Source organism: Oerskovia enterophila (genome assembly GCF_001692445.1).
Classification (GTDB): domain Bacteria; phylum Actinomycetota; class Actinomycetes; order Actinomycetales; family Cellulomonadaceae; genus Oerskovia; species Oerskovia enterophila.
Genome location: NZ_MAQA01000024.1, coordinates 1 through 55,869, shown reverse-complemented (window position 1 = coordinate 55,869; position 55,869 = coordinate 1). Strand labels below are relative to the sequence as shown.

Sequence of the window (55,869 nt, the reverse complement as noted above, 5' to 3'; positions counted from 1 at the left end):
AGCGGAGCTCCCGCGACGCCCCGGCCTCGTCGTGGGGCCGCCTTGAGCCCTCGTCCCCGACGCCGTACCGTAGTCCGCCCACCGGAAGGCGAGCCGGCATGGACTCACAGACCGCTCTGAACGCACGAACCGATCTCCTGTGGATCGTCGAACGTTGGCCCCGACTCCAAGCCCGACTGCACGGCGGTGGCGGCAACGCGCTGACCGGGATGCCGTCCGGATCGAACGAGGCGCCGCTCCCCATCGACGTCGCGGTCTCGGACCTCATGCGCGAGATCGAGGATCAGGCGAGGTTCTACGCCGCGGTCCTGCTCGACGAGGTCCCGCCCGAGCACGGCTGCGACGGACAATGCGTGGAGACCTGGCTCGCCGTGGCGTCTGAAGCCACCAAGGCCGGCCAGCCCACCCCGCCCGCACCAAGCTCGTGGGACTGCCCCGATCGGCGCGACCCCATCACGACGTCCGCCATGCCCGCCTTGCTCGCACAAGTCGCCGAGAGGTACGGCCACTTCACGCAGGACGAGCGCGAAGCCCTCGACTTCTGCGACGAGGCACACGACTTCCGCGAACGAGTCCGCACGACGCTTGAACGGCCCGCTCCCCCGACCTACGTCGGACCCTGCAGAGCCCGCGGGGCCGACGGCGCGGGGTGCTCGGGCGAGCTCTACCTGCGCGAGGGGCGCGACGGCGGGACCTGCCGAGAGTGCGGCACCGAGTTCACGCACGACGAGCAGCAGGCCTACGTCCGTGACGCGCTCGAGGACCGGCTCATGACGCCCGCCGAGATCGTGCGCGCACTCAAGATCGTCGGGCACGAGGTCAAGCCCGGCACCGTCTTCAAGTGGGTGCAGCGCGAGAAGCTCGAGGAAGTCGTCGACGGGCTGTACCGGCTCGCCGACGCGCTCGACCTCGCCGAGCGCCCCAGGCGCAAGCAGGTGGCGGCATGACGCTCACCGTCGGGACCTCTAGTCACCTTGCAGTCGACGTTCTGTCCACCTAACCTGTGTTTAGGTGGGTTTCGCCCATCAGCAGACAAGGCCCCGAGGTTCGCCACGGGGCCTTTCGCATGCCCGCACTCGCCCGCGGGCCCGACGACGCCACGGCAGGCGGCAAGTGCGCGAGCATACGCCTGGGCCTGTGCGGGCTGGGGCACGTCAGCCCGTCGTCGATGCGTACCCCAGACCGGTCATCAGCAGTAGTCCAGCGGCCGAAGGCTCCGTGACGTCGAGGGTTCGAGTCCCTGCACCGCGAGTGCGAAGCCGAAAGGCAGTGGCCCCGACCACGGCAACCCTGGTTCGAATCCGGGCGCTGATGACCCGCACACTCCCTGACGGCGTCGCCGGAACCCCGTGGCCAACCACAGGCTCAGCACGGCGAGCGACCCGACCCGTCAGGGCACCACGTAGGAGGTCGAACATGGCGACCTCACGCACCGGCACAGCGAAGTGGAAGGGCATCGTCCGACGACGCCGCAAGGTCGCCCAGGAAGAGGGCATCACCCACTGCCCGGACTGTGAACGCCTCCTCGACTACGACACCAAGCGCACGCCCAGCACCTACCGACCCGACCTTGTCGAGGTCGACCACATCGTGCCCGCCGAAGACGGCGGGCACGACACGTTCGAGAACTCCCGCGTGCTTTGTTCCGACTGCAACAAGAAGCGCCGCTCCCGCGAACGACGACCGGCCCCTCGCGTCGTCGTCATCCTCTGCGGCCCACCCGGATCCGGGAAGACCACTGCAGCCCGCGCATCCGGCCTCGAGGTCTACGACCGCGACGACCCGCACTGGCAAGGCGAAGCCCACTTCCGCGCCGCCATCTCCCAGCTCGCACACCGACCCGACGGACAAGCCGTCGTCATCCGATCCGGCGCCACCAGCAGCGCACGCGCCGCAGCCGCACGCCTGACCGGAGCAACCCACGTCTACCTGCTGACCGCCCCCCGTGACGAGCTCCGCGCCCGCATCGCTGGGCGTGGACGGCACGACACCGCAGGCGCAACCCGAGGCGTCGACACCTGGCTCAAGCAGTACGACCGCGACGATGCCGTGCCTGACTTCCCCGACTGGCCCACCATCTGGCAGACCACAGGGAACGGGAACGGCAACACTCAGCCCACCGTCCTGGGGGCCGGGCCCATCGCGACCAGCCGCGCGTGGTGAACCCGACCCGCGCGACTCGAGCCACAGGGGGCACCACCCCCTCCCCTGGCAAGGGGACGGCGCAGCCCAGGGGTTTTGCGATATCCCCCCGAGCGGTTCGAAAATTCCGGGACGGGGGTCGAGATGGCCGACGAGGCGAGGTTCGGGGCCCGTGGTCAGCGGCTCTACGACGCCCTGACCGAGGGGGTCACCGAGGAGGCGCGTCTGGTGCTTGCCGAGGAGGCGGCCCGGGTCGCGGATCGTCTCGACGAGCTCGATCGGATCATCGCTGGCAAGGGCGTGCTCGAGCTGATGCGCTTCCGGATTCCGCATGCCTTTGAGGGCGGCGACGAGATCACCGTCGAGGTGAAGTTCGACAACGTCCTCGGTGAGTCCCGCCAGCAGATCAACGCCCTGCGACAGGTGCTCATGACCCTGGGTGTTGGCAAGGGCGCCACCACGGAGCCCGAGCAGACCCCGACCAAGTCCCCGCTCGACGAGCTGCGTGAGCGGCGAGAGAAGCAGCGCGCAGGAGGTTCTTGAGATGTCGGCTCCTGTGGTCGTGGTGATCGCCGCCAACGTGCGTGACGGGCGGGAGTGGACCGAGCATCATGCCCCGCAGCACTCGGTGATCGTGACTCCTCGGAGCATGGACGGCGTGCGTGGCTGCCTGGCCGACTCGGTCGTGTGGACGCGTGGTGCATTGCGTCTTCCGCAGGAGGTCCGTGACCGGATCTGGCGGACGGTCGCGCCGGCGCTGCTGACATGAGTGCACTCCTCGGCTGCCAGGCGCCGCGCATCCGGCTGGAGCCGAAGGCGAAGTGGTCCGATGGCGACGAGGCGTGCTTCCTGGCGACGTCCTACGGGCTGACGCCGGACCCCTGGCAGTCCCTGGTGATCGTCTCCTGGCTCGGGCGCAAGCCTGACGGGAAGTTGGCGGCGGGCCGGTGCGGGCTGTCGGTGCCGCGGCAGAACGGCAAGAACGGGGTTCTCGAGGCCGTCGAACTGTTCAAGCTCGTAGTCGAGGGCCGCAAGATCCTGCACACCGCGCACGAGATCAAGACGGCGCGCAAGGCGTTCCTTCGTCTGGCGTCGTTCTTCCAGAACAAGCGCAAGTACCCCGAGCTCGCGGCGATGGTCGTGGAGATCCGCAAGACGAACGGCCAGGAAGCCATCGTCTTGAACAACGGCGGCTCGGTCGAGTTCGTCGCTCGTTCGCGCGGGTCGGGCCGCGGGTTCACCGTGGACGACCTGGTCTGCGACGAGGCACAGGAACTCACCGACGAGCAGCTCGAGGCGCTGCTCCCGACGATCTCCTCCGCGCCCTCGGGCGACCCGCAGCAGATCTTCACCGGCACGCCGCCCGGGCCGAACAGCCCGGGCGAGGTCTTCACCCGCATGCGCGGGCAGGGCGTGGCCGGGCGAGACAAGCGCTTGTCGTGGCATGAGTGGTCCGTCGAGGGCAACGTCAACATCACCGACAAGGCGCTGTGGGCTCAGACGAACCCGAGCCTGGGTATCCGCCTGCAGGCGTCGGTGATCGTGGACGAGCTCGCCGCGATGTCCCCCGCGGGGTTTGCTCGCGAGCGGCTCGGGCGCTGGGACTCGGACGCCGTGCTCGGCCTGATCGACGTCGAGGCGTCCTGGAGGCCGCTCGCCGTGGCGAACCCGCCCGCCCAGGGGCGTGTGTCCTACGCGGTGAAGTTCTCCCCGGACGGTGCGCGCGTCTCACTGGCGGTGTGCCTGCGCCCCGAGTCGGGCAAGGCGCACGTCGAGGTGATCGACGCGCGCAGCACCGCGGGCGGCATCGGGTGGCTCGTGGACTGGCTCGAGGCCCGACACATGAACGCCGCGCAGATCGTCGTCGAAGGCAAGTCGCACGCCGGCACGCTGATCGAGGCCCTGCGGGCGCAGAAGGTGCCCGAACGTGTGATCTGGGCGCCGACCACAGACCAGGCGATCACCGCGCACTCGATGCTGCTCAACGCCGTCGAGGCGACCTCGATGACGCACTGGGCGCAACCCATCCTCGCGGTCGCAGTCGCGCACGCGGGCAAGCGTCCGATCGGGACCAACGGTGGGTGGGGCTGGAAGCCCTTGGGCGGGCACGACGTGACGCCCCTGGAAGCAGTGACCTACGCCTACTGGGCGGCCATGACGAGCAAGCGGCGCCCTGGGCGCAAGACGAAGGGACGGGTGATGGCATGACGCGCAGCAAGCCCGTTGCGATCTCCTCGGCCGTCTTTGCTGGGCTCGACCCGGATCACGTGGGCCTCGTGCGCCACCTGGTCGAGAAGGTCAACGGCAAGCGCCACCGCAACGAGCTGCGCCGCCGGTACTACGACGGGCTGAACGTACTCAAGGACTTGGGGATCTCGATCCCGCCTTCGCTGCGCAGTGTCGAGGTCGTCGCCGGATGGCCGGCCAAGGCCGTCGATGCGATGTCGCGGCGCACGGTCCTCGAGGGTTTCGACACGACCCAGGGGGGCCAGGAGGTCAAGTCGCTGGTCGGTCAGATCTGGGAGGACAACCGGCTCGACGCCGAAGCGCCTGCGGCTCACACGTCTGCCTTGATGCACTCGTGCGCGTTCGGGTTCGTCACCCAGGGCGACCAGGCGGCAAGCGAGCCCGGGGCCCTGATCACCGCTCAGTCCGCGGAGAACGCCACCGGCGACTGGGACCGGCGCCGCCGCTGCCTCGGCAATGGCCTGTCGATCATCGACGTCGACGCCAAGACCGGGCAGCCGACCCTGATGAACCTCTACACGCCCAACCGCGTCGAGGTCATGCGCATGGTGCGCCCGGGCCTGTACGACGTCGAGACCATCGACCACACGATGGGCGTGCCCGTTGAGCTGCTGCCCTTCCGCGCGAGCCTGGAGCGCCCCTTCGGTCGCTCGCGAATCACCCGCGCGGTCATGTACCTGACCGACGCCATGGTCCGCACGATGCTGCGCACCGAGGTCGGCGCAGAGTTCTACAACGCACCCCAGCGGTATGCCCTTGGCGCCGAGGATGACGCGTTCGAGGACAAGGACGGGAACCCGATCCCCGCATGGACCGTGATGCTGGGACGGCTTCTGACGCTCTCGCGCGACGAGGACGGCAACCTTCCGCAGGTCGGTCAGTTCGCCCAGCAGACCATGCAGCCGAACATCGAGCAGCAGCGCTCGCTCGCGATGATGTACACGGGCGAGACGTCGCTGCCAGCAGGCTCGCTCGGCATCATCCAGGACAACCCCGAGTCGGCCGACGCGATCCGCGCGCGCAACGAAGACCTCGGCATGGAGATCGAGCACTGGCAGAAGTCGGCGCTCGGTCCCGCGTGGCGACGCCTGATGCTGCGCGCGGTCGCGATGTCGACCGACTCCCCCGCGGCCCTGGCTGAGGCGCGAAGCCTGCGATCGGTGTGGGGCTCGTGGTCCGCGCCGTCAGAGGTCTCCCGTGCCCAAGCATCGCTCGCACGCGTCCAGGCCGTGCCTCGCCTGGCCGAGACCGACGTCGAGCTCTCCCGCATGGGGTACACCCCCGAGGAGATCGAGAGCATGCGGGCCCAGTGGGCGCGGGAGGCATCACGCGCCAACCTGACGGCGATCCTCGCGTCTGCGCGAGGTCAGAGCGCAGCCGCGGCCGCGGAGGTGCTCTCGGCGCCCGCTCAGGAGGCAGCACCGACGCCTGCGGCCGCCGACGACGTGGAGACGCTCAAGAAGAAGTTCGAAGCGATCGGAGTCGCTACTCGCGCCGGAGTCGACCAGGACGACGCATCCTCGCGTCTCGGGCTTGAGGGGCTCAAGTTCACCGGGGCCATGCCGGTCTCGCTCCGCATGCCCGAGTCGGAGGCCGCGGGCCTCGAGGAGAAGTGACCCGTGGCCACAGACGCCCAGATCGCGACCTATCGGGCGGCGGGCATCGAGCTCACGGGCCAGGTTGAGGCGGACCTTGCGCAGTTCTGGTCCTACCTTGACCTGGCCCGCCCGGATCGGGTGCGTACCGCGCTGCTGAACTACGTGCCGCTGCTGGTGCAGCGCTACGGCGACATTGCGGCGACCGTGGCGGCCGACTGGTTCGAGTCGCTGTACTACGACGCGCTCGACGAGGGCCTGGTCCGCCGGGTCGCCACATCCACCGCCCGGTCGTTCGTCGCGACGACCGCACCGCCGGACCTGGCCGTCGTGGAGTCCGGGCTGCTGTACGCCACCGACCGCTACCTGACGAGCCCGACACCGGAGAAGGCGCTGGAGGTCGTGTCGAAGGCCGCGGCGCGCGAGGTCCTGCAGACCGGTCGGCGCACGATCGTGCAGAACACGCGCCTGCGCGGCTCAGGTGCGGCCGGGTGGGGGCGCCGCGCCCGACCCGGTGCGTGCCGGTTCTGCCGGGCGCTGGCCTCGCGCGGCGCGGTCTACAAGGAAGCCACGGCCCGCTTCGCCTCGCACGCCCCGGTGTGCAACTGCGTGGCGTTTCCCGTCTTCGACCACGACGCCCCAGAGGTCGACGTCTCGACCTACGTCGCGTCCCGCAACACCGCGCGCATGAACCCGCGCGAGCGTGAGCGGCATCGAGCCCAGGTCGCCGCCTGGCTCGAGCACAAGTACCCCGGCGAGTCCGACCACGCACAGGACGAGCACGCCGACTGACCTTCCCACCGTCCGGTGGGACTACCCGAACGGCCAGGGGAAACGGGCCGGAACAGATGCCGACGGGCCTACGGAAGGAACCAACGATGAGCAACGAGCAGCAGACGGTCGAGCAGCCTGGACCGAACGACCAGGGCGGACAGGGCGTGACCTTCACGCCCCCCGCAAGCCAGGACGAGTTCAACCGCATCATCGCGGACCGCCTCTCGCGCGAGCGCGCGAAGTTCGCGGACTACGACGACCTCAAGACCAAGGCGGGCGAGTTCGACAAGCTCACCGAGGCGCAGAAGACCGACATCCAGAAGGCCAACGACCGCGCGCTCGCGGCCGAGGCCGAGGTCGCGAAGTTCAAGGACCGTGAGCAGGTCACCAAGTGGAAGGCCGAGGTCGCCGCAGCGACCGGCGTCCCCGCCACCGCCCTGTCCGGCTCCACGCTCGAGGACATCCAGGCCCACGCCGAGGTCCTCAAGCCGCTCATCACCACTCCCCCGGCCGAACGCGGGCCGCAGGTCCCCACCGAGGGGACCGGCAACCCGGGCGACCGCGTCACCCAGCTCGCACAGACCGACCTCGCATCCATGACGCCTGCGCAGATCAACGAGGCACGCCGCGCTGGCCGCCTCAACCGCCTGCTCGGGATCTCCTGACCCAGAAAGGGGCCACCCCATGGCCGTCAACAACTACATCCCGGCAATCTGGCACGCCGGGATCCTCGAGAACCTGCACAACGCGCAGGTCGTCGTCCCGACCCTGAACACCGACTACGAGGGCGACATCGTCAACGGCGGCGAGAAGGTGAAGATCACCTCCTTCACCCAGCCCACGATCAAGACCTACGCCGGATCGATCACCCGCGAGGGCCTGACCGACGCCGGCCAGGAGCTCCTGATCGACCAGCAGAAGTACTTCGCCTTCCTCGTCGACGACGTCGACAAGGTCCAGGCCGCCGGCAACTTCGACGCCGTGCAGGCCGACGCCGCCGCTGGCCTGGCGGATGTGGCCGAGAACTTCGTCATCAGCGAGATGCTCGCCAGCGGCACCGCCGGTGGTGGCACCGCAGCGATCACCGACTTCGCCGGCGCGTGGGCAGTGCTCGTGCGGCTCCGCAAGGTCCTGAACAAGGCCAAGATCCCCACTACCGGGCGCTCGGCCGCGCTCAACGCCGAGTTCGCTTCGCTGCTGTTCGGGCCCGGCTCGCACCTCATCAAGGCGAACGAGGCCGGCACCGACGACGAGCTGCGCCGCGGCGTGCTCGCCAACGACGTGCTCGGCTTCACCCTCCTGGAGAGCCAGGCGTCCGCGCTCGCGAACGCCGACAAGCCCGCCGCGATCGGCTACCACGGCCGCTCGGTGGGCTACGCCGACCAGATCGTCAAGACCCGCGCGCAGACCGTGACCGACGCCTTCGGCGACCAGGTCGACGGCCTGCACGTCTACGGGTCCAAGGTGCTGCGCGCCACCGCCGTCCAGACCTACATCTCGGCCTGAGAGGAGAACGCCATGACCTGGATCAAGGCCACCAACGGCAACGTCTTCGAGCTCGACGACGAGGACCTGGTCGAGCGGTACGCGGACCGGAACGGGTTCGAGTCCTACGACCACGACCCCCGCGAGACCCCCGAGGACGGCGAGGGCGAACTCGAGGGGGACCCCGAGCAGGGCGACCCCGAGGATGGCGACACTTCACCCTCCCCGGCCGCCCCGCACGGCAACGCCGCGCGTGAGAAGTGGGTCGCGCACGCCGAGGCCCTCGGCTTCGAGGTCCCCGAAGACGCCACCCGCGAGGACATCAAGACCCTGGTCGCCTCCACGGCCCAGGGCGAGTGAGAGGAGGGGCCGCCATGGCGCTCACACCACCGTTCGTCACCAGCGAAGAGTTCACGACCTGGCTGGGGCGGCCCCTCACCTCCACGGAGGCCGACGCGCTCCCCGGCCTGCTCTTGGAAGCCTCTCAGGCGATCCTCGACGCGGACCGGCGCGGCATCCTCTCGGACCTGACGACACCGACCGGGACCGTCGTGCGCGTCACGCGACGCATGGTCAAGCGAGCACTCCCCGGCTCGGCGACGCCAGGCCCGCCGGTCACCCAGGACTCCGCAACCTGGGGGCCGTTCAACCAGGCCCGCACCTACGCGAACCCCGGCGGCGACGTCTACCTGGCCAAGCAGGACAAGATCGACCTCGGCTTCCTGCGCCAACGCGCGGGCGGCATCGACATGTGGGCCGGCGCCCGTCAGGTGCCGTGATGGACGCCAACGACCTGCCCGACTGGTGCACCCCGCACGAAGTCACCATCCGGGCCCTGGTCGGGTCGGACGGCATGGGCCAGGCCTACGCCGACCCGGTCACCGTCCCCGCGTTCGTGCTCGACGAGGTCCAGCTCGTGCGCGACGCGTCAGGGTCCGAGGTGGTCTCCTCCACCACGATCCACCTCTCGTTCTCGGTCAGCGCCCCGCCCGGGTCGCTCGTCACCATCTGGCCCGGGCTCGCCGAGCGCGAGGCGACCGTCATTGCCTCCGGCCGTGCTGCGCACCCGACCCTGCCGGCCTACCAGACGCTGCGGCTGACATGAGTGGCGACCCCACCGCGGCCCTGCGTGCCGCCGCGGCCGAAGGGCTCAACGCCGCCGCGACGCTCGTGCGCGATGTCGCCCGTTCACGCGCACCGGTCGGCGAGACCGGGGACCTGCGCGAGTCCCTCGACGTCGACCCCGCATCCGCGGGCGCACTGGAGGCAACGGTCGGAACCAGCCTGGAGTACGCGGTCTATCAGCACGAGACGCTCGACCTGCAGCACGACGACGGGCAGGCGAAGTTCCTCGAGTCGGCCGCGATCGAGTCGATTGGCCAGCTCGAGCAGATCATTGCCGCGCGCGTGCGCGCCGCACTCGGAGGCTAGCGCTCCAGCTGGCGGCGCTGGACGAGCTCGCGGTTCCGCGCCCGACGCACCGCCGCCCACACGAGCAGTCCGATTCCCGCCAGGAGCACGACCCAAGCGATCGGCGCGGCAGCGTCAGTCCAGTACCCCGGCTCCTTCCCGAAGCCAAGGAACCACACCGCAACGAGCGTGGCGACGCCGACCGCGATCGCGCCCCAGCCTGCGGCGACGAGGCGAGCGGTGGGCCGGATGTCTGCGTTGTCACTCATGAGCACACGGTACTGGAGGCGCGATGGACGACGACGTGCTGACGAGGGTGATCTGCGAACGTCTCGCGGCAGCCAGGGTAGGGGTCTGGCGCCCAGCGGGCCCCGCGTACACGGCTGCGGAGACCGGCATCTTCTACGGCGCCCTCGGAGCCACACCGGACCGCGCGCTAGCCGTGGCGGTCTACCTGCCTGTCGACGACATCGAGACGGGCATCGCGCTGCGCTACCTCCAGGTTCGCTCCCGAGGCCCACGCGGCACACCGGACGGCGCCGACGTGCTCGCTGGGGCCGTCTTCCGCGCGCTGCACGGGACGTACCCGCGCGGCGGCATTGCACGCATCACCCGAACCTCGGCCGCCCGGCTCGGCGCGGACGGGAACAGCCGCCAGGAGCGGACAGACAACTACCTCGTGATCCTTGACGACAACCCGGAGGCAACCCAATGAGCACCCCCACGACCGCGCTGCCCGCAGGGGCCGCGCTCGGCTTCTCCTACGAGTACGGACTCGACGTCGACCTCAACTACGACGCCGGCGCCGCTACCCCGACCGAGCCCAACTGGCAGCCCGTGCGGCGCGCGTCAGCGATCGCACCGACCGCTCCCCCGATCACCGCCACGGCGCAGTCCTACGACGACCTGGGCGCCCCGAACGACCAGAAGACCTCCGAGTCCTGGGCGCTCGCCTTCACGGCGCTGGTCAACCGCCTCGCGTCGGGCCTCTACGCCCCGGAGATCGAGGCGCTCAAGAAGTACACCGAGCCCGACGCCATCGGCACGGCCTCGATCGCGCACGTGCGCTGGTACGACAAGCCCGCCTCGGGCGCCCCGAACCCGAACGACGCCTACGAGGGCTTCTGCTCGGTCTCCTTCGATCGCGGTAACACCGGCAACGCCGACACCGGATCGTGGTCCTTTACCCTGACCGGGCAGGGGCGCCGGATCCAGATCGCCAACCCGTTCACGGGATGGGCTCCCTCGACACCGGTCGTCACGTCCGTCCTGCCCTCGGGCGCAGCGGCCGGCGAGCTCGTCACGATCAAGGGCACCGGGTTCAGCGCCGTCACGGGCGCGGACGGCGTGAAGTTCGGCGCGGCGAACGCGGCCGACTACGAGGTCGTCTCGCCGACGGTGATCGTCGCGAGCCTGCCGACCGGGTCCGCTGGTGCAGCGAACGTTGTCGTGAAGAGCCCCGCCGGGTCGTCCGCGCCGTTCACGTACACCCGCGGCGCATGACGAGCGTCGACTTCTCAGCCTGGGCGACCCCGGGCGTGGACCTCACGCTGGGCGGGCGCGCCTACACGGTCGCCCCGCCCAGCGTGGCGCGCGGACGCCAGATCACCGCGCTCGCCGTCCGCGCCGAGCTTGCGATCGGGCTCGTGCACGGCGAGATGCCGACCGGCCTCGCCGAAGTCATCGAGGAGATCGCGACCGAACCTCTGGGCGTGGTCACTCTCGGGTCCGGCGTCTACGAGCAGATGGTCGCCGACGGGCTGCCCGCGCTCGACATCGACCGGGCCGCGTACTACGCCCTGCACTACTGGGCACGCGGCAAGGCACAGGCGGACTGGCTCGCCGACCTCATGTGGGGCGAGCGGCCCGAACAGGCCGGTGAAGCAGCCCCAAAAGCGCCCCGCCGACGACGCTCGAGGAGTGGGCGCAGTACGGCGTCGGCGAGCCAGACGAAGACGGGTACTACCCCGACTACCGGATCCCCGCAGGCCTGAAACCGGGAGCCAGTACGGAGCCCGCACCCCGGTCGTGGGTCGGGTGGTGGCACATCATCCCGCACTGGGACGCGGTGATCTGCGACCTCGCGCACTTGTACGGGATCGACCTGTACGACCCGGCCGTCCTGGCCCGCCCATGGCCCGGCATCCGGACCATGATCCTGTCCCTGCTCCACCGGCCCTCGGCCCTGGCCGACCGGATCGAAAGGAGCACGCCGTGACCGTGCGCGTAGCCGAACTCGAGACCGCCTTCACCGCCGTCGTCGCCGACTTCGAGAAGGGCGCGAAGGCGGTCGAGAGCCGCCGCAAGCAGCTGGCTGACAAGACGGTTGAGGTCGAGGTCGGTGCCGACGTCAAGGGCGCGACCGAGGGCATGGACCGTATCGAGGTCAAGACCAAGGCGATCGCGTCGGCCAAGACCGTCGCCCAGATCGACGCCTCGATCGACAAGGGCGAGAAGAGCATCGCGACCATCGAGGCGCGCCTCGACGAGCTCCGACAGTCAGACGCGTCTCCGCAGGTGACTGCGGACATCTCCCGGGCAGAGGCCTCCCTCGATAAGGCCCGCTCCTCGCTCGAGCAGATGCGTGGCCTGCGCGCTGAGATGGTCGTCCAGGCCGACACCGCACAGGCCGAGGGCGCCCTGGGCGACATCGCGGACACCGCCGATGACGCAGGGGCCGAGGGAGGACGCCGGGCTGGCTCGAAACTGTCCAGCGGCATCGTCGCGGCCCTTGCCACGATCCCGATCGCCGGGGCCGTCATCGGTGTTGGCGTCGCGGCCGGCAAGTCCCTGGCGGACGCGATCCAGGATGGGTTGCAGGTCGAGGTCCGCCAGGACCGACTGCAGGCCCTGACCGGCATCAGCGAAGGCGAGGCTGCGAAGTTTGGCCGCGCTGCCGGTGAGGCCTACGCCGGGAACTTCGGCGAGTCGATCGAGTCAAATATGGACACGGCCCGGATCGCGTTGCAGGGCGGCCTGCTCGACCCTAGGGCGACCGTGCGCCAGTCGCAGCAGGTCATCGAGTCCCTCGCTGGGATCGCGAACGTTCTCGACGAGGACGTCCGCCCCGTCTCGGTGGCCGTGACGCAGCTGCTCAAGACGGGCCTCGCCAAGAGCGCCGACGAGGCGTTCGACCTGCTCGCGACCGGCGCCCGCGAGGGCGTCAACGCCCAGGAGGACCTGCTCGACACCTTCACCGAGTACCCCTCTCTCTTCCAGCGCCTCGGCCTGACCGGTGCAGAAGCTCTCGGGCTCATCAACCAGGGCCTCGGCGCCGGCGCCCGCAACAGCGACCTCGCCGCGGACGCCCTCAAGGAGTTCCAGATTCGGGCGACCGACGGGTCCAAGGCCAGCGCCGAAGGGTTCAAGACCCTCGGCCTGAACGCCGAGGAGATGACGACCAAGATCGCTGCCGGCGGCGAGGGGGCCCGCGAGGGCCTCGACATCGTGCTCGACAAGCTCCGCGAGATCGAGGACCCGGTCGCCCGCAACGCGGCCGCGATCGCACTCTTCGGCACTCAGGCCGAGGACCTCGGAGAGGCCCTGTTCGCCATGGACCTCACGACCGCAGTCGACCAACTCAACGGCGTCACCGGCTCCGCGCAACGCATGTTCGACACCCTCTCCGACAACGACGCCGCCAAGATGGAGTCCGCAAAGCGCAACATCGAGGTCGCGGCCGACGGCATCAAGGGAGCGCTCGCAGCTGCGTTCTCCGAGCCTCTCGGCGACGCCGCGGAGTTCGTGTCGGAGAACCGAGGCGCCGTCGTCGGGTTCCTGCTCGACGTCGCCAACGGCGCACTCGACGCCGGTCGTTCGCTCGTCGAGGCTGGGGCCTCGGGCGTGGAGGCATTCGGGGACTTCGTGTCCACCGTGGGTCCCGAAGTCATGGGCGTTCTCAATAGCATCGTGCAGGGCATGGGCCGTATCGGACTCGTCTCTGACGAAGATGCGCAGTCGTTCGCCGACTTCACGGCCACCTCGATCAAGGGCATGGAGGACTTCGACGCGGCGACTGAGACGGCCGCCGACGCCATGCGCACCAACCTGATCGAGAAGGGGATCGACCCCGCCCAGCAGAGGCTCAACGAATTCGGAATCCCGCAGGTTCTGCAGGCAGAGTTCCACGACGCCTCGCTGCGCGCAGCCAAGTCGCTGGAAGGGGTCGGCTTCGCTGCTGACGGAGCGACGGCTCTAGTCGACGCCTTCTCGGTCGCGCAGGACGGGACGGTCACCGCCGGCGCCGCGCTCGAAGGGCAGTTGCAGAACGCGGTCGCCGCGCTCGACGCGGAGGCCGCCGCCGGCGCTCGGGCCGGAGAGACCCAGGAGAGTCTCGCCGGGAAGTACGAGCTCGGCCGCCAGGCCCTCCTTGCCCAGCTCACGCAGATGGGCCTCACCGAGGACCAGGCGTGGGCCTTGATCGACACCTACGGCGCCGTGCCAAGCAAGGTCGACACCGCGATCTCGTCGAACGCCGGCGCGGTCACGGTCGAGGTCGGCGGCCTGGCCTACGAGGTCCGGCACCTGCCCGACGGGTCGATCGAGGTCGTCGCCGAAGGTAACGCGTGGGACCGGGTCGACGGCGTCACCCGGCAGGTCCACGCCCTCAACGGCAAGACGTTTTCCTTCACGATGCAGATGAACCAGCGCGGAGAACAGCTCAACGGGGTTGGCGTCAACTCGCGCATCTCGGAGGACGGGTCGCTGTCGGAACAGGGCAACGGGCTCAAGGCGTTCGCGTCGGGTGGCATGACTGGTGCGGGCGCGGGCGTCCCTCGGGTGCCTCAGATCCAACGTGGAGGGGCGAACGTCCTATGGGCTGAGGACTCCACGATCTGGGAGGCGTACATCTCTGGCAAGCCGTCCATGCGGAACCGGAACCTCCGGATCTGGGAAGAGGCCGGGCGTCGCCTCGGATTCCAGATGCCCACGACGCGACGCGCCGATGGGGGCCTGGCCGGGGCGCCCGCTTCGGCTTCCCCGGCAGCCCAGTCCGGCCCGCTCGTGGCGCGCCTGGCACCGGAGGACATTCGCTTGCTCGGCGACTACATCCTGGCCGGGTCTCGACAGGTCTCGGTGGGCGCGGTACGCACGTTCCGTTCGTGGGGAGGCACCTGATGGCAGTGACGCTGACCGCGACCCTCGTCTCGGCAGGAACCCCGCAGCCGGTGCAGCTCGTACTGACTGGAATCCCTGCCGGGACGAGGTTCGTGATCGAAGGCACTGCGGACGCCGGGGCATCGGTGTGGCCGGTGCCCGGGGGCATCGGTGTCGCCGACAGTGGACAGACGGTGCGCGTCGACAACCGGTCCGCACTGAATCGCTCAGTGACGTACCGGGCGACAGTCGCAGGCGTGACACACACCGCCGCCCCCGTCACGATCGCCCACCCCGGCCGAGTCGTGCTGCAGTCACTGGACGGGCAGATCGTGGCGCCGGTACGACTGCACGACAACGACGACCCCCGCGAACTGGACCTGCGCTCCCACGCAACAACGGTGCCCGGTCGGTCTCGTCCGCCGGCCCGGGTTGCTCCCGCCGGGTACGGGTCCGGCGCGCTGGAGGTGACCACGACCGGTGCGGCGACTGCGGCGCTACGTGACCTGTTGCTGTCCGGGCTCCCGATTGTGGTGCGCACGGACGGTACGGCGCCGCTCGAGCGGGCTGTCGACCTGGCGCTGCCGCAGCGGGCGCCCTACTCGCTGGCCACGGTCCGTGAGTACGGGGACTCGCGACGTTGGGTCATCTCCTTCTTGTTCGTGGACGATCCCGAGCCGTCGGCCGTGCTCGCGGCCTGGACCAACGCTGACTTCAACGCCGCGATGGCCGCCCGGACGAACGCGGGCTTCAACGCCCTGTTCGCAGGGTCCACGAACCTTCAGTTCAACACCTACGACTGGGGTCAGTTGCTCCCGTGAGAGGAAGCAGGGATGCGAGCTGGTGCACCAGATGAAGTCCTGTCGGGAGTGTGTGGGTGGCGCCCGGTCGTCTCGTCCTGGCTGGGCGGGCGTCTGCTCGCCGCGGATGTCCCAGTCACCCAAGGGCGGGCCGTCGCGCGGTCCGACCAGGACATCCCCGAGCGCCTGACGTTCGCTGTTCCACGGTACGACGGTCGCGACTGGCGGCCTGGGGCACTGGCGGATCACCCGCTCGCGCGGTACGGGCAGGAGTTGCAGCTCTCGATCGTTGTCACCTCGAGCGCTACGGGCCGTGAGTACGAGACCCGCGTCGGCAGGTTCCTCATCGTGGACTGGGATGACGGCGACGATGGCGCGATCCAGGTCACTGCGGCCGGGCGTCTGCGCCGGGTGGAGGACGCCAAGCTCACGTCCCCGACGCAGCCTGGGACCGGGGCGACGCTCATGTCCGAGGCCCGGCGCCTGCTGCCGCCCGGGATGAGTGCCGGGTTCGACCCCGTCCTGGTCGACCGGCCGTGCCCGGCCGGCATGGCTTGGTCGGAGGACCGACTCGCGGCGCTGCGGGAGATCGCGGACGCGTGGCCGGCACTGCTGCGCACCGACGAGTGGGGGCAGGTGCGGTTTCGCCGCCCGCTGCCCGCGGTGCCGATCCCGGTCCTGTCACTGCGTGACGGGGCGCGCGGGACGCTGGCCTCTGCGGGTCGCTCGGACACCAGAGACGGCGCCTGCAACCAGATCGTGGCCCGCTCGTCCGCCGCGGGCGCCGCAGACATCCAGGCCGTCGCGTCCCAGACCACCGGGCCCATGTCCGTCACGGGCGAGTACGGGGCCGTGACCCGGCACTGGTCCTCACCGCTGATCGCCACGGACGCCCAAGCCCTGGCCTCCGCTCACACCATGCTCGCCTCCTCGATCCTGCCGGCATCCTCGATTCCCGTCATGTGCGCCCCCGACCCACGCGTCGACCTCGACGACCCGGTCGAGGTCCTGCGCGACGGTGAACGCACGTGGGGGTGGGTCACCGGGTACGACCTGCCCCTGACCGTCGACGACGGCGACATGCGTGTGGACGTGGGGGTGAGTACGTGAGTGACCTCGACCTCGCATTCGCGCCCAAGCGACCCGACGACGCCCTCACCGTGACCGGCCCTGTGTACGCGGTCGACGCAGCGGCGCGGGTCGTACAGGTCGGCCTGCCTGGGGGCGCGGCGTTGATCCTGCCCGCTCAGCCGGGACGCTACCGGCGCAGCACCGCTCAGGGAGGCGGCCTAGCCCGCGTCCTGCTCAATCCCATCACTGGACGGCCCGAACTCGTCTTGGGCCCCCTCGACCCGCTCGACACCGTCGTCCCGGCCACGATGACCGCGACCGCCGGCACGGTCGCCACCGTGACCTGGGCAGGCGCGTCCTACTCCCTGCCGTACCTGGCCGGGGCCTACGGGACCCTGCCCGCCTCAGTGTGGGTCTCACTGTCTGACTGGGGCGAGCCCGTCCTGGTCCTGGGCCCGTCCCCGGTCGCCCCGCCTCCCAGCGGCGGTGGCGGCACCCCGCCCGGCGGCAGCGGCACCGTCCAGGTCACCCAGACCATCGGGCCCCAGTGGTCCGGGTCCTGGCGCGCCTCGGCGGGCGCATGGGACCGGTGGAACGTCGACCGGTACGGCGGCCGCTCCACCCTCTACCAGGGCAACGGATTCGGGTCCGGGCCCATGACCGGGCTCGCGACCTACGGCGACCAGCTCGCCAACCTCGGCGCGATCAGCATCGACCGTATCCAGGTCATGCTCCGCGGTGTGGGCCTCGCCGGGGCGTCGGGCCCCGCGACCGTCCAAGGCTCCCCGCACGGCACCCGGCCCGGCGGCGCCCCGACGTCGACCGGTGCGACCGCGACCGGCGACGGCTGGACCGACCTCGCCGCCGCCACCCGCGAGGGCATGCGCACCGGCGCCATCAAGGCCCTCGCGCTGATCGGCCCCCAGTACTGGGCCGTCGCCGGCAGCGGCGACGGCATGGCCCTGATCGCGACCTACACCCGACCCGCCTAGGAGGCGCCCCATGTGGATCTACTGCGACATCTGCGGGGCGGTCGTGGCCCTCGTCGACCTGCACGCCGACTGGCACGCGGCTCGCGGCGAACACCCGCCCATCACCCCAACCCCCGAGCCAGACCCTGAGGAGGCCCCCTGATGTCGATCAAGGACGCCCGCGGACACGACGTACCCGGCGAGCTGGAGGCACCCGACTACCGGGACACCAACCGCCTGTCCGCCTCGATCAACGACTTCGTGCCAGTCGCGAACGTCACCGAACGCGCGCAGCTCCTGGCGGACCTCGCCGCACAGAACCCGCCCTACGTCCCCTCGCCGGCGCGGCCCCTGTATGTCCACCGCGCCGACGCCCCCGCCCCCAACCGTCTCGAGTACACCGAGGGCATCGGGTTCCGGCCCGTCGCCCCGGTTGGCGGGATCTTCGTGGGCACGCTCAACCAGTTCGGGCAGATCGCGATCCCCCACGGACTGGACTACGTACCGACCATGGCCAACGCCGAGATGAGCCTCGACCTCGCCGGCGGCACCATCGGGGAGGACATCCCCCGCGACTACGTCGCCACCATCTACACCATCACCGCCGCCGAGATCCGCGCCCGCATCACCAACATCCGCGTCTCGACCTGGGCAGGCCTCGGGCTGCGCGTCGCGCTCGCCTGGATCGCGCGGTGAGCGACGCGGTCGTGGTCCAGCTGATCACGACGGCGGGCGTGATCCTGGTCGCGGCCCTCGGCAAGGTCAAGCTCGACCGGATCGGGCGCGACGCCCGCGAGGCCCGCGAGCAGACCGCCAACGAGCACGCCGACGCGGAGTACCCGAACCTGCGCGACGAGCTCACTGCCATGCGCGGAGACCTGTCCGCCGGCCTCGACCGCCTCGAGGCCGGGCAGAAGCGCCACGACGGGGAGATCGGCGGCATCCGCCACACCCAACGACAGCAGACCGACGCCCTGGCCCGACTCGACGAACGCATGGAAGGCCGCGACGCCGAGCAGCGCCGGGAGCACGCCGTCCTGTCCAAGCGCCTCGACGACCACCTCACCACCACCGACTGACCCACCCACCCCAGGCCCCGCACGCAACCTGCGTCGGGGCCTTCGCCATGCCAGGAGGCACCATGGCCACCGCCTACGTGAACGGCTCGGTCCCACCCGAGCTCCTTGCGGCCCTCGACGGGCAGCCCGAGGCGCAGCTGCGAGCCGACGCGGCCGCGGCATGGAACCGGGCCCGTGCCGACGCCCTCCGCCGCACCGGGACCGTGCTCCGGGTCCGGGGCTGGAACCGGACCCTCGCCGAGCAGGAGCGGTTCTTCTTCGAGCGTTACGAGCCCCGCAAGGCCGGCGGGACAGACGTCCGTTGGTACAAGGGCGTGCGGTACGTCCGCGGCCGCGGCGCCGCGGCCGCGATCCCCGGCACCTCGAACCACGGCTGGGGCCTGGCCGTCGACGTCGACGACTACGGGAACGTCGGGCAGTTCGACTACCCGCGCCGCGCCGCGACGTTCCCAGTCCTCGCCGAGCACGGCTGGACCGACACCGAGGGCCGCGGCGCGATCCGCGAGCCCTGGCACCTGGTCTACGACCCCGCCCGAGACCAGCACCGCAACACCCCACCCCCCGCACCGGCACCGGTGCCCGACGTCCAGGAGGACGACACCATGATCGTGGTACTCAACAAGGCGAACAACGCCGCCGTCATCGTCTCGGGCGGCCGGTCCGTGCCCGTCGTCGGATGGGACCAGTACGTCAACCTCACCCAGACGCTGCCCTCGATCGGCGTCTCCGACGCGCAGTTCAACGCCATCGTCGCAGCGTTCCCCGGCGGTGCAGCCTGATGAGCACCCCGACGTCTCCGACCTCCGACCGCGCCGTGTCCTACCTGCGCACCGTCGTGCCCGTCCTGTGGGGCTCTCTGGTCGCCTGGCTCCTCACGGTCGTGGTCCTGCCCACCGAGGTCACCGACCTCCTGACCTCCGACCTCGCGATCACCGCGGTGACCGCGCTCGTGGTCGGCGCCTGGTACGTCGCCTGGCGCTGGGCCGAACCCCACATCCCCGACTGGCTCACCCGCCTGGTCCTCGGATCCGCCCAGACACCCACCTACACCGGACGCCACAGCGCAAGTGTTGAGCATTTGCCTCCATCCGCCGAGGCTGAGGGCGCTTAGCCGGACGCAAGGAGGCCCCCACCCGCGATCTCGCGGATGGGGGCCTCCTTGTTCAGCACAGATCTGTGGCTCAGATCAACAAGGTGGACCCGGTCACGCCCTGGAACATCAACCTTGTGATCGATACGCTTCAGAGTTCAGGATTGCACATGACAACTCCAGTCACTTGCACGGTTGCTGGCAACATACCATCACTGCGGCGGAGGTTCAAGTTCCTTCTGCCCTGATGCTAGTCGCAACTCGTACTCACGCAACTCTTCGAGCAGGGGCCACGTGTACCAGGACGTGAACGACAGGTTCTTCGTGTAGCGGATCTCCTCCACGAGCGCCATCCCCTCTTCTAGTTGATCCAGAAGAGCAAGCCGCGCCAGCTGATACTGAGGCGAAAGGTGAGCCGTCGGCCACGCGACAATCTCGTCGCGACATTCATCAAATTTGCCGAGCCGCTTCTTCGCGAGCCAGACGTTGACCTTCAAAATAAGCGCGTTACCCTCGTCCTTGACAGAACGCACTACGTGGGCGCAGTCCGCGAACTCAATTGCTCGATACCGCTTGTCCTCAAGGTGACGGTAGGGCACATTGCAGATAAACATCTCGAAGATCTCCCGATCCCCGCCCTTGATCAGCTTGTCACCAAACGCCCATGCAAGATGCCATGCCGTAGCCCAGAGTCGATCAGCCGCGTCGCGCAGGTACTCAGCATCCACCACAAGCTGCACGCCGACAGGCGGGCACTCAGGCAACCCACGGACCTTTTCCCGGTAGAGTTCATTGACGACGCTGTCGTTGTGCACAACTAGGTTACGTCGTTGGAAAACCTCACGCACCGCCACCTCTCGCACAACACTCGGCACGGCAACACTGAACTTCTTCTCGAACGTCGCCAGCCAGTCGTCGAAGGATGCGCGCAACATCTCATTGACAGCCCGCTCAATCGTCTGCTCTCTCAACGACTCAATCGACGAGTGACTTGTGACGTCTTGCCACGTAAACGATGCTCCACTGAGGGAGAGCGCGGCGGGAAACTCTCGATATGCGTAGTTCGCCAGATCGGCGATGAACATCTCAAACCCGCCGACCAGACTTGTGAGCAGCGAAGAGAACATCAAAGGGGTAGCAGGCTCGTCATGCCGCACCCTATCGGCAGCCTCCAGCAGGACGGGGATCCCCTCTTCACCGGCCTCTTGAAGCAGGAGCGCAAGGCGACCCACGGCCTTCGTCGCCGGACCATCGTCATTTCCGGACTCGTCGCCATACTTTGGCTCGAGGGCGTCGACAATCTTATAGATCAGGTCCGGAGCCACGCGGGGATGCTTGGCAAGGAGATCCGCATACAGCGCGGATCGTTGGTCGTCAACCCCTGACATCTTCTCCTCGATATACTCGAGCAGGCGAATCATGGTTCGTTGTCGACGAAGGAACTTCGTGAAGATCATCTCGAGTTCCGTGCGCCTCCGCGCCGAGGCCGCACCCTTCTCTTCTTCCACTTTTCACCCGCTCCATGAAGACTGCGCGCCAGTACGCTGCCTGCCCGATCCGAGACCGCGAATATAGCGTTCGCACCCTCCCGCCAGTGCGGTTCGCAAAGAGTAGCGCGAGGCAGGGCTGGTTGCGCAAGGCCATCACGCCCCAGGGCGCAGCCGACCATCTTCAAAAAGCGGGCGATCCCTCGCTCCCGAGGGCAGAGCGTCGACGGTGCACGGCGCAGAATTCACCCTCACGCGCGCGACCCCTGGGTTGCTTCGGCAACGGTGCACATGGAGGGCGCCAGGCCACGATCGGTCAACAGAACGGACGCAACCCGAACTTTGGTATCGAACGTCTGTTCGATACCCTGCATGCGTGAGCAGACCGACCGGCAACACCCCGTTCCCGAAGCGGGCCCGCACGCTGAACCCGAAGCAGTACGGGCACGAGGTCACGACGCCGGAGACGCCGATGCCGGTCCGGGCATGGATCGTGACGATGTCGGGTGATGAGTTCGAGATCGACGCCGAGGCGATCGCATGGACCCGGCGAGCCGTGCACATCAGCTACATGGACCGCTTCGGCCACCCCGACACGGCCTGGGTCTGGGCCGGCGCCGTCGTCAGGCGGTAGGCGCCGAGTCCTCGGGGCGGTCCGGGCGCTCAGCGCGTCGCTTCCGGCGCAGCTCGCCGGTGGCCATGACGACCGACACGACTCCAAGCGCCGCCATCACCCCGCCGAGCACACGCGCGCCCGTCGACTCGGCAGTCACCAAGAGCGCGATGCCGACGACGGCAAAGACTCCGTACACGACCATGCGGAGCTTCTCCATGCTCATCCATCTGCCGTCTGCTTCTTCGGGGCCGACGACTGGGCGATGCGACATGTCCGGCAGCGTCGCCGGGTCCCGGCGTCGGACGGGAACATGTACGTGTTCTCGGCCGTGTACGGGTGACCTGCCGGGCAGTGGGTCTTGGCCGTCTGCCAGTCCCCGCCGGACGACCGCTCGGTGCGGCCGGTCCGCGCCCGCCGCTGGTAGTGCATCTTGCAGACGTCCTGCAGTCCGAAACGCGCCCTCTCGCAGTCCTCGACGCTGCACGCCACGGGCTCGCGCGAGGTGCGCAGCGGGGCGGTCTGCTCGAACCGCTCGAGCACGAGCCGCCCCTGCTCGGCGTCGAGGATCCACGGACCCGAAGTCGGCCGCTCCCAGCCGCGCGTCGAGATCCACGCCCACACACTCTTCCGGGACACCCCGGCCTCGCGCGCTAGCTCACGGATCGTCCACTCCCCTGCCATGCCGGGAGCCTAGCGGGCCTAGCCTGACCCTGTGGTCCTTCGCGCGATGCTCGAGCAGATCCCTCGGACGGCACCCGCCGGTCGCGCTCAGCATGGCCCACTGTGGCGCAACGTCGCCAACGGCGATCGGGTACCCTACGGGGTACCCCAACATGGGAAAACGAGTAGGGCAGGTGGGGCTTGAACCCACGACCGGCGGATTATGAGTCCGATGCTCTGACCGACTGAGCTACTGCCCCTCGGCGGACAAGCGTACCGGCAGGTGCGCGCCCGTCGGGCAGCAGGGCAGTACCGTGTCTGGCATGGCTCTGTTCGCCCGTAGCTCCCTGCCCGACGACGCCCGCAGGTCCCTACGCCTCGCCCCCAAGGACGCGGTGCTCGCTGCGGCCCAGCTCGTCGACGGCTCGTGGGCCGCGGCGACGCGCACGGTCCTGGCCACGACGGGTGAGGACGGCTCGTCCCGCCCCTGGTGCGACGTGGACCGCGCAGGCTACGACCCGGTCACCGCGTCGATCACGGTCGAGTGGGTCGACGGCGCCGCTCCCCTGGTCCTGCGTCTCGCCGACTCGCGGCGCACCACGCTGGCACAGACCGTCCGGGAGCGCGTGCAGTCCTCGGTCGTGCTCGCGGAGGTGGTCGCTCTCGGGGCCGGCCGGTCGGCCAAGGTCGCGGTCCGCCGCGACACCGACGGCTCGCTCTTCTCGCAGGTCGTCGCCGAGGCCGGGGTGGACCTCGACGACCCGCGGACACGGGCTGCGATCGACGCCGCGGAGGACCGGGTCCGCTCGATGTCCGGACTACCCCTCTGATGCTGATAGAGTTTTCTCCGGTCGCCCAACCGGTGCAAAACGGTGGGTGAGCGGTCCCGCGTAGCTCAGCTGGCAGAGCATCCGACTGTTAATCGGACGGTCGTAGGTTCAAGTCCTACCGCGGGAGCACGACGAGAGGCCCCTGATCTGCGGAGACGCAGGTCAGGGGCCTTTGTCGTTCCTCGGGTCACCTCGAGCCGGCGAGAGGTGTGACCTTCATCTCAACGGGCTGAACTGCTGTGCGCCACGACCCACCTGGGCCGGGACGAGGCCTCCTCCGGTACCTGCTCCCTCGACACGGCGCGGCATCACGGCGACCCGGAACGCGAGGTAGCGGTCGACGTTGGCGACCGCCCGGTAGAGGCCGACCAGGAAGGTCGCCAGTCCGGACAGGGCCACGAGACCACCGAGGACCAGGAGCGCAGCCACCCCCGAGGCGTCAGGCGACCTGCCGTAGGACGATGCGCCGTACGTCGCGGCCCCGTCGAGCGCGAGGGCTACGACGACGAAGAGCTGAGCGAGAGCCAGGGCGGACACCCCGCCCACGATCAGAGCGGCACTGCGAGCAAGGGTGGGTACCGCGACGACACGAGACATGAACGGTCTCCTCGGAAAGAGCCAGGAGCGACGGGGTTCCTCCCCGCGGTGGTGCCGGCCGGCACCACCATCCTCACCCGCTCGAGGCGGCTCTCGGCCGATGTCCACAGCACCTTGTACGGGTCGATCGCACCGCGGACGGACAGAGGGCGGCACGCGTCGCCCTCGGCGACGTGGCGCGTCGCCCTCGACGACGTGGCGCGTCACCCTCGACGACCGCGCGCACGCCACGTCCTCAGGCGCCCTCGCGCAGCTCTCGACGTTCCCGCTCGACGGCCAGGAGCTCGGCGAACGCCGCCCCGTAGGCCTCCTGGTCCCCCGCAGGGTCCAGGCGCTGGAGGCGGCTCTTGGCGTCCGCGACGCGCCGTGTGAGGCCCAGGTCGACGAACGCCTTGATGACGCCCTTGACGTACCCCTGGATGACGTTCTCGCGGTCCTCGGGCAGCGGGGCGACGGCCAGCTGGTTGACGATGCCGCGCACCGTCTCCGGGGACTGCTCGATCACGGCCTCGACCCACTGCCCTGCCGGGTGCGCGGCCGCTCCGGCCATGCCGCCCGCGGCCCGGATCGCGTCGTGCACGGCTCGCCACGCGGGCGTCGCGAAGGCCGACTCGGAGAACGCGTCGAACTCCTCGGCGGGCACGAACTGGGGGTACTGGAGCGCGACGACGAGCGCCTGCCGCTCGAGACGGGCCACAGGGTCGCGCGGGTCCGGCGGAGAGAAGACCGGGCCCGACGGCGCGGCGGGAGCTGCGTCGTCGGGCGTGGGGGGCAGCGGGCGGACCGGGGCCGGCAGCGTCTGCGGGACCCCCGCCTTGCCCGCCGCCGCGACCGCGCGGCGCACCGACTCCGAGTCCATGCCGATCCAGCCCGCGAGCATGCGCGCGTACTCGGGCCGCAGGGCCGTGTCGCGGATGCCCGCGACGACCGGGGCCGCGGCGCGCAGCGCGGCCACGCGCCCCTCGGCGGTGTCCAGGTCGAACGTGTCGAGCGTGGTGCGGATGACGAACTCGAACAGGGGCTGGCGGCCCTCGACGAGCGCGCGGACACCCTCCGGGCCGTGCGCCATGCGCAGCTCGCACGGGTCCATGCCGCTCGGCTCGACCGCGACGAACGTCTGCGCGTAGAAGCGCTGGTCCTCGCCGAACGCGCGGACCGCGGCCTTCTGGCCCGCCGCGTCGCCGTCGAACGTGAAGACGATCTCTCCCCCGAGCGACGCGCCCGACGCGAGCTGGAGCCCGCCGCCCGCGGTCGTGTCGCCCAGGAGGCGGCGCACGATGCGCGCGTGGTCCGAGCCGAACGCCGTGCCGCACGTCGCGACGGCCGTCGTGATGCCCGACAGGTGCGCGGCCATGACGTCGGTGTACCCCTCGACGACCACGACGCGCTTGTTCTTGGCGATCTCCCGCTTCGCGAGGTCGATCCCGTAGAGCACCTGGGACTTCTTGTAGAGCGTGGTCTCCGGGGTGTTGAGGTACTTGGGGCCCTGGTCCTCGTCGAAGAGCTTGCGCGCACCGAACCCGATGGTCTCGCCCGTCACGTCGCGGATGGGCCACACGAGACGTCCGCGGAAGCGGTCGTAGATGCCACGCTGGCCCTGGCTCATGAGGCCCGACGCGATCAGCTCCGCCTCGGTGAAGCCGCGCCCGCGCAGGTGGCGCAGCAGCGCGTCCCAGCCCGTCGGCGCGAACCCGACACCGAAGCGCTCGGCGTCCGACCGGTCGAAGCTGCGCTCGGCCAGGAACGTGCGCGCGACCGTGGCGCCCGGAGCGAAGAGCTGCTCGGAGAAGAACTGCGAGGCCACGCGGTGCGCCTCGAGCAGGCGTTGGCGCTTGCCGGGCTCCTCGGTGCGGCGCGGGCCGCCGCCCTCCTCGTACCGAAGCTGGATGCCCACGCGGTCCGCGAGGTACTCGACGGCCTCCGTGAACGTCATGCCGTCGATCTTCTGGACGAACGAGATGACGTCGCCGCCCTCGTTGCAGCCGAAGCAGTGCCAGCGGCCCACCTGGGGGCGGACGTGGAAGGACGGGGAGCGCTCGTCGTGGAAGGGGCACAGGCCCTTGAGCGAGCCGACACCGGCCGGCTTGAGCGTCACGTGCGAGGACACGATCTCGTCGATCCTCGCGCGTTCGCGCACCGCATCGACGTCCTCGCGTCGGATCAGACCTGCCACGTACCCGAGTGTAGGTGCCGCCGGTGACGTCTCGCGCCGGGCCCCGTCCGATCAGCCATCAGCCGCGCCTACCGACCGCTCGGGTGACCTCAGGAGGACACGAGCTCGAGCAGCCGGGCCCGGGATTCCGCGCACCGCCGCGCGTACGCCCCGGGGGTGTGACCGGTCACGGAGACGAAGTCCACAGCCAGGTGCGCCTGGTCGTAGTAGCCCACGTCGACCGCGAGCGCCGACAGGTCCTGGCCGGGGTCCTGGGCGAGCCGCTCGGCCGCGAGGTGGACGCGATGGCGTTGCAGGACCCACTTGGGCCCGACGCCCAGCCGCTCGCCGAGCAGCCGCTGGAGGCTGCGCGTGCTCGTGCCCGCGACCCGGGCGAGGTCCGCGACGCGCGCTCGGGGTCCCAGGTCGCCCGAGGTCGCGGCGTCCAGCACGCGCGAGACCTGCGCGAGGTGCTGGTCCGGGGCGAGCCGCTCGCGCACGAGCCCCGCGAGGACGCGGACCGCGTCCTCGTCCTCCCCGCGCTCGGCGAGCGCGAGGGCGCGCTCCCCCGCCTCGTCCGCACCGGCGCCCAGCACGCCCGACGCCGGCACGGACGTCCCGCGCGGGACGTTCAGCGCGCCCGGACGCAGCTTGGCGGCCACGACGACGCCCGTCCCGACGAGGGTGCGGTCGAAGAGCCCCTCGGGGATGCCGTGGGCCGCGAACCCGCTGGGCTCGGCCACGAGGTTGACGCACGGGTGCGGGATGACGGTCTGCGTGAAGGACTCGCCCGCCGGCAGGTCCCACCGCACGAGCCAGAACCAGTCGACACGGTCGGCGAGGTCCGCGGGAGCCGGGAACCGTCCGAGGGCGAACGCTCGGCGCGCGGCGACGGGGTCCACCACGCCGTACGTGGTGGACGGGACGCCGGAGACCCCGGGGACGCTGCCGCGTTCGTGTCGCATTCCTCCAAGACTGCCACCGCGCACCGACAGACGATGGGGACATCAGCACCCGAGCACTGGAGGAACCATGGACATGTCCGCCCTGCACCCCAACCTGGCCGTCAGCGACGCCCGCGCGGCGATCGACTTCTACACGGCGGCGTTCGGCGCCGAGGTCGACGACGTGATCACGGCCGGGGACGCGATCATCCACTCCGACCTGCGCCTGCCCACGACGTCCGGGTTCTCGACGTTCACCGTCGCGCAGGAGTTCCCGGGGGCTGGCTCCGCGGCACCGGATCCCGAGGGCCCGACGCCCGTGTCGTTCACGGTGCCCGTCCCCGACACGGACGCGGCCTACGCCCGCGCGATCGCCGCGGGGGCGACGAGCACGGCCGAGCCCGCCGACTGGTTCGAGGGATTCCGCCAGGCCGCGGTGCGCTGCCCGTTCGGGCACCGCTGGTACTTCGTGACGGTCGCGGGATCGGTCACGCCCGAGGACGTGCAACGGGCCAGCGACGCGTGGATGAGCGAGCAGCCGACCGGCTGAGCGCTCGCCCGTCCGCCCGGCCAGGCACGGTCGACCAGGCCCGGCCGACCAGGCCCGCCCGCCCGGCACGGGCGGTAACGTCCTGCCCATGACGAGCACCGAGCACCCCGGGAGCATCCGCATCTGGGGTGCTCCGTCGTTCACCGAGGAGCCCGCGGTGCCCTACCGGGCGCCCGAGGGGCGTTTCGTCGCCGACCCGTGGAGCCTCGCGACCAACGTGTTCGAGCCCGGCCACGCGCGCGAGTGGCCCGACGAGGTGCACTACGAGCACGAGCTCGTCTGGGGCGAGGGCGGGCCGCTCGACGTCGAGGCCACGGGCCGACGCTGGCTGGTCCCGCCGAGCCTCGGCATCTGGCTGCCCGCCGGGACGCGGCACAAGGTCCGGGCCGACCCCGACGTGACCGTCTACGCGACCTACCTGAATCCCGACCAGGTCGCGCCGCGGTGGGAGAGCGTCGTGGGGGTACCGGTCAGCGCCCTGCTGCGCGAGCTGCTCCTGCACGACACCACGGCCGTCATGCCGGACACCAGCCGGCACAGCCTGCAGGCGCTCGCGATCGAGCAGATGCTGCCCCTGCCCGTGGCGAGCATCGAGCTGCGCATGCCGCGCGACGTGGACCTGCTCCACGTCGCCGAGCGGCTGCTCGCGTCCCCCGGCGACGGCCGGTCGCTCGACGCCTGGGCGTCCGACGTGGGCATGAGCCCGCGTTCCTTCATGCGGCGGTTCGTCGCCGAGACGGGGTTGTCCTTCGCCCAGTGGCGCATCCTCGCCCGGACGGGGGCCGCCCTGGTGCTGCTCGCCGAGGGCCGCTCGGTCCGCGAGGTCGCACGGACCGTCGGGTACTCGAGCCCGAGCACGTTCGTCACGGTCTTCCGTCGCACCACGGGCATGTCGCCTGCGGCCTACGCCCGCCTGCTCGGGGCCCCTGGCCACTGACCCTGGCGGGAAATCGGTCCGTGCTGGCAGGATTTCTCGATCCGGCCCGGGTTAGCCTCACCTTTGTTCCGCCAACTAAGGCTAGGCTCATCTAACTACCGAGCGCCTCGCATCGCGAGACTCTCGACGGAGGACCTCTTCATGACCCCGACCAGCTCCCGCCGACGGACCACGCCGCGGCACCTCCTGGGCGCCGTCGCCTCGCTCGTGACGCTCGCCGCGCTCGCGGCCTGCTCGACGGGTGGCACCGACTCCGCCACGTCCGCCCCCGCGGGGGGTGGCGACGTCGCCGCGACCAGCCTCGCCGAGGCCGACGCGTTCCCGGTCTCGATCGACCACGCCTACGGGTCGACGACGATCGAGAAGGAACCCCAGCGGGTCGTCACGATCGGCTGGAGCAGCCAGGACGCCGTCGTCGCGTTCGGCAAGGTCCCCGTGGGCATCGAGAAGTTCACGGGCCCCGGCATCGAGGACGACATCCTGCCGTGGCTCACCGAGACGTTCGAGGGCGCGACCCCCGAGCTCCTCACGTCCAACCCCGACGTCCCGTTCGAGCAGATCGCTGCGCTGCGGCCCGACGTGATCATCGCGGTCTACTCGGGGATCACGGACACGGCCTACGAGCGCCTCGCGGAGATCGCGCCCACGGTCGCGTTCCCCGGCTCGGCGTGGGAGACGTCGTGGCAGGACCAGACGACCATGGTCGGCGCGGCCCTCGGACAGCCTGCCCGTGCGGACGAGCTCGTCGAGGGCGTCGGGACCACGGTCGCCGAGACCGCCGCGGCCCACCCCGAGCTCCAGGGCAAGACCATCACGTACGCCATGAACGGCGAGGGCGGCGTCATCGTCTTCTGCCCCTCGGACCCGCGCATCGAGCTGCTGACGCAGATCGGGCTCGAGCCCTCCCCCGGCACGCTCGCGGTCTGCGGCGCCGAGGACGCCTCGTCGGTCTCGGTCAGCTCGGAGCTGATCCCCACGCTCGACGCCGACGCGTTCATCCTCATCGACGTCGACGAGACGGTCTACGACACCCTCCTGGGCAACCCGCTGTTCGCCGCGCTGCCCTCGGTCGTCGACGGCCGGGTCGTGCGGGTCGTGGGCATGGACTACGCCATGGCCACGTCCGCGCCCACGGTCCTGAGCATCCCCTACGCGCTCGACGAGTTCGTCGCGCAGCTCACCACGACGCTGGGCTGACCAGCGGCACGACGGCGGCCCGCACCCTCCGGGGCGCGGGCCGCGGTCGTGCGGTGGATCAGCGCGGCGACACCCACCGGTCGTGCAGCTGGTAGGCGCTGACGTCGGTGAGCGACGCGACCTGGTCGACGACCACGCGGAGGCGAGCGGCGTCGTCGGGCGCCTCGAGCCAGTCCGCCGCGAAAGGCGCCTCGAGCGCGTCGGGCGCCTTGTCGCTGAAGACCTCGACCAGGTCCGCGAGGACCTGGCGCTGCTGGTGGTGCAGCGGCTCCAGCTCGCGCGGGGCCATGACGTACGCCACGGCCATGCCCTTGAGCACCAGGATCTCCGCGGACGTCGTCGAGGGGACCACGAGGCGGGCCGAGTAGCGCGTGAGCAGCCCGTCGCCGTACTCCTCGCGCGTCGCGGCCTGGGCCGACCCGCTGAAGCGCCCGATGAGCTGGCTCGTCGAGTCCTTGAGCGCCGCGAGCGCCCGGCGCGACCCGTCGAAGCCGCGCATCAGGTGACCGGTCGCCTCGAGACGGGAGATCGCGGCGTCGAGCTCGGCCTCGTCGTAGGCGTCGCCGTACCAGGCGCGCACCGCGGCCACGACGCGCCCGCGCTCGTCGGGGTCGGCCAGGACCGCGAGGTCGAGCTTGCCGCCCACGATCGCGTCCTCGACGTCGTGCACCGAGTAGGAGATGTCGTCGGCCAGGTCCATGACCTGGGCCTCCATGCACTTGACGTGCTCGGGGGCACCCTCGCGCAGCCACGTGTAGACGGGCACGTCGTCGGGGTAGACGCCGAACTTGTGGGTCGTGGTCCCGTCGGGGCGCCGCGGCCCCTCGCCCCGGCGCCACGGGTACTTGACGCTCGCGTCGAGGCTCGCGCGGGTCAGGTTGAGCCCGACGGGCGTGCCGTCCGCCGCGAAGAGCTTGGGCTCGAGGCGGGTCAGCAGGCGCAGGGTCTGGGCGTTGCCCTCGAACCCGCCGTGCTGGGCCATGATCTCCGCGAGCGCCCGCTCGCCGTTGTGCCCGAACGGCGGGTGCCCCAGGTCGTGGGCCAGGCACGCGGTGTCGACGACGTCGGGGTCGCAGCCCAGGGCGCGGCCCATCTCCCGGCCCACCTGGGCGACCTCGAGGCTGTGCGTGAGACGCGTGCGCACGAAGTCGTCCGACCCCGGGCCCAGGACCTGGGTCTTGGCGCCGAGCCGGCGCAGCGCCGAGGAGTGCACGACGCGCGCCCGGTCACGCTCGAAGGGCGTGCGGGACTTGCTCTTGGGCGGCTCGGGGACCCAGCGCTCGACGTCGGCGGCCGAGTACCCGAGGGCGTTTCCTGGCGTGGTGTGCGGCACGGGTCCCACCCTATCGAGGCGCGCGGCGCGCGGTGGCGCGCCGCCCCCGCGCCGAGAAATGCGTAGATGCCCCTGATCGCCGCGGACCAGGGGCATCTGCTCACTTCTCGTCGAAGACCACGTGTGCGTACCGGCTCAGCCGATCCGCCACACCCCGACGCCCGGTCCGTCCCCGGCCAGGTCGAGCCCCTCGGCGGTGACCTCGAGACCGAGCTCGCCGTACAGGCGCTCGGGCTCGGTGCCCGTGAGCAGGTGCCGCGGCAGCCGCGCCCCGGCCCACGCGTCGCGCGCGACGACGACGAGCACGCGCTCGTCGGTCGTCTCGCGCAGGTACGCCACGGCGTCGTCGTCGACCAGGAGCCAGCGCAGACCGCCCTCGCGCAGGGCGCGGCTCGCGCGGCGCATCGCGACGAGCCGCCGGTAGACCTCGAAGGTGTCGCTGTCCCAGCGCTCCGAGCGGCCCCACGGCATGGGCACGCGCGCGTGCTCGCCGTTGGTGCCCGTCAGGCCCACCTCGTCGCCCGCGAACATCACGGGCGTGCCGGGGTAGGTCAGCAGGAGCGTCGCGGCGACCTCGACCATCTCGGCCGACCCCACGATCGAGCGCAGGCGCGGTGTGTCGTGCGAGCCGAGCATGTTCCACTGGCGCGACGTGACGGCCCACGGCAGCACGGCGTCGAAGTCGCGCATGGTCTCGACCATGCTGCGCCCGCCCCGCCGCGGGGTCGTGACGGGCAGCCCGAGGAACGGGACGCTCGAGTCGTGCGGGGCGAGCCACGTCCAGACGGGACGCGTGAACGCCGAGTAGTTCATGTTGGCGTGCCAGCCGTCGCCCGCCAGGTCGAGCGACGCGTCGTGGAAGTGCTCGCTGACCAGGACCGAGTCCGGGTTGACCTCGGTCATGGTCGCCCGGATGCGGCGCGCGATCTCGAGCGTGCGGTCCTCGTCGGCGTAGCGGCCCGTCATGTTGGCGACGTCGATGCGCCAGCCGTCGAGCGAGAAGGGCTCGCCCAGGTACCGCCCGACGACGGAGCCCGGCCCGTCGATCATCCTCGCCCCGAGCGTGGGCGAGCCGTAGTTGAGCTTGGGCAGCGACGCGTGCTCGAGCCAGCCCACGTAGCCGGGCTCGCCCGGCGTCCAGTAGAACCAGTCGCGCTCGGCGCTCGACGCGTCGGCGTGCGCGCGCTCGAACCACTCGTGGCCCGCGCCCGTGTGGTTGGTCGTCAGGTCGCCGAGCAGCCGCATGCCGCGCGCGTGCACGGCGCGCGAGAGCGAGGCGTAGGCCTCGTCGCCGCCCAGGAGCGGGTCGACGTGGTCGAACGTGCTCGCGTCGTAGCGGTGGTTGGAGCGCCCGGGGAAGACCGGGGTCAGGTAGACCGTCCCCACCCCGAGGGCCTGGAGGTGGTCGAGGTGCTCCTCGATGCCCCGCAGGTCTCCGCCGTAGTACTGCGTCCCTACGCCGGGGCCACCCGCGAGGGGCTCGTCGTCCCAGTCCGCGGGCTGGGCCCAGTCCGGGACTGGCCGGTCGTCGGCCTCGGCCGAGCGCGCGAACCGGTCCGGGAAGACCTGGTAGACGACGCCGTCGCCCATCCAGGACGGCGCGGGCGGGTGGACCGTGAGTCGGAAGTCCGCGGCGTCCGGCACGTCGCGGTCGAAGACCCCGCGCCCGTTGAGCCACTGGTACCCGCCCGGGACGTCCAGGAAGAAGCGGTAGCTCGTGACCGGGTTGTGGACCAGGACGTCGGCGACGTACCAGGACTCGTCCTCGTCCTCGCGCTCGAGCCGTGCCTGCGACAGGCGGGGCTCGCCGTCTCGGACCGTCCGCAGCCACACGGACCGGACCTGGGCGGCGGGACCGCCCGGCAACCGGGGCACGCGGACCCGGACGGGGACCACGTCCCCGAGGGCGGGCGTGCCCCCGGGGACGTAGACCTCGGAGCCGTCGTGGTGCGCGGCCAGGGCGACCACCTCGCGGGGCGAGGTGGCCGACCCGGCGGACGTGACGTCGTCGGGCAGGGAGGTGCTCATGCTCAGCCCTTGACCGAACCGGCCGTCAGACCGCCCACGATGTACTTCTGCAGGTAGAGGAACAGCGCCAGCACCGGCAGCGCCGAGACCACGGCGCCGGCCGTGAACAGGCCCCAGTTCGCCTCGCGCAGCGACGAGACCCAGCCGTACAGGCCCACCGCGAGCGTCCAGTTGGACTCCGACGTCAGCACGATGCGGGCGATGATGAACTCGCCGTACGTGCTGATGAAGGACAGCAGCGCGACCACCGCGAGGATCGGGGCGACCAGGCGCAGGATGATCGTCCAGTAGATCTGCGCGTGCGTGGCGCCGTCGAGCTTGGCCGCCTCGTCGAGCTCGCGCGGGACCGTGTTGAAGAACCCGTACATGAGGAACGTGTTCACGCCCAGCGCGCCACCGAGGTAGACGCAGATCAGCGACAGCTTGCTGTCCAGACCCAGGGCCGGGACCACGTCGCCGAGGCTCAGCAGCAGCAGGAAGATCGCGATGAACGCGAGCATCTGCGGGAACATCTGGATGATGAGCAGCGACGTCAGGCCGGCGCGACGCCCCGAGAAGCGGAAGCGCGAGAACGCGTAGGCCGCCGCGGCCCCCATGAGGACCGTGCCGATCGAGGTCACCACGGCGATCACGAGCGTGTTGAGCATCCACGTCCAGAACAGCGACTCGCTCAGCTGCGCGTAGTTCGCGGTGCTCACGTCGCTGAAGAGCGTGTTCGAGCCGGTCAGCGTGCCGTTCTCCGAGAGCGAGGCCGACAGGACGTAGACCAGCGGGAACGCCGCGAACACGACCGCGACGACGCCCACGAGGTGGCGCCAGCCGAGCTCGCTGAACCAGCGGCCGGGCTTCATGCGCTGACGGCCCACACCCGAGCCGGACGGGGTGCCCGACGAGCTGCCCGAGGACGAGCCGACGGAAGGGGAGACAGAGGTGGTCGCCATGTCAGTTGATCTCCTCGAACTTGCGGGTGCTCCGGAAGGCCAGGGCCGAGATGGTGCCGACGATCACGAAGATGACGATCGACAGCGCGCTCGCGAGCCCGAAGTTCTTGGGGGCCGAGCCGTCGACGCCGGAGATCTGGTAGACCATCGAGATCAGGATGTCCGTGTGGCCGAGCGGCACCGAGGCGTCCGCGAACCGTGGACCACCCCCGGTGAGCATGTAGATGAGCGTGAAGTTGTTGAAGTTGAACGCGAACGACGAGATCAGCAGCGGCGCCGTCGAGATGAGCAGCAGCGGCAGCGTGACCGAGCGCCACGTGCGCCAGCGCCCGGCGCCGTCGATCTTCGCGGCCTCCATGACGTCCGACGGCAGCGACTGGAGCGCGCCCGTGCAGATGAGGAACATGTACGGGAAGCCCAGCCACAGGTTCACGAACAGGACCGAGAGCTTCGCGAGGACCGGGTCCGTGAGCCACGGGATCTCCGCTCCCCCGAAGATGACCTCGTTGATGAAGCCGAACCGTGTGTTGAGCAGGCCCGACCACAGCAGGGCCGCGAGGAACCCTGGGATCGCGTACGGCAGGATCATGAGCACGCGGTAGATCTTGCGACCGCGCATGCGGACGTCGTTGAACGTGATCGCGAGGAACAGGCCGAGCAGGAACGTGGTCGCCACGGACCCGATCGCGAAGACGAACGTCCAGGCGAGGATCTTGACGAACGGCTGCGCGTAGCGCCCGTCCGAGAACGCGGTGACGAAGTTGTCGAACCCGACCGCGACGCGCCAGCCCACGGCCAGGGTCGAGCCGTCCTCGGCCTCGAACTGCCCGTCGTCGTTGGGCGTGTAGACGGTCCCGGTGGTCGTGTCCGTCATGGTGTCGCTCGCGGCGTCCCACTCGAGCGTCGAGGTGTAGACGTAGCCCGTCATGGCGTCGGGCGTGCGGATCGACCCGTCCTCGGGGTCGTCCGACACCGGCACGCGGAGGTTCGTGACCTCCTCCTGGCGCTCGAGCACCTGGCCGCGCTCGAGGACGTCGTAGCCCGGGACCTCGGCGGCGCGGCCGCCCACGACCTCGGCGCCATCGACTACCGTGAGGGGCTGCTCGGCCGTGCCGACCTCGACGTCCCCGTCCGGGGTGACGATCGCGAAGGCGAGCTCGTCGCCGTCCACGAGGACCGTGAGCGGCGCGGACTCCGAGCCCTCGACGCGGCGCTCGTTCTGCACGAGCAGCGCCTCGACCGCCTGGTCCTTGGTCGTGTTGTGGCCCGTGCCGTAGTTGGTGAAGGCGATGTAGCCCGTGTAGGCCACGACGAAGATCTGGTAGGCCAGCAGGAACAGCAGGCCCGGCAGGATGTACTTGAGCGGCAGCGCCCGCTTGGAGAAGTAGACCCAGTTGGCGGCGACGAGCATGGCCAGCATCGCCGCGAGGATCCCGTACGACTCCGCGCTCCACGCGGACCAGACCACGTACACGCCGAGCGCGTCGATGACGGCCATGAGGGCGAGCTTGACGAAGAACCCGGGGCTGTAGTTCCGGGCGTGCGAACCGTCACGGTCCCGACGGGGGCGCTGTGCGCGGGGCCCCTGGGGCGGCCCGGAGTCCTCCGGAGCGCCGACTTCGCTGTCGGTGGGCGTGATCTGTGGGGCGGACATCGAGCCTCCGTAGTCGTGCGACACGGGGGTACGGCCCGCGTCATGGGGCTGGCGCAGCACCGCTGGTGCGGTCCGCGCCGACGGCTCGTGGCCGTGGCGCCAGGCGCCACGGCCACGAGGTCAGGTGATCAGGAACCGATCGCTGCCTGGATGTCGGCGATCATCTTGTCCCAGGTGGGGATCGGGTCTGCGCCACCGACGATGGCGGCCTCGGTCACGCCCCAGAAGCTCCACACGGAAGCCATCTCGGGGATCGAGGGCATCGGGACGGCGTCGGCACCGACGGCGCGGAAGCCCGCGATGATCGGGTCCTCGGCAGCGGCCTTGTCGGCCGAGACGGTGAGCGCCGGCGAACGGTTGCCCGCCTTGTAGAGGGCCGTCTGGGCCTCCTCGGTCGAGAGGAAGTTGACGAGGAAGTCGTTGGCGACGAGAGCGTTCTTGCTCTGGTTGCTCAGGTAGAAGCCCTGCACGCCCACGAACGGCTGGGCGGGCTGGCCACCGGCGCTGGGGACCGGGTCGATCGAGAGGTCCAGGCCCTCGAAGGACTCGATCATCCACGGGCCACCGACGATGAAGGGCGACTCGCCGTTCTTGAAGGCCTCGACCGCGATGTCGTACGTCGTGTCCTGGCTGAGGTTGCCCGCGGCACCCTGTGCGCCGAGCCACGTCGCGAACGCCTGGCCCTCGGGGCCGCCCATGGCGAGCTCGGAGGTGTAGGAGCCGTCAGCGTTCTGCGAGAACACCGGGGCGCCGAACGACGTCTGGAAGGGGTAGTGCGTGTACGGGTCGCCCTTGGCGCCGTCCGACTGGACGAGGATCGGGAACTTGGTCCCGGCGGCCTGTCCGGCGGCGATGGCCTCGTCCCACGTGGCGGGGGCCGCGGGGGCGAGCGCGGTGTTGCGGATGAGCGCGATGTTCTCGATCGCGTAGGGCAGGCCGTAGACCTGGCCGTCCTGCGTGAAGGCCTCGATCGAGACCTTCTCGAACTCGGACGCCTTGTCGCCCAGCTCGAGGGGGGCGACGACACCGTTGGTCGTGAACTCGCCGAGCCAGTCGTGCGCGCCGACCGTGATGTCGGGGCCCTTGCCGGTCGGGACCTGCGCGAGGAAGTCCGCGCGGATGTCGTCGAAGTTCTTGAGGACGACCTCGACCTTGGTGCCGTTCTCGGCCTCGAAGGCCTTCGCGGCGTCCGTGACCGCGGCCTGGCGGGTCTCGTCGACCCAGACCGTCAGCGCACCGGTCGAGCCGGTCGAATCGCCGGACCCCGAGGTGGTCTCGTCGTCTCCGCTGCCGCCGCCGGAGCAGGCAGTGAGCGCCAGCGTGGTGCTGAGCGCTGCGGCTAGAAGGATGCTCCGTCGCATCTGAGTCACTCCAAGCATTCGAGATGTCAGCCAAGGGTGGCGAACCTGCCCTCCTTGGCCCTGATGTGGACGACCGTACGACGTCGGGTAGCCATCGTGCAAGCGCTTGCGGTAACTTTCATGCAACGCTTTACACACAACGGCGAAACAGCTCGTCGCACACAGTCGCCTGTCCAGAACCATCCGACCGGCGAGCAACCAGGACGAGGAGGTCCGGTGTCACCTACACTGCCCCACGTGCGTACCCGTCTCACAGATCTCGCCGAACAAGCCGGCGTCAGTACTGCGACGGTCTCGCGCGTCCTGAACGGGAAGGCCGGTGTCGCCAGCGAGACGCGCCAAGCAGTGCTCGCTGCGCTGGACCTCCTCGGCTACGAACGTCCCGAGAAGCTCCGCAACCGGTCCGCAGGCCTGGTCGGCCTGATCGTCCCGGAGCTGACGAACCCCGTCTTCCCCGCGTTCGCGCAGATCATCGAGTCGCTGCTCTCCGAGCACGGGTACACCCCTCTACTGTGCACGCAGTCCCCGGGGGGCACCACCGAGGACGAGTACGTCGAGATGCTCCTCGACCACGCGGTCGACGGCATCGTCTTCATCTCGGGCCTGCACGCGGACACGCAGGCGAGCCACGACCGCTACGAGCGCCTGCGCAGCCGCGGGATGCCCATCGTCCTGGTCAACGGCTACGCACCAGGCGTGGACGCCCCGTTCGTCTCGCCCGACGACGTCGCGAGCGTCGAGCTCTCGGTGCGCCATCTCGAGTCGCTCGGCCACCGAAAGATCGGTCTCGCGATCGGCCCCGGCCGGTTCGTGCCGGCACAGCGCAAGCTCGCCGGCTTCGCCGACGCGCTCGTGCGCCACGGGCTGGTCTCGGACGTGGCCGAGGCGCAGGAGCACATCGTGGTGACCCTCTTCACGGTCGAGGGCGGTCAGGCCGCGGCCGGCGAGCTCATCGACTCGGGGCACACCGCGATCGTGTGCGGCTCGGACCTCATGGCGCTCGGTGCCATCCGTGCGGCCCGCGCTCGCGGCCTGCGCGTCCCCGAGGACGTGTCGGTCGTCGGCTACGACGACTCGCCCCTCATCGCCTTCACCGACCCTCCGCTGACGACGGTGCGCCAGCCCGTGTCCGCGATGGGCCAGGCGGCGATCAGCGCCCTGCTCACCGAGATCTCCGGCGACAGGGCCCCGCGGTCCGAGCTGCTGTTCCAGCCCGAGCTCATCGTGCGCGGGTCGACGGGCGCGGCACCGGGCCCCCGACTCGACAACCCCTAGCCGCAAGCGCTTACACTCGGACGACGGCTCGTCGGGCCCGCCTCCTTCATCGGTCGCGCCCACGATCCCCGTACCGGTGATCCTCCGGGCCACGACGCCCGGTTTCCCGCACGGACCGCCTCGCCGCACCAGGCGCCCCGGACCGTCGGCCACCGTCCCCAGAACGCGCTCCACCACGCCACACCCCGCACACAGTGAGGACCTGTACTCCATGTCTCGTATCGATTCGATCCCGGCGGCCGAGGTCGACTCCGCACCTGCACTGACCGCCACCCAGCTCGTCCACGCGGCCCACGAGGGCCCGGGCGAGTGGTGGCGCGACGCGGTCATCTACCAGGTGTACCCGCGCTCCTTCGCCGACGGGAACGGCGACGGGATCGGCGACCTGCCCGGCGTGACCGCCCGCCTGCCGCACCTCAAGGCACTGGGGATCGACGCCGTCTGGCTCTCGCCGTTCTACCGCTCGCCCCAGAAGGACGCCGGCTACGACGTCTCCGACTACCGCGACGTGGACCCGCTGTTCGGCACGCTCGCCGACTTCGACGAGATGCTCGCCGCGGCGCACGCGATGGGCATCCGCGTCATCGTCGACGTCGTCCCGAACCACACCTCCGACCAGCACGCCTGGTTCCAGGAGGCGCTCGCAGCGCCCGAGGGCTCGCCCGAGCGCGCTCGCTACCTGTTCCGTGAGGGCAAGGGCGAGAACGGCGAGCTGCCCCCGAACAACTGGCAGTCGATCTTCGGCGGCCCGGCCTGGACGCGCGTGACCGCGGGCCCCGGCGCGCACGTCGTGACCGGCGCCGAGGGCGAGGTGGCAGGTCAGTGGTACCTGCACATGTTCGACTCGACCCAGCCGGACCTCGACTGGACCAACCCCGAGGTCCGCACCGAGTTCGAGGACGTCCTGCGCTTCTGGCTCGACAAGGGCGTCGACGGCTTCCGCATCGACGTCGCGCACGGCATGGTCAAGCAGGACGGGCTGCCCGACTGGGACGGCTCGGTCTCGATGGTCGAGGGCACCGACGCGGGCGCTCCCGAGGACGGTTCCACGGGCGCGGGCAACTCCGGCCCCATGTTCGACCAGGAGGGCGTGCACGACATCTACCGCGCCTGGCACAAGGTCCTGGCCGAGTACGACGGCGACCGCGCCCTCGTGGCCGAGGCCTGGGTCGAGCCGCTCTCGCGCCTGGCCCGCTACGTGCGCCCCGACGAGATGCACCAGGCCTTCAACTTCTCGTTCCTGACCACGGCCTGGGACGCCGCGCCGCTGCGGGCCGTCGTCGCCGCCTCGCTGCACGCCTCCGACGAGGTCGGTGCGCCCACCACCTGGGTGCTGTCCAACCACGACGTCGTGCGCCACCCCTCGCGCCTGGGCCTGGCCGAGCCCGGCCTGCGCCCCAACGGGATCTTCGCGCACGAGCCCCAGCCCGACGAGGAGCTCGGCCTGCGCCGGGCCCGCGCCGCGAGCCTGCTCATGCTCGGCCTGCCGGGCAGCTCTTACCTGTACCAGGGCGAGGAGCTCGGGCTGCCCGAGCACACGTCGCTGCCGAACGAGGTCCGCGAGGACCCCGCGTTCTTCCGCACCGAGGGTGCCGAGGCGGGCCGCGACGGCTGCCGCGTGCCGCTCCCCTGGTCCGCCGAGGCCCCCGGGCTCGGGTTCGGGGCCACGGACAAGACCTGGCTCCCCCAGCCCGAGTCGTACAAGGCCCTCGCGGCCGACGCCCAGTACGGCGTGGCCGGCTCGACGTTCGAGATGTACAAGGCCGCGCTCGAGATCCGCAAGGCGGAGAACCTCGGTGCGGGCTCGCTCGCCTGGGTCGACGCCTACGCGGACTCCACCGACGTCATCGCGTTCCGCAACGGCGACGTGGTGGTCCTGGCGAACCTGGGCTCCGAGCCCGTCGTCCTGCCGCACGGCGCGCAGGTGCTCGTCGAGAGCGGACCCACGTTCTCCGACCGCAGCGCCGACCCGCAGGTGCGCGTGCCCTCCGACACCACGGTGTGGTTCCGCGCGTGACCTGGTAGCCCGTCGGGTCGCGCGAGCAGCCCGACGAGCCCACGACCGACCCGGGGGCACGAGCACCCGATACGCGACGACGGCCCGGTGCCGGAGGAGATCCTCCGGCACCGGGCCGTCGTCGTCGGGCGTGCAGCGTCCTGCGGGCCTCAGCCCCCCGAGACGCTCAGCTCCGCCTCGCGCAGCTTCTCCTCGAACTCCTCGGAGAGCTCGCGCGAGTCGAGCCAGCCGTAGGGCAGGTGCGGCTTCTTGGGCGAGCCCGCGCGGCCGCGCTGCCCCTCGGCGGCCTCGCCCGGGTAGGGCTGGTCCAGGTCGAGCGCGTCGAGCTTGCCGCGCAGCTCCTCGAGGGTCGAGACCATCGCGAGGCCCTGCCGGGCCTCGCCACCCACCGCGTACCCCTTGAGGTACCAGGCCATGTGCTTGCGCAGGTCGCGCATGCCCTTGCCCTCGTCGCCGCCGAAGTACTCGATCATGAGCTCGCCGTGACGGTAGATGGTCTCGGCGACCTCGCGCAGGCCGGGCGTCACGCGCACGTCCGAGCCCGAGAAGGCCGCGGCCAGGTCGGCGAAGAGCCACGGACGCCCCTGGCACCCGCGCCCGACGACGACGCCGTCGCAGCCCGTCTCCCGCACCATCCGCACGGCGTCCTCTGCCGACCAGATGTCACCGTTGCCGAGGACCGGGATCTCGGTCACGGTCTCCTTGAGGCGCGCGATGGCCGACCAGTCCGCGGTGCCGCTGTAGTAGTCGGCGGCGGTCCGCGCGTGCAGCGCGACGGCCGCGACGCCCTCTGCCTGGGCGATGAGCCCGGCCTCGAGGTACGTCAGGTGGTCCTCGTCGATGCCCTTGCGCATCTTGATCGTGACGGGCACGCCGTAGGGCTCGGCGGCCTTGACCGCGGCCCGGACGATCGAGGTGAACAGGTCCCGCTTCCACGGCAGCGCCGAGCCGCCGCCCTTGCGGGTCACCTTGGGCACGGGGCAGCCGAAGTTCAGGTCGACGTGGTCCGCCCGGTCCTCGCCCGCGATGATCTTGACCGCGGCGCCGACCGTGGCCGGGTCGACGCCGTAGACCTGGGCCGAGCGCGTCGCCTCGTCCTCCTCGAACGTGACGATCCGCAGCGACTCCTCGTTGCGCTCGACGAGCGCCCGGCTGGTCACCATCTCCGCGACGTACAGGCCGGCGCCGTGCTCGCGGCACAGCCGACGGAAGGCCGCGTTGGTCACGCCCGCCATGGGGGCGAGGACCACGGGGGTGTCGACGACGTGGGGCCCGATCCGCAGGGGCGGCAGCACGTGTCCGGTTGCGGGCGCCGGGGTCTCGGGCGCGCGCGAGGCGTCGGAAAGGGTGGGGAGGGTCACCGGGCCATTCTCCCACCATCCCCGCAGCAGGCGAAAAAGGGCCGCCGTCCACGGGTGGACGGCGGCCCTTCGCTGCCCCGCGGGGCGGACGCGCTAGGCGCCGAGGAGGCGCGCTGCCAGGTAGGCGGTCACCTGGTCGAGCGCGACGCGCTCCTGCTCCATGGAGTCGCGGTGACGGATCGTCACGGCCTGGTCCTCGAGCGTGTCGAAGTCGACCGTGATGCAGAACGGCGTGCCGATCTCGTCCTGGCGGCGGTAGCGACGACCGATCGCGCCCGCGTCGTCGAAGTCGACGTTCCAGTACTTGCGGAGCTCGGCCGCGAGGTCGCGCGCCTTGGGCGAGAGCTGCTCGTTGCGGCTCAGCGGCAGCACGGCGGCCTTGACGGGCGCGAGGCGCGGGTCGAGGCGGAGCACCGTACGGACGTCGGTGCCGCCCTTCGCGTTGGGCGCCTCCTCCTCGTGGTACGACTCGACGAGGAACGCCATGAGCGAGCGCGTCAGGCCCGCGGCGGGCTCGATCACGTACGGCACGTACTTCTCGTTCGTGACGGGGTCACGGTAGGTGAGGTCCTTGCCGGAGTGCTCCGAGTGCGTCTTGAGGTCGAAGTCGGTGCGGTTCGCGACGCCCTCGAGCTCGCCCCACTCGGACCCCTTGAAGCCGAAGCGGTACTCGATGTCGACCGTGCGGGTCGAGTAGTGCGACAGCTTCTCCTTCGGGTGCTCGTAGAGGCGCAGGTTGTCGCGCGAGATGCCGAGGTCGACGTACCAGCTGGTGCGCAGGTCGATCCAGTACTGGTGCCACTCCTCGTCCGTCCCGGGCTCGACGAAGAACTCCATCTCCATCTGCTCGAACTCGCGCGTGCGGAAGATGAAGTTCCCGGGCGTGATCTCGTTGCGGAACGACTTGCCGATCTGGCCGATGCCGAACGGCGGCTTCTTGCGTGCGGCGCCCACGACGTTCTGGAAGTTCACGAAGATGCCCTGCGCGGTCTCGGGGCGCAGGTAGTGCATCCCGGACTCGTCCTCGACGGGGCCGAGGTAGGTCTTGAGCATCATGTTGAAGTCGCGGGGCTCGGTCCACTGACCACGGGTGCCGCAGTTGGGGCAGGCGATCTCGGCGAGGCCGCCCTCGGGGGCGCGGCCCTTCTTCTCCTCGAACTCCTCGATCATCTGGTCCTCGCGGAACCGCTTGTGGCACGAGAGGCACTCGGTGAGCGGGTCGGTGAAGACGCCGACGTGGCCCGAGGCGACCCAGACCTCGCGCGGGAGGATCACGGAGGAGTCGAGGCCCACCACGTCGTCACGGCTCGTGACCATGGTGCGCCACCACTGCTTCTTGATGTTCTCCTTGAGCTCGGTGCCCAGGGGCCCGTAGTCCCATGCGGAGCGGGTACCGCCGTAGATCTCGCCCGAGGGGAAGACGAACCCGCGCCGCTTGGCGAGGGAGACGACGGCATCGAGTCGAGAAGGCGCAGTGGCCACGGGCGATCACTCCAGGAAATCGTGTGTACCCCGCACGTGGCTTCGTGCGGGACGGTGCAGGACAGGCGCCCCGGTCGCCGCATCGAGGCGGTCGAGGTCCGTGGGCGCCAACGTCCCAGGCTACTCGGTCTTTCCTGGCGAGGTGAGCCCGGGGTGGGCCGCAGGCCCGACGGCGCAGGCGCCGTCGGGCGGTCGCGTCCCCCTGGGCGCGGTGTCACCCAGGCCACACCCACCCTTGTTGACATCCGTTATCAATATCAACGACGATGGGGACATGCCCCTCCTCTCTCGATCGCACCGTGCCGCCCTCGTCAGCTCCGTCGCCCTCGCGACCACGCTCACCCTGGCGGCCTGCGGCTCCGGGGGGACGTCGGGCGGCGGCGGGTCGGGCGGCGACGCCGCGGGAGACACCGTGCAGGTGCTCGCGTCGTTCTACCCCCTGCAGTTCGTCGCCGAGCGCGTGGGCGGGGACCGCGTCGAGGTCTCCAACCTCACCCCGCCCGCGGCCGAGCCCCACGACCTCGAGCTCTCGCCCGCCCAGGCCCGCACGGTCGGCACGGCCGACCTCGTCGTCTACCAGTCCGGCTTCCAGGCGGCCGTCGACGAGGCCGTCGAGGGTCGTCAGCCAGCGCACGTCGTCGACGCGTCCGAGGCCGCAGGCCTCGAGGAGCACCCGGGCGAGTCGGGCACGGGTGCGAGCACGACGGGCACCGAGGACGCGCACGACGACCACGCGGACGACGGGCACGACCACTCGTCGCACGGCGGCCTCGACCCCCACTTCTGGCTCGACCCCACGCGCCTGGTCCCGGTCGCCGAGCAGGTCGCTGCCGAGCTCACCGCGATCGACCCCGACGGCGCCGACGAGTACGCGGCCAACCTGGCCGAGCTCACGGCCGACCTGACCGCGCTCGACACCGAGTACAGCGAGGGGCTCGCGAGCTGCGCGAGCCCCTACCTCGTGACCTCGCACGAGGCGTTCGGGTACCTCGCCGAGCGCTACGGCCTGGAGCAGATCGGCATCACCGGGATCGACCCCGAGGCCGAGCCCTCCCCTGCACGCCTGCGCGAGGTCGCGGACGTCATCCGTGACCACGGCATCACGACGATCTTCTTCGAGACCCTCACGAGCCCCAAGGTGACCCAGACCCTCGCGCAGGACGTCGGCGTGCAGGCCGCGGTCCTCGACCCCCTCGAGGGCCTGAGCGACACCGGCAGCGACTACCTTGACGTCATGCGGAACAACCTGGAGGCGCTGCGCACCGGCCTGACCTGCGCATGAGCACCTCACCCCTGAACCCACCGGCGATCGAGGCCACCGGGATCCACGTGACCCTCGGCAACAGCGACATCCTGCGCGGCGTCGACCTCACGGTCGAGCGCGGCGAGGTCGTCGCGCTGCTCGGCGCGAACGGCTCGGGCAAGTCCACGCTCGTGAAGTCCCTCGTCGGCATCGTGCCGCTCGCGGCGGGCCACGTGCGGCTCCTGGGCGCGGACCTGGGCCCCCTGGTCCCGTGGGCGCAGCTCGGCTACGTCCCCCAGCGCGTCTCCGCACAGGCGGGCGTGCCCTCGACGGCCGAGGAGGTCGTCGCGTCGGGCCTGCTCCACGGGCGCCGCATCCGGCTGCCTCGTGGCTGGCGCGCGACGGCCCGCGAGGCCCTCGACCGCGTCGGCCTCGCCGACCGCGCGCAGAGCGCGGTGCACGAGCTCTCGGGGGGCCAGCAGCAGCGCGTCCTCATCGCCCGGGCCCTCGCGCGCGACCCCCGGCTGCTCATCCTCGACGAGCCCGTCGCGGGTGTGGACCAGCCCAGCCAGGAGGCGTTCGCCGCGACGCTGACCGAGCTCACGCGCGACGGCATGACGGTCCTGGTCGTCCTGCACGAGCTGGGCGCGCTCGCGCCGCTCATCCAGCGCTGCGTGGTCCTGCGCCACGGCCTGGTCGTCCACGACGGCGCCCCGCCCCAGGTCACGTCGGCGCACGCCGGGCCGGACCACGAGCACCTGCACCCGCACGGCGACGACCCCGAGCGCAGCGCCTCGCCCGGTTCGGACATGGGCCTGACCGACGCCCCGCTCACGCGCCACTCCCCCGCCCCCGCCCGTATCGACCGTGGAGCCGCCTCGTGAACGCCCTGGACGAGCTCGTCGGGATGCTCTCCGACCCCTTCATGCAGCGCGCCCTGATCGCGGCCGTGCTCGTGGGGGTCACCGCACCCGTCATGGGGACCTACCTCGTGCAGCGCAAGCTGTCGCTGCTCGGCGACGGGATCGGGCACGTCGCCCTGACCGGTGTCGCGCTCGGCTGGCTGGTGGGCGGCGCCATGGGTGTGGTCCCCAACGACGCGCTCGCGATCCCCGGCGCCGTGGTCGCGGCCGTGATCGGCTCGGTGATCATCGAGCTCGTGCGCGAGCGCGGGCGCACGAGCGGAGACGTCGCCCTGGCCCTGATGTTCTACGGCGGGATCGCGGGCGGCGTGCTGCTCATCGGGGTCGCCGGCGGCAGCTCGGGCAACCTCATGCAGTACCTGTTCGGCTCGATCTCGAGCGTCTCGCCCACCGACCTGTGGCTCACGCTGTTCCTGGGCGTGCTCATCCTCGCGGTCGGCATGGGCCTGCGGGCGGCCCTGTTCGCGGTGAGCTACGACGAGGAGTTCTCGCGCGCGTCGGGCCTGCCCGTCCGGGCGCTCAACATCGCGATCGCGGTCATCGCGGCTCTGACCGTGACCGTGGCCATGCGCGTCGTGGGTCTGCTGCTCGTCAGCGCGCTCATGATCGTGCCCGTCGCGATCGCCCAGCTCGTGACCATCTCGTTCCGGCGGACCATGGCGCTGGCCATGGTCATCGGCGTCGTGGTCTGCGTGGTCGGGCTCTCCGTCACGTACTGGCAGACTCTGTCCCCGGGGGCCACGATCGTCGTCCTGGCGATCGCCCTCTACGCGGTCGTGGCGATCCTGCGGCCCGTGCTCGTGCGGCGCAGGCCTCGCACGTCGCACGACCCGCACCCCGACATCCCCGACGACGTCCACGTGGAAGGTGGCGAGCGATGCAGCGCATGACCCGGCAGCGGGCGGCGGTCTCCGAGGCTCTCGAGGACCTGCCCGACTTCCGCAGCGCGCAACAGCTCCACGAGCTGCTGCGCGCCCGCGGCGATGCGGTGGGTCTGGCGACGGTCTACCGCACCCTGCAGACCCTGGCGGAGGGCGGGCACGTCGACGTCCTGCGCACCGAGGACGGCGAGAGCCTGTACCGCAAGTGCGAGCGCAGCGAGCACCACCACCACCTGGTGTGCCGCGCGTGCGGCACGGCGGTCGAGATCGACGGCCCGACCGTCGAGACCTGGGCCTCGCAGGTCGGCGCGGCCCACGGCTTCACGGACATCCAGCACACGATCGAGCTCTTCGGTACCTGCGCGGCGTGCCGGGCGAAGCAGGACGCATGAGCGCGGTGTCCGCGCTCGCGGGCGCGCTCTCCGTCCCGACGGCGTCGCTCGCCTCCTCAGGCCCCGTCACCTCGGTCGTCTCGGCGGCCGGTGACGAGTCGTCCGGGATCTTCTCGATCGACGGCGTGCCGTACTGGATCATCTACGCCGCAGCGTTCGCGATCGTGTTCGTCCGCGCTCAGGCGACCTACTGGGCCGGTCGCGGTGTGGCCCGGGGCACGGTCAACACGTCGTGGTCGCGACGGCTCGAGAGCGAGCGCGCCCAGCGAGCGATCTCGACGATCAACACGTGGGGACCCATCGCCGTCACGCTGTCCTTCTTCACCGTGGGCGTGCAGACCGTCATCAACCTGACGGCCGGCTACACGCGCATGAAGTTCTCGCGCTACCTCGCGGCGCTGCTGCCCGGCTGCGCCATCTGGGCCGCGATCTGGACGACGATCGGGATCGCGGCGTTCAACACGGCCGTGCTGCTCGCGGCTCGCAGCCCCGTCGGGCTGGCCGTGATCGTGCTCCTCGTCGTCGGGCTCGTGGCGTGGATCGTCGTCGCCTCGCGGCGCCGTCGCCGCGCCCGCGCCCTCGCGTCGGACGCCGCGGACGGGACGAGCGGCTCGCCCGAGGGCGACGCCATCGCGACGGACGACCAGCCAGGGGCGGACGGGGCGGCGCGTTCGCGGCCGGCCGGTGCCAACCCGTTCGGCGACGTGGCGGACCTGCTGCTCGACGCACAGGACGACCCGCAGGACCACGCGCGTGGCACGCGCGGTCCGGACTCGACGCCCTCGCAGGCCCACCGCCCGCGCGACTGACGAGGTACCGGCGCGACCGCTCCCCGGGGACAGCGCGTCGGCGGCCGGTTCGGCCGTGTCCTCGGACGCGGCCTCGTCGGTCGTCCGCGAGGTACGTGACCGTCCGCCGTCCGCTGCGTACGCGACCACCCGCCACGACGCGGCCGACGGTCACGCCCCCGCCGTCAGGAGATCTCGGTAGCCGTCTCGTCGGGCTCGCCCAGGCAGAACTGGTTGCCCTGCGGGTCGGTCAGCACCGACCACCGGTAGCCCGGGATCGTGTGCTCTGCCACGAGGCCCGCACCGTCGGCGACGAGGCGCTCGACCTCGGCCGCCCGGTCCGGCGCGGACAGGTCCAGGTGGATCTTGTTCTTGCCGGGCGTCGGGTCGTCGACCTTCTGGAATCCGAGCACGGGCCCCTGGCCGTCGCCCGCAGGCACGACCTCGAGGAACCAGCCGTCCGCCTCGTCGACGAGGCGACCGCCCGTCTGCCGTGCCCACCACTGCGCCAACGGGCGAGGGTCGGTCGAGTCCACCGTGACCATGCCGATCGAAAGAGTCATACCGGGCAGGCTAGCGAAGGGCACCGACACGCGCAGGACGACGCCCCCGCCGTGCGGGAGGGACCCGTCGGGGGGAGGGTCGGACCCCTCCCCCCGACGGGAGACCTCGACCCAGGCCTCAGGGGAGGTCGGCCGACTTGTCGATCGCCCCGCCGTAGCGCCGGTCACGGCTCGCGTACTCCTCGACCGCGCGCCACAGGCTGCGTCGGTCCACGTCCGGCCAGTGCTCGGGCAGGAAGACCATCTCCGCGTACGCGGCCTGCCAGATCATGAAGTTGGACGTGCGCTGCTCGCCCGAGGACCGCAGGAACAGGTCCACGTCCGGCAGGTCCGGCTCGTCGAGGTACTTGGCGACGGTCTTCTCGGTGACCTTCTTGGGGTCCAGCCGACCGGCCGCGACCTCCTGCGCGATCGCCTGCGCCGCGTCCGCGATCTCGGCGCGGCCGCCGTAGTTCACGCACATCGTCAGGGTGCAGGTGTCGTTGCCCGCGGTGAGCCGCTCGGCGTCCTCGAGCTCCTTGATGACCGAGCCCCACAGGCGCGGGCGGCGACCCGCCCAGCGCATCCGCACGCCCCAGCTGCTCATCTCGTCGCGCCGACGACGGATCACGTCGCGGTTGAACTGCATGAGGAAGCGCACCTCCTCGGGTGAGCGCTTCCAGTTCTCGGTCGAGAACGCGTAGGCCGAGACGTGCTTGACGCCGATCTCGATCGCGCCCGCCACGACGTCGAGCAACGCGGCCTCGCCGGCCTTGTGCCCTTCCGTGCGCGGCAGCCCGCGCTCGTTGGCCCACCGGCCGTTGCCGTCCATGACGATCGCCACGTGGTTGGGCACGAACCGCGCCGGGATCCTGGGCGCGACGGCCCCCGACGGATGAGGCGGGGGCGGCTGGATCGGTCGGGCCATCAGGCCTCTCCTCCGGCCCGCGGAGTGACCGCTCCGTCTCGTTCCACCATCCGCAGTGATCGCAACGTTCTCTCCAGGTGATATTGGCTGTAGGCGGCCACGAGGCCGCTGGCTTCCTTGCGGTGGCGCGCGTCGGACGCGTCCGCCACGTCCCACTCGCCCGCGAGCAGCGCGGCGAGCAGCGAGAAGGTCTCGGGAGCGGGAGCTGTGGACCCCGGGGGCCGGCAGCGACCGCACACCGCTCCGCCGAGCGCCACCGCGAACGAGCGGTGCGGCCCGGGCTCGCCGCAGCGCGAGCAGTCCGTGAAGCTGGGCGCCCACCCCGCGACCGCGAAGGCGCGCAGCAGGTAGGAGTCCAGGACCAGGCCGGGGGCGTGGGCGTTGACCGCGAGAGAGCGGACGGCCCCCGCGAGCAGCCAGAACTGCTGCACCGCGGGCTCCTTCTCGGCCTCGACCAGGCGGTCGGCCGTCTCCAGCATCGCGGTCCCCGCGGTGTAGAGGCCGTAGTCCTCGCAGATCGCCCGGGCGTAGGGACCCACGGTCTCCGCCTGGGTCACGACGTCGAGGCTGCGCCCCACGTGGAGCTGCACGTCGACGAACATGAAGGGCTCGAGCCGTGCTCCGAAGCGCGACGACGTGCGCCGCACCCCCTTGCCCACGGCCCGGACCTTGCCGTTCTCCCGCGTCAGCAGGGTGACGATGCGGTCGGCTTCGCCCAGCTTCTGGGTGCGGAGCACGATCGCTTCGTCTCGGTAGAGGACCACTCCCCTATTGTCCGCCATGCCACCCACGTCCCGGTGCACGCGCACCGCCTCGTGGGCCCATCCACACAGGTCCCTCACGGGCCCGTGCCCGTGGGTGCGGAGCTCGTGCGCGCCGCGCCAGGCGTGTCGCGCACGAGCTCCGCACCCACGGGAGGCCGGCAGGCTGCCAGATCAGACCGCGACGCGCTCCGCGCGGTTGACGGCCGAGACGATCGCCTTGAGCGAGGCCGTCGTGATCGACGGGTCGATGCCGACGCCCCACAGCACCTCGTCGCCCACCTGGCACTCGACGTAGGCCGCGGCGTTGGCGTCGCCGCCCTCCGACAGCGCGTGCTCGGCGTAGTCCAGGACCCGTACCTCGACCCCGACGTGCGCGATCGCGTCGACGAACGCCGCGACCGGCCCGTTGCCCGAGCCGTCGAGCGTCAGCTCGTCACCGCGGTCCAGGACGTCGACGGCCAGGGTGTCCGGGCCGTCCTCGGTCGACGACGCCCGGGTGCCGCGCAGCTTCAGGCGGCCCCAGGGCTCGAGCCCCGAGTCCGGGTCGACCGGCAGGTACTCGTCCGAGAAGATCCGCCAGATGTCGTCGCCCGTGACCTCCTGGCCACCCGCGTCGGTGAACGCCTGGACGACGCGCGAGAACTCGATCTGCAGCCGCCGCGGCAGGTCCAGGTGCCGCTCGGACTTGAGCAGGTAGGAGATGCCGCCCTTGCCCGACTGCGAGTTGACCCGGATCACGGCCTCGTACGAGCGCCCGACGTCCTTGGGGTCGATCGGCAGGTACGGCACGCCCCAGACCAGGTCGTCGACGCCCTTGCCCGCGGCCTCGGCCTGCGCGGCCATGGCGTCCAGGCCCTTCTTGATCGCGTCCTGGTGCGAGCCGGAGAACGCCGTGAACACCAGGTCCCCCGCGTACGGGTGACGCTCGTGGACCGCGATCTGGTTGCAGTACTCGACCGTGCGGCGCACGCGGTCCATGTCGGTGAAGTCGATCTGGGGGTCGATCCCCTGGCTGAACAGGTTCATGCCCAGCGTCACCAGGCAGACGTTGCCCGTGCGCTCCCCGTTGCCGAACAGGCAGCCCTCGATGCGGTCCGCTCCGGCCTGGTAGCCCAGCTCGGCCGCCGCGACGGCCGTGCCGCGGTCGTTGTGCGGGTGCAGCGACAGGACCACGTTCTCGCGGTGCGCGAGGTGGCGGTTCATCCACTCGATCGAGTCGGCGTAGACGTTGGGCGTGGCCATCTCGACCGTCGCGGGCAGGTTGATGATGACCTTGCGGTCCGCCGTCGGCTCGAAGACCTCGATGACCTCGTTGCAGATCCGCACCGCGAACTCGAGCTCGGTGCCCGTGTACGACTCGGGCGAGTACTCGTAGAAGACGGCCGTCTCGGGGATGGTCTCCTCGAACTTGCGGCAGAGCTTGGCGCCCTCCACCGCGATGTCGACGATGCCGTCCTCGTCGGTGCGGAACACGACGTCGCGCTGCAGGCGCGACGTCGAGTTGTACAGGTGCACGATCGCCTGCTTGGCGCCGCGCAGCGACTCGTACGTGCGGGCGATCAGGTGCTCGCGCGACTGGGTCAGGACCTGGATCACGACGTCGTCCGGGATGTGCCCGTCCTCGATGAGCAGGCGCACGAAGTCGAAGTCCGTCTGGGAGGCCGACGGGAAGCCGACCTCGATCTCCTTGTAGCCCATCTCGACGAGCAGCTGGAACATCTTCAGCTTGCGCTCGGCGTTCATGGGCTCGATCAGTGCCTGGTTGCCGTCCCGCAGGTCGACCGCGCACCAGCGCGGGGCCTTCTCGATGCGCTTGTCCGGCCACGTCCGGTCCGGCAGCGACACGTCGAACTGCTGGTGGAACGGCTCGTACTTGTGCACGGGCATGCCGGACGGCTGCTGTGCGGAGCGGGGGCTGGTCTGGGGGGTCTGCGCCGTGGTGCTCATCATGTCCTTCGCGATCTCTTCGTCGGTGCTGTTCAGCCGGCACACCAACCACCGCGACGAGGTTGCGGCCTAGAGGGCCTCGTCGCGGCAACGAAGGAGGAGCAGCTGCGTCAGGTGCACGTTGTCACCATACCCCCGTCCGGGGCCATGCTCAGGGACGTCCCGCAGGATGACATGCGAGAGGCGGGCCCGACGCGTCGCGTGAGCGACGTCGTCGGGCCCGCCTCCGGGCGGGGCGAGGTGAGCCGACGACGCCACCGGAGCGACGTCGTCGGGCCCGCCTCAGCGAGTCGCCGGGGTCAGCGTCCGCGCGAGCGCAGCGCGGCGTCGACCGCGGGGTCCCCGAGGTTGCCGAGCCACTCGAGCAGCGCCGGGTACGTCGACGGGTTCGCCGCGACCTGGGGCCGCAGGTGCGGCGCCTCCTGGACGATCTGCGCGAGGACCTCGAGCGGCGTCGACGGGTCGAGCGCCTGCGCCGCGCTGAAGCCGACCGGCTGCGGGTCCTGGTAGGCCGGCAGGACCGCGGTCTCCCCGGCCGCCTGGGCCGCGTAGCCCGGACGGGCCGCGTAGCCAGAGCGCTCCTGGACGGCCGGCTGCACGGGGCGCGCGGACTGGACGCCCTGTGCAGGCAGCACCTGGGTCGGCTGGTACTGCTCGACCGGGCGCGCAGGCTGCTGCTGGGGCTGGGCCGGACTGTACGGCTGCTGGCTCGGCTGCGCAGGACGGTACTGCTCCTGCGCGACCGGCTGCGTGGGCTGCTGTGCCGGCTGCGCCGGACGGTGCGGCTCCTGCGCGACCGGCTGGGCCGGCTGCTGAGCCGGCTGCTGAGCCGGGGCCGGGCTGTACGGCTGAGGGCTCGGCTGGTAGGGCGCCCGCGCGCCGGGCTGCGCCGAGGTCGGTCGCGACACGGGGGCCGCCGGGTCCTGCTCGCGGGCGCCCGCGGCCGGACCGTAGCCGTCAGGACCGGTCGCGTAGCTCCCGCTGCCGTACGGCCCGGCGACAGGCTCCTGGGCGGGCTGGGGGCGCACGGGGCGAGGCGCGGGCGGCTGCCACACGTAGGCGCTCGGTGCCGCGTCGGCCCCGACGACGGACGTCGGACGGTTCTCGGCGAAGTGCGTGCGGACCTCCGCGGGCACCGTGAGCGCGAACGCCGTGATGGCAGGCAGGCCGAAGGCCAGCAGCAGCAGGTCGGTCCCGACACCGATCCCCAGGCCGGACTGGTTCGCGACGACGATGAGGAGCACGATGCCGAGGACCGCCACGACTCCCGCGCCGCCCAGCGCGAGCGTCCTGCCCGACACGGCGTCCCGGGCGAGAGCACGACGAGCGACGAGGCTCACGCCCACCATGAGGAGGCCGAGCACGAGCGCGAGGATCACGACGACCCCGCTCAGCCCGGCGGCGAGCCACAGGATCGCCTGGAGCGTCAGCACCGCCGCGACGACGAGGACCAGGTCCAGGGTGTCGACCGCCACGGCGACCCACGTCGCGACGGGGGACGCGGACGCCGTGCTGCGGGCGACCGCGGGCGAGGCGGCGACCGCTGCGGCCGCCGGGATCAGCAGCAGACCGAACTGGCCGCCGCGCAGGCTCTCGTAGCTCACGAGGAAGCTGCCCGTGTTGAGGACGTAGAGCACCACGAGCGCGATCCCGAGGCCGACGAGCACCAGGCGCCAGGACTCCTGCTTGCGCAGGATCCCCCACACGGGCAGCCCGACGAGCCCGACCGCGAGCGCGGCGACGACCAGACGCGCGAAGATCCCGACGACGCCGAGGCCGAGCGTCAGGCTGAACACGAACGCGACGACCGCACCCACGACCGCGAGCGCGCCGATCCCGATCAGGACCTTGACCCAGGTCTGGGACACGGCCCGGTCCTGGTCGACCGGGCCGAGCTCCGCCTGGCGCGGCTGCGCGGCCAGCACGGCCCCGGCGAGACCGAGCGCGAGACCTGTGCCGAGTCCGCCCCACCCGTTGCCGGCCGTGCCGTTCACCAGGTCCAGGACGACGTAGACGGCGACCAGCAGCCCGTAGGGCGCGTTCGCCAGGAGCCGGACCCTGCGGGTCGTGTGCACCGTCCACGTCGTAGGCAGGACCCCCGTCCGCGCCAGGTACGGCAGGGCGAGCGAGAGCAGGGAGAGGACCGAGACGAGGATGACCTCGACCTTGTCCGAGGCCCGGTTCGCGAAGTCCCACGGCATGGTCAACGAGACGAACAGCAGGAGCGCCGCGACGCCGTCGCGCACGTAGTCGCTCACCGGGATCCCGGCGAAGGGGTTCGCCGGCGCGGAAGGTGACGTGGTGGCCGGCGCGGACGCCTTCTCCTCGGGCTGCTCGGACGGCTTGGCGGACGACGTGGCCGCAGGGTCCGCCGACGACGCCGGGGCGCTGCCGGGAGCCGACTCGTCGGACGTCCGAGCCGTGGCCCGGGCGAGCGGCCCGGTCCCCCCGGTCGGTTCCTGCTGATCGGGGCCGGGCCCCGGGTCGGTCTCGTTGGTCATCGTGCTCTCCCTACAGGTCGCCCCGGCCTCGGGATCGGTCGAGCACCGGATTCAGGCCATGACGGCCCCGTCAGTTTCTACCGGTTGATCACCGATGGCTCAAGTCTCCCACCAGGAGACCGGCCGACCCCTCAACCGATCCGGACCACTTCCGTGTCCGTGACCGCGAAGAGCTGTCCCTGCGCCGAGACGACTTCTCGGTACGTGGGATCCAGGACGTCTCGCCACTCGAGACCGCCGTCGAACAGGTTGAGCGAGACGAGCTCGGACGTCCCCACGTCCGGGTCGTCCCGACGTCCCGTGATCGTGCTCGTCAGGAGCAGGGAGTCGCCGTCGGTGAAGGCCCGGTGGACCTCGCTCGGCAGCCAGCGCCGCCAGAGGTCTCGACCCGTGCGGGTCTCGATCGCGATCAGCCGGGAGCCCGACTCGACGACCAGGACGTCGTCGGTCTGGAGCCAGATCATCTCTGGCCACTCCTCCCGGTGCCACAGGCGGCGCCCCGAGAGCGCGTCGTACCCCGTGAACCCGGGTGACCGGACGACCAGGACGTGCGGCACCGTCCCGTCGGTCACCGCCGGGACGAACGGCTCGCCCGGCAGGACGTACCGCCCGCTGCCGTCCGCGTCGAGCACGTGCACCTCCTCGACCTGGCCCGAGCGGGGGTCGAGCGCTGCCCGGACGCGCAGGTCGCCCGGCAGGGGTCCGCCGGCGGCCCAGCCTCCGGGCACGGACCGGGGCCGCGCATAGCCGGTCGCGTACTCTCCGGACGCGTCGAAGGTCTCGCGCAGGTCCGGCGCCCGGACGTGGAGCAGCCCGCGCAGGCCGTGGAGCGCGATCGTCCCCGCGTCCCGGTCGTCCTCCCGGGTCGTCGAGCCGACGGCGTCGACCGGATAGCCCGCCGCGTGCAGGACACGCGTCCGCACGAGCGCCCCGTCGAGGGCCTCCTCCCAGCTCACGACCGCACGGTCGCCGTCCCGTCGGGCCGTCGCCACGAGCCCGTCGGCGAGGGGGGCGGCCGCGTCGGTCGTCCCCGCGAGCACACGGGTCCCCACGACCTGGCCTGCCGGGTCGAGGACGGTCACGACGAACGTGGCGCGCGAGGTCGACGGCTCGGAGGCGTCGACCGGGCCGTCCCCGGCGCCCGACTGCTCCCCTGCCGGCGCCGGGTCGACCTCCGTCACGCACACGAGGGGGGATCCCACGCTCCCCGGGTCGAGCAGGTCGGGGCCGCACACGCTCGTGCCCGCGGGCAACGAGGCCGACCACAGCGACTCGCCCGTCGCGACGTCGAGGCCCTGCAGGGCGCCGTCGGCCTCGAGCACGACCTGCCCCTCCACGGCCGCGGGCCACCCTCCGTCGGTCGGCGCCCGCCAGACGACGTCGGGATCGGGGGCGACCGACCACAGACCGCCCGGCTGGGTCGCGACGAGTCCGGCCCGATGACGGTCGGAGAGACCCCCGACGACGAAGGACGCGCCCGTGCCCGCCACGGCCACGGCCACGGCGGCGACGACCAGGGCACGCACCGGGACCCGGCGGGCACGGGAGGGCAGTGCGGACCCGTCCGGCGCTGACGCACCGGCCGAGCCCGCCGAACCCACGGTGCTGCTGGAGACGCCGGTGCCGGGCGTGTCCGTGCCCGCACGGCCGCCACGTCGCGGGCTCGGGTTCCCCGGGCGGCCTCGATCCGGTTCCGGCGGCGACCCGTCCTGGCCCCCTCCCGCGGCGGGGACCAGACGAGCTGCAGCGGCAGCGGCCCACGCTGGGACCGGGGCCC

The 55,869-nt window shown here is 71.1% G+C and carries 58 protein-coding genes and 2 tRNA genes; 39 read left to right on the top strand and 21 right to left on the bottom strand.

Translation table 11 applies throughout. From position 1 onward, the window contains the following. Positions 1-98 precede the first annotated feature (98 nt). The 13 genes from OERS_RS11190 (at position 99) to OERS_RS11130 (ending at position 9,674) form a co-directional block, all read left to right on the top strand. A complete protein-coding gene (locus tag OERS_RS11190; RefSeq protein WP_139107795.1) occupies positions 99-947 on the top strand; it encodes a hypothetical protein in 849 nt (282 codons plus the stop codon). A gap of 469 nt (positions 948-1,416) precedes the next feature. Then, positions 1,417-2,163 carry an HNH endonuclease gene (locus tag OERS_RS11185; protein WP_068625819.1) on the top strand — a complete coding sequence of 249 codons (747 nt, stop codon included), beginning with the start codon at positions 1,417-1,419 and terminating at the stop codon, positions 2,161-2,163. 123 nt (positions 2,164-2,286) lie between these two features. After that, a complete protein-coding gene (locus tag OERS_RS11180; protein WP_068625818.1) occupies positions 2,287-2,685 on the top strand; it encodes a hypothetical protein in 399 nt (132 codons plus the stop codon). Position 2,686: 1 nt separating this feature from the next. Continuing rightward, on the top strand, positions 2,687-2,911 hold the full coding sequence (locus tag OERS_RS11175) for a hypothetical protein (protein ID WP_068625817.1): 225 nt from the start codon (positions 2,687-2,689) through the stop codon (positions 2,909-2,911). Beyond that, complete coding sequence (locus OERS_RS11170; RefSeq protein ID WP_068625816.1) at positions 2,908-4,350, top strand: hypothetical protein; 1,443 nt, start codon at positions 2,908-2,910, stop codon at positions 4,348-4,350. Before OERS_RS11175 ends, OERS_RS11170 begins: the two co-directional genes overlap by 4 nt. Then, the gene (locus OERS_RS11165; protein WP_068625815.1) at positions 4,347-6,005 is read left to right on the top strand and encodes a phage portal protein; all 1,659 of its coding nucleotides are present in this window, start codon (positions 4,347-4,349) and stop codon (positions 6,003-6,005) included. Before OERS_RS11170 ends, OERS_RS11165 begins: the two co-directional genes overlap by 4 nt. A 3-nt stretch (positions 6,006-6,008) precedes the next feature. Next, complete coding sequence (locus OERS_RS11160) at positions 6,009-6,776, top strand: VG15 protein (RefSeq protein WP_068625814.1); 768 nt, start codon at positions 6,009-6,011, stop codon at positions 6,774-6,776. Positions 6,777-6,862: 86 nt separating this feature from the next. Beyond that, the gene (locus OERS_RS11155; RefSeq protein ID WP_068625813.1) at positions 6,863-7,423 is read left to right on the top strand and encodes a hypothetical protein; all 561 of its coding nucleotides are present in this window, start codon (positions 6,863-6,865) and stop codon (positions 7,421-7,423) included. A 19-nt stretch (positions 7,424-7,442) separates the two neighbouring features. After that, on the top strand, positions 7,443-8,264 hold the full coding sequence (locus tag OERS_RS11150) for a P22 phage major capsid protein family protein (RefSeq protein ID WP_068625812.1): 822 nt from the start codon (positions 7,443-7,445) through the stop codon (positions 8,262-8,264). Between the two features lie 12 nt (positions 8,265-8,276). Continuing rightward, complete coding sequence (locus OERS_RS11145; RefSeq protein ID WP_068625811.1) at positions 8,277-8,603, top strand: hypothetical protein; 327 nt, start codon at positions 8,277-8,279, stop codon at positions 8,601-8,603. A gap of 14 nt (positions 8,604-8,617) precedes the next feature. After that, positions 8,618-9,022 (top strand): Gp19/Gp15/Gp42 family protein, encoded by a 405-nt coding sequence (locus tag OERS_RS11140; RefSeq protein WP_068625810.1) that lies wholly within the window; start codon positions 8,618-8,620, stop codon positions 9,020-9,022. Then, positions 9,022-9,348 (top strand): hypothetical protein, encoded by a 327-nt coding sequence (locus OERS_RS11135; RefSeq protein ID WP_068625809.1) that lies wholly within the window; start codon positions 9,022-9,024, stop codon positions 9,346-9,348. The genes OERS_RS11140 and OERS_RS11135 overlap by 1 nt, the downstream gene beginning before the upstream one ends. After that, the gene (locus OERS_RS11130) at positions 9,345-9,674 is read left to right on the top strand and encodes an HK97 gp10 family phage protein (protein ID WP_068625808.1); all 330 of its coding nucleotides are present in this window, start codon (positions 9,345-9,347) and stop codon (positions 9,672-9,674) included. The genes OERS_RS11135 and OERS_RS11130 overlap by 4 nt, the downstream gene beginning before the upstream one ends. Here the strand turns inward: OERS_RS11130 and OERS_RS11125 are convergent. Continuing rightward, on the bottom strand, positions 9,671-9,922 hold the full coding sequence (locus OERS_RS11125; protein WP_139107793.1) for a hypothetical protein: 252 nt from the start codon (positions 9,920-9,922) through the stop codon (positions 9,671-9,673). The two genes, OERS_RS11130 and OERS_RS11125, sit on opposite strands and share 4 nt — an antisense overlap. Before the next feature lie 23 nt (positions 9,923-9,945). On the opposite strand from OERS_RS11125, the gene OERS_RS11120 reads away from it, so the two are divergent. The 13 genes from OERS_RS11120 to OERS_RS11070 all read left to right on the top strand — a co-directional run bounded on the left by OERS_RS11120 (position 9,946) and on the right by OERS_RS11070 (position 19,782). Continuing rightward, positions 9,946-10,368 carry a minor capsid protein gene (locus tag OERS_RS11120; protein ID WP_068625806.1) on the top strand — a complete coding sequence of 141 codons (423 nt, stop codon included), beginning with the start codon at positions 9,946-9,948 and terminating at the stop codon, positions 10,366-10,368. Beyond that, positions 10,365-11,156, top strand: a complete 792-nt coding sequence (locus OERS_RS11115) for a phage tail tube protein (protein WP_068625805.1) — start codon at positions 10,365-10,367, stop codon at positions 11,154-11,156. Before OERS_RS11120 ends, OERS_RS11115 begins: the two co-directional genes overlap by 4 nt. Continuing rightward, complete coding sequence (locus OERS_RS11110; protein ID WP_068625804.1) at positions 11,153-11,647, top strand: DUF7426 family protein; 495 nt, start codon at positions 11,153-11,155, stop codon at positions 11,645-11,647. The genes OERS_RS11115 and OERS_RS11110 overlap by 4 nt, the downstream gene beginning before the upstream one ends. A gap of 74 nt (positions 11,648-11,721) precedes the next feature. Beyond that, a complete protein-coding gene (locus OERS_RS21530; protein WP_169834214.1) occupies positions 11,722-11,871 on the top strand; it encodes a hypothetical protein in 150 nt (49 codons plus the stop codon). Further along, the gene (locus OERS_RS11105) at positions 11,868-14,771 is read left to right on the top strand and encodes a phage tail tape measure protein (protein ID WP_068625803.1); all 2,904 of its coding nucleotides are present in this window, start codon (positions 11,868-11,870) and stop codon (positions 14,769-14,771) included. The genes OERS_RS21530 and OERS_RS11105 overlap by 4 nt, the downstream gene beginning before the upstream one ends. Positions 14,772-14,776: 5 nt before the next feature. Next, positions 14,777-15,571, top strand: a complete 795-nt coding sequence (locus OERS_RS11100; RefSeq protein ID WP_139107792.1) for a hypothetical protein — start codon at positions 14,777-14,779, stop codon at positions 15,569-15,571. A gap of 327 nt (positions 15,572-15,898) precedes the next feature. After that, entirely contained in the window at positions 15,899-16,660 is a 762-nt protein-coding gene (locus OERS_RS11095; RefSeq protein ID WP_139107791.1) for a hypothetical protein, read from the top strand. Then, on the top strand, positions 16,657-17,613 hold the full coding sequence (locus OERS_RS11090) for a hypothetical protein (RefSeq protein WP_068625800.1): 957 nt from the start codon (positions 16,657-16,659) through the stop codon (positions 17,611-17,613). The genes OERS_RS11095 and OERS_RS11090 overlap by 4 nt, the downstream gene beginning before the upstream one ends. A gap of 10 nt (positions 17,614-17,623) precedes the next feature. Continuing rightward, on the top strand, positions 17,624-17,755 hold the full coding sequence (locus tag OERS_RS22255; RefSeq protein ID WP_282956065.1) for a hypothetical protein: 132 nt from the start codon (positions 17,624-17,626) through the stop codon (positions 17,753-17,755). After that, positions 17,755-18,288, top strand: a complete 534-nt coding sequence (locus tag OERS_RS11085; RefSeq protein ID WP_068625799.1) for a hypothetical protein — start codon at positions 17,755-17,757, stop codon at positions 18,286-18,288. The genes OERS_RS22255 and OERS_RS11085 overlap by 1 nt, the downstream gene beginning before the upstream one ends. Beyond that, the gene (locus tag OERS_RS11080; protein WP_068625798.1) at positions 18,285-18,671 is read left to right on the top strand and encodes a hypothetical protein; all 387 of its coding nucleotides are present in this window, start codon (positions 18,285-18,287) and stop codon (positions 18,669-18,671) included. The genes OERS_RS11085 and OERS_RS11080 overlap by 4 nt, the downstream gene beginning before the upstream one ends. A 62-nt stretch (positions 18,672-18,733) precedes the next feature. After that, a complete protein-coding gene (locus tag OERS_RS11075) occupies positions 18,734-19,450 on the top strand; it encodes a M15 family metallopeptidase (protein WP_068625797.1) in 717 nt (238 codons plus the stop codon). Further along, on the top strand, positions 19,450-19,782 hold the full coding sequence (locus OERS_RS11070; RefSeq protein ID WP_068625796.1) for a hypothetical protein: 333 nt from the start codon (positions 19,450-19,452) through the stop codon (positions 19,780-19,782). Before OERS_RS11075 ends, OERS_RS11070 begins: the two co-directional genes overlap by 1 nt. A gap of 191 nt (positions 19,783-19,973) precedes the next feature. Here OERS_RS11070 and OERS_RS11065 read toward each other — a convergent pair whose 3' ends face one another. Then, positions 19,974-21,269, bottom strand: a complete 1,296-nt coding sequence (locus OERS_RS11065; protein ID WP_068625795.1) for a hypothetical protein — start codon at positions 21,267-21,269, stop codon at positions 19,974-19,976. Between the two features lie 355 nt (positions 21,270-21,624). Here OERS_RS11065 and OERS_RS11060 point away from each other — a divergent pair, with 355 nt between their 5' ends. Continuing rightward, positions 21,625-21,882, top strand: a complete 258-nt coding sequence (locus OERS_RS11060) for a hypothetical protein (protein ID WP_068625794.1) — start codon at positions 21,625-21,627, stop codon at positions 21,880-21,882. On the opposite strand, the gene OERS_RS11055 is transcribed toward OERS_RS11060, so the two are convergent. From OERS_RS11055 to OERS_RS11045, 3 genes are all read right to left on the bottom strand, one after another. Then, positions 21,872-22,087, bottom strand: coding sequence for a hypothetical protein (locus OERS_RS11055; protein WP_139107790.1), 216 nt, complete (start codon positions 22,085-22,087; stop codon positions 21,872-21,874). The genes OERS_RS11060 and OERS_RS11055 overlap by 11 nt on opposite strands. Continuing rightward, the gene (locus OERS_RS11050) at positions 22,084-22,545 is read right to left on the bottom strand and encodes a hypothetical protein (protein ID WP_068625792.1); all 462 of its coding nucleotides are present in this window, start codon (positions 22,543-22,545) and stop codon (positions 22,084-22,086) included. Before OERS_RS11050 ends, OERS_RS11055 begins: the two co-directional genes overlap by 4 nt. Positions 22,546-22,710: 165 nt before the next feature. Beyond that, positions 22,711-22,784, bottom strand: a tRNA-Ile gene (locus OERS_RS11045). 63 nt (positions 22,785-22,847) lie between these two features. Between OERS_RS11045 and OERS_RS11040 the strand changes: the two genes are divergently transcribed. Continuing rightward, positions 22,848-23,354 carry a hypothetical protein gene (locus OERS_RS11040; RefSeq protein WP_056650858.1) on the top strand — a complete coding sequence of 169 codons (507 nt, stop codon included), beginning with the start codon at positions 22,848-22,850 and terminating at the stop codon, positions 23,352-23,354. A 54-nt stretch (positions 23,355-23,408) separates the two neighbouring features. Further along, positions 23,409-23,481 (top strand) — tRNA-Asn (locus OERS_RS11035). Between the two features lie 89 nt (positions 23,482-23,570). Here the strand turns inward: OERS_RS11035 and OERS_RS11030 are convergent. The 3 genes from OERS_RS11030 to OERS_RS11020 all read right to left on the bottom strand — a co-directional run bounded on the left by OERS_RS11030 (position 23,571) and on the right by OERS_RS11020 (position 27,068). Next, positions 23,571-23,951, bottom strand: coding sequence for a hypothetical protein (locus tag OERS_RS11030; RefSeq protein WP_139107789.1), 381 nt, complete (start codon positions 23,949-23,951; stop codon positions 23,571-23,573). Between the two features lie 235 nt (positions 23,952-24,186). After that, positions 24,187-26,124: a DNA primase gene (dnaG, locus tag OERS_RS11025; RefSeq protein WP_068625790.1), complete on the bottom strand. Its 1,938-nt coding sequence runs from the start codon at positions 26,122-26,124 to the stop codon at positions 24,187-24,189. Between the two features lie 89 nt (positions 26,125-26,213). Further along, positions 26,214-27,068: an AraC family transcriptional regulator gene (locus OERS_RS11020; protein WP_068625789.1), complete on the bottom strand. Its 855-nt coding sequence runs from the start codon at positions 27,066-27,068 to the stop codon at positions 26,214-26,216. A 73-nt stretch (positions 27,069-27,141) separates the two neighbouring features. On the opposite strand from OERS_RS11020, the gene OERS_RS21525 reads away from it, so the two are divergent. The 3 genes from OERS_RS21525 to OERS_RS11005 all read left to right on the top strand — a co-directional run bounded on the left by OERS_RS21525 (position 27,142) and on the right by OERS_RS11005 (position 29,731). Then, positions 27,142-27,597 carry a VOC family protein gene (locus OERS_RS21525; protein WP_169834213.1) on the top strand — a complete coding sequence of 152 codons (456 nt, stop codon included), beginning with the start codon at positions 27,142-27,144 and terminating at the stop codon, positions 27,595-27,597. A gap of 88 nt (positions 27,598-27,685) precedes the next feature. Further along, positions 27,686-28,534: a helix-turn-helix domain-containing protein gene (locus OERS_RS11010; RefSeq protein ID WP_056650843.1), complete on the top strand. Its 849-nt coding sequence runs from the start codon at positions 27,686-27,688 to the stop codon at positions 28,532-28,534. A gap of 141 nt (positions 28,535-28,675) precedes the next feature. Further along, positions 28,676-29,731, top strand: a complete 1,056-nt coding sequence (locus tag OERS_RS11005; protein WP_068625787.1) for an iron-siderophore ABC transporter substrate-binding protein — start codon at positions 28,676-28,678, stop codon at positions 29,729-29,731. A gap of 58 nt (positions 29,732-29,789) precedes the next feature. Here OERS_RS11005 and OERS_RS11000 read toward each other — a convergent pair whose 3' ends face one another. The 5 genes from OERS_RS11000 to OERS_RS10980 all read right to left on the bottom strand — a co-directional run bounded on the left by OERS_RS11000 (position 29,790) and on the right by OERS_RS10980 (position 37,048). Further along, positions 29,790-31,160, bottom strand: a complete 1,371-nt coding sequence (locus tag OERS_RS11000; protein ID WP_083201383.1) for a deoxyguanosinetriphosphate triphosphohydrolase — start codon at positions 31,158-31,160, stop codon at positions 29,790-29,792. Positions 31,161-31,199: 39 nt separating this feature from the next. After that, positions 31,200-33,092 (bottom strand): glycoside hydrolase family 13 protein, encoded by a 1,893-nt coding sequence (locus OERS_RS10995; RefSeq protein ID WP_082849013.1) that lies wholly within the window; start codon positions 33,090-33,092, stop codon positions 31,200-31,202. Positions 33,093-33,094: 2 nt separating this feature from the next. Further along, positions 33,095-34,033: a sugar ABC transporter permease gene (locus tag OERS_RS10990; protein ID WP_056650834.1), complete on the bottom strand. Its 939-nt coding sequence runs from the start codon at positions 34,031-34,033 to the stop codon at positions 33,095-33,097. 1 nt (position 34,034) lies between these two features. Further along, complete coding sequence (locus OERS_RS10985; protein ID WP_056651450.1) at positions 34,035-35,687, bottom strand: ABC transporter permease subunit; 1,653 nt, start codon at positions 35,685-35,687, stop codon at positions 34,035-34,037. Between the two features lie 128 nt (positions 35,688-35,815). Next, positions 35,816-37,048, bottom strand: a complete 1,233-nt coding sequence (locus OERS_RS10980; protein ID WP_068625785.1) for a sugar ABC transporter substrate-binding protein — start codon at positions 37,046-37,048, stop codon at positions 35,816-35,818. 237 nt (positions 37,049-37,285) lie between these two features. Here OERS_RS10980 and OERS_RS10975 point away from each other — a divergent pair, with 237 nt between their 5' ends. Both OERS_RS10975 and OERS_RS10970 read left to right on the top strand, forming a co-directional pair. Next, entirely contained in the window at positions 37,286-38,323 is a 1,038-nt protein-coding gene (locus OERS_RS10975) for a LacI family DNA-binding transcriptional regulator (protein WP_231907767.1), read from the top strand. Between the two features lie 211 nt (positions 38,324-38,534). After that, positions 38,535-40,340 carry a glycoside hydrolase family 13 protein gene (locus OERS_RS10970; RefSeq protein ID WP_068625783.1) on the top strand — a complete coding sequence of 602 codons (1,806 nt, stop codon included), beginning with the start codon at positions 38,535-38,537 and terminating at the stop codon, positions 40,338-40,340. Between the two features lie 149 nt (positions 40,341-40,489). Here OERS_RS10970 and dusB read toward each other — a convergent pair whose 3' ends face one another. Both dusB and OERS_RS10960 read right to left on the bottom strand, forming a co-directional pair. Then, complete coding sequence (dusB, locus tag OERS_RS10965; RefSeq protein ID WP_056650822.1) at positions 40,490-41,701, bottom strand: tRNA dihydrouridine synthase DusB; 1,212 nt, start codon at positions 41,699-41,701, stop codon at positions 40,490-40,492. A gap of 93 nt (positions 41,702-41,794) precedes the next feature. After that, the gene (locus OERS_RS10960) at positions 41,795-43,183 is read right to left on the bottom strand and encodes a glycine--tRNA ligase (protein WP_056650819.1); all 1,389 of its coding nucleotides are present in this window, start codon (positions 43,181-43,183) and stop codon (positions 41,795-41,797) included. A gap of 274 nt (positions 43,184-43,457) precedes the next feature. On the opposite strand from OERS_RS10960, the gene OERS_RS10955 reads away from it, so the two are divergent. The 5 genes from OERS_RS10955 to OERS_RS10935 are packed head-to-tail and all read left to right on the top strand — an operon-like array spanning position 43,458 to position 47,431. Continuing rightward, a complete protein-coding gene (locus OERS_RS10955) occupies positions 43,458-44,465 on the top strand; it encodes a metal ABC transporter substrate-binding protein (RefSeq protein WP_068625782.1) in 1,008 nt (335 codons plus the stop codon). Then, on the top strand, positions 44,462-45,310 hold the full coding sequence (locus OERS_RS10950) for a metal ABC transporter ATP-binding protein (RefSeq protein WP_082849011.1): 849 nt from the start codon (positions 44,462-44,464) through the stop codon (positions 45,308-45,310). The genes OERS_RS10955 and OERS_RS10950 overlap by 4 nt, the downstream gene beginning before the upstream one ends. A gap of 23 nt (positions 45,311-45,333) precedes the next feature. Further along, entirely contained in the window at positions 45,334-46,239 is a 906-nt protein-coding gene (locus tag OERS_RS10945) for a metal ABC transporter permease (protein ID WP_056651447.1), read from the top strand. After that, complete coding sequence (locus tag OERS_RS10940) at positions 46,227-46,622, top strand: Fur family transcriptional regulator (RefSeq protein WP_056650813.1); 396 nt, start codon at positions 46,227-46,229, stop codon at positions 46,620-46,622. The genes OERS_RS10945 and OERS_RS10940 overlap by 13 nt, the downstream gene beginning before the upstream one ends. Continuing rightward, positions 46,619-47,431: a DedA family protein gene (locus OERS_RS10935; RefSeq protein WP_068625781.1), complete on the top strand. Its 813-nt coding sequence runs from the start codon at positions 46,619-46,621 to the stop codon at positions 47,429-47,431. The genes OERS_RS10940 and OERS_RS10935 overlap by 4 nt, the downstream gene beginning before the upstream one ends. 164 nt (positions 47,432-47,595) lie before the next feature. Here OERS_RS10935 and OERS_RS10930 read toward each other — a convergent pair whose 3' ends face one another. From OERS_RS10930 to OERS_RS10905, 6 genes are all read right to left on the bottom strand, one after another. Then, the gene (locus tag OERS_RS10930; RefSeq protein WP_068625780.1) at positions 47,596-47,973 is read right to left on the bottom strand and encodes a VOC family protein; all 378 of its coding nucleotides are present in this window, start codon (positions 47,971-47,973) and stop codon (positions 47,596-47,598) included. Between the two features lie 118 nt (positions 47,974-48,091). Further along, positions 48,092-48,880: an isoprenyl transferase gene (locus OERS_RS10925; RefSeq protein ID WP_056650807.1), complete on the bottom strand. Its 789-nt coding sequence runs from the start codon at positions 48,878-48,880 to the stop codon at positions 48,092-48,094. Continuing rightward, entirely contained in the window at positions 48,880-49,644 is a 765-nt protein-coding gene (gene recO, locus OERS_RS10920) for a DNA repair protein RecO (protein ID WP_056763420.1), read from the bottom strand. Before recO ends, OERS_RS10925 begins: the two co-directional genes overlap by 1 nt. 171 nt (positions 49,645-49,815) lie before the next feature. Continuing rightward, entirely contained in the window at positions 49,816-51,594 is a 1,779-nt protein-coding gene (leuA, locus tag OERS_RS10915; RefSeq protein WP_056763779.1) for a 2-isopropylmalate synthase, read from the bottom strand. A 296-nt stretch (positions 51,595-51,890) separates the two neighbouring features. Beyond that, complete coding sequence (locus OERS_RS10910; RefSeq protein ID WP_068625779.1) at positions 51,891-54,092, bottom strand: DUF2304 domain-containing protein; 2,202 nt, start codon at positions 54,090-54,092, stop codon at positions 51,891-51,893. 131 nt (positions 54,093-54,223) lie between these two features. Then, positions 54,224-55,869 (bottom strand): outer membrane protein assembly factor BamB family protein (locus tag OERS_RS10905; RefSeq protein WP_211268468.1); only part of this gene is annotated, 1,646 nt, incomplete at its 5' end.

Bases quoted from the DNA above. Each gene is read 5' to 3' on its own strand.
- OERS_RS11190 (WP_139107795.1), top strand. From the start codon at position 99: ATGGACTCACAGACCGCTCTGAACGCACGAACCGATCTCCTGTGGATC.
- OERS_RS11185 (WP_068625819.1), top strand. From the start codon at position 1,417: ATGGCGACCTCACGCACCGGCACAGCGAAGTGGAAGGGCATCGTCCGA.
- OERS_RS11180 (WP_068625818.1), top strand. From the start codon at position 2,287: ATGGCCGACGAGGCGAGGTTCGGGGCCCGTGGTCAGCGGCTCTACGAC.
- OERS_RS11175 (WP_068625817.1), top strand. From the start codon at position 2,687: ATGTCGGCTCCTGTGGTCGTGGTGATCGCCGCCAACGTGCGTGACGGG.
- OERS_RS11170 (WP_068625816.1), top strand. From the start codon at position 2,908: ATGAGTGCACTCCTCGGCTGCCAGGCGCCGCGCATCCGGCTGGAGCCG.
- OERS_RS11165 (WP_068625815.1), top strand. From the start codon at position 4,347: ATGACGCGCAGCAAGCCCGTTGCGATCTCCTCGGCCGTCTTTGCTGGG.
- OERS_RS11155 (WP_068625813.1), top strand. From the start codon at position 6,863: ATGAGCAACGAGCAGCAGACGGTCGAGCAGCCTGGACCGAACGACCAG.
- OERS_RS11150 (WP_068625812.1), top strand. From the start codon at position 7,443: ATGGCCGTCAACAACTACATCCCGGCAATCTGGCACGCCGGGATCCTC.
- OERS_RS11145 (WP_068625811.1), top strand. From the start codon at position 8,277: ATGACCTGGATCAAGGCCACCAACGGCAACGTCTTCGAGCTCGACGAC.
- OERS_RS11140 (WP_068625810.1), top strand. From the start codon at position 8,618: ATGGCGCTCACACCACCGTTCGTCACCAGCGAAGAGTTCACGACCTGG.
- OERS_RS11135 (WP_068625809.1), top strand. From the start codon at position 9,022: ATGGACGCCAACGACCTGCCCGACTGGTGCACCCCGCACGAAGTCACC.
- OERS_RS11130 (WP_068625808.1), top strand. From the start codon at position 9,345: ATGAGTGGCGACCCCACCGCGGCCCTGCGTGCCGCCGCGGCCGAAGGG.
- OERS_RS11125 (WP_139107793.1), bottom strand. From the start codon at position 9,922: ATGAGTGACAACGCAGACATCCGGCCCACCGCTCGCCTCGTCGCCGCA.
- OERS_RS11120 (WP_068625806.1), top strand. From the start codon at position 9,946: ATGGACGACGACGTGCTGACGAGGGTGATCTGCGAACGTCTCGCGGCA.
- OERS_RS11115 (WP_068625805.1), top strand. From the start codon at position 10,365: ATGAGCACCCCCACGACCGCGCTGCCCGCAGGGGCCGCGCTCGGCTTC.
- OERS_RS11110 (WP_068625804.1), top strand. From the start codon at position 11,153: ATGACGAGCGTCGACTTCTCAGCCTGGGCGACCCCGGGCGTGGACCTC.
- OERS_RS22255 (WP_282956065.1), top strand. From the start codon at position 17,624: ATGTGGATCTACTGCGACATCTGCGGGGCGGTCGTGGCCCTCGTCGAC.
- OERS_RS11085 (WP_068625799.1), top strand. From the start codon at position 17,755: ATGTCGATCAAGGACGCCCGCGGACACGACGTACCCGGCGAGCTGGAG.
- OERS_RS11075 (WP_068625797.1), top strand. From the start codon at position 18,734: ATGGCCACCGCCTACGTGAACGGCTCGGTCCCACCCGAGCTCCTTGCG.
- OERS_RS11070 (WP_068625796.1), top strand. From the start codon at position 19,450: ATGAGCACCCCGACGTCTCCGACCTCCGACCGCGCCGTGTCCTACCTG.
- OERS_RS11055 (WP_139107790.1), bottom strand. From the start codon at position 22,087: ATGAGCATGGAGAAGCTCCGCATGGTCGTGTACGGAGTCTTTGCCGTC.
- OERS_RS11050 (WP_068625792.1), bottom strand. From the start codon at position 22,545: ATGGCAGGGGAGTGGACGATCCGTGAGCTAGCGCGCGAGGCCGGGGTG.
- OERS_RS11040 (WP_056650858.1), top strand. From the start codon at position 22,848: ATGGCTCTGTTCGCCCGTAGCTCCCTGCCCGACGACGCCCGCAGGTCC.
- OERS_RS11030 (WP_139107789.1), bottom strand. From the start codon at position 23,951: ATGTCTCGTGTCGTCGCGGTACCCACCCTTGCTCGCAGTGCCGCTCTG.
- OERS_RS11020 (WP_068625789.1), bottom strand. From the start codon at position 27,068: ATGCGACACGAACGCGGCAGCGTCCCCGGGGTCTCCGGCGTCCCGTCC.
- OERS_RS21525 (WP_169834213.1), top strand. From the start codon at position 27,142: ATGTCCGCCCTGCACCCCAACCTGGCCGTCAGCGACGCCCGCGCGGCG.
- OERS_RS11010 (WP_056650843.1), top strand. From the start codon at position 27,686: ATGACGAGCACCGAGCACCCCGGGAGCATCCGCATCTGGGGTGCTCCG.
- OERS_RS11005 (WP_068625787.1), top strand. From the start codon at position 28,676: ATGACCCCGACCAGCTCCCGCCGACGGACCACGCCGCGGCACCTCCTG.
- OERS_RS11000 (WP_083201383.1), bottom strand. From the start codon at position 31,160: ATGCCCCTGGTCCGCGGCGATCAGGGGCATCTACGCATTTCTCGGCGC.
- OERS_RS10995 (WP_082849013.1), bottom strand. From the start codon at position 33,092: ATGAGCACCTCCCTGCCCGACGACGTCACGTCCGCCGGGTCGGCCACC.
- OERS_RS10990 (WP_056650834.1), bottom strand. From the start codon at position 34,033: ATGGCGACCACCTCTGTCTCCCCTTCCGTCGGCTCGTCCTCGGGCAGC.
- OERS_RS10985 (WP_056651450.1), bottom strand. From the start codon at position 35,687: ATGTCCGCCCCACAGATCACGCCCACCGACAGCGAAGTCGGCGCTCCG.
- OERS_RS10980 (WP_068625785.1), bottom strand. From the start codon at position 37,048: ATGCGACGGAGCATCCTTCTAGCCGCAGCGCTCAGCACCACGCTGGCG.
- OERS_RS10970 (WP_068625783.1), top strand. From the start codon at position 38,535: ATGTCTCGTATCGATTCGATCCCGGCGGCCGAGGTCGACTCCGCACCT.
- OERS_RS10955 (WP_068625782.1), top strand. From the start codon at position 43,458: ATGCCCCTCCTCTCTCGATCGCACCGTGCCGCCCTCGTCAGCTCCGTC.
- OERS_RS10950 (WP_082849011.1), top strand. From the start codon at position 44,462: ATGAGCACCTCACCCCTGAACCCACCGGCGATCGAGGCCACCGGGATC.
- OERS_RS10945 (WP_056651447.1), top strand. From the start codon at position 45,334: ATGCTCTCCGACCCCTTCATGCAGCGCGCCCTGATCGCGGCCGTGCTC.
- OERS_RS10940 (WP_056650813.1), top strand. From the start codon at position 46,227: ATGCAGCGCATGACCCGGCAGCGGGCGGCGGTCTCCGAGGCTCTCGAG.
- OERS_RS10935 (WP_068625781.1), top strand. From the start codon at position 46,619: ATGAGCGCGGTGTCCGCGCTCGCGGGCGCGCTCTCCGTCCCGACGGCG.
- OERS_RS10930 (WP_068625780.1), bottom strand. From the start codon at position 47,973: ATGACTCTTTCGATCGGCATGGTCACGGTGGACTCGACCGACCCTCGC.
- OERS_RS10925 (WP_056650807.1), bottom strand. From the start codon at position 48,880: ATGGCCCGACCGATCCAGCCGCCCCCGCCTCATCCGTCGGGGGCCGTC.
- leuA (WP_056763779.1), bottom strand. From the start codon at position 51,594: ATGATGAGCACCACGGCGCAGACCCCCCAGACCAGCCCCCGCTCCGCA.
- OERS_RS10910 (WP_068625779.1), bottom strand. From the start codon at position 54,092: ATGACCAACGAGACCGACCCGGGGCCCGGCCCCGATCAGCAGGAACCG.